This is a genomic window from Pseudomonas sp. NFACC56-3 (genome assembly GCF_900100025.1).
Classification (GTDB): Bacteria; Pseudomonadota; Gammaproteobacteria; order Pseudomonadales; family Pseudomonadaceae; genus Aquipseudomonas; species Aquipseudomonas fluorescens_AA.
Genome location: NZ_FMTK01000015.1, coordinates 78,843 through 136,513, shown reverse-complemented (window position 1 = coordinate 136,513; position 57,671 = coordinate 78,843). Strand labels below are relative to the sequence as shown.

At 61.8% G+C, this 57,671-nt stretch carries 42 protein-coding genes and 1 pseudogene (2 of these 43 cut by a window edge); 20 read left to right on the top strand and 23 right to left on the bottom strand.

Annotation, left to right across the window (positions count from 1 at the left end):
- Together BLO80_RS19860 and BLO80_RS30340 are read left to right on the top strand one after the other, a co-directional pair.
- Window positions 1–154, top strand: partial view of a putrescine utilization regulator PtrR gene (locus tag BLO80_RS19860; protein WP_092254892.1) — the 3' end only. It extends 740 nt beyond the left edge of the window; 154 of the gene's 894 nt are visible here — the last part of the coding sequence; its start codon lies beyond the left edge, outside the window; the stop codon is at window positions 152–154.
- Between the two features lie 139 nt (window positions 155–293).
- Complete coding sequence (locus BLO80_RS30340; protein WP_003198971.1) at window positions 294–422, top strand: PA1414 family protein; 129 nt, start codon at window positions 294–296, stop codon at window positions 420–422.
- Between the two features lie 208 nt (window positions 423–630).
- Here the strand turns inward: BLO80_RS30340 and BLO80_RS19850 are convergent, their stop codons facing one another.
- From BLO80_RS19850 to speB, 4 genes are all read right to left on the bottom strand, one after another.
- Window positions 631–2,019: a sodium:solute symporter family protein gene (locus BLO80_RS19850; protein ID WP_092334053.1), complete on the bottom strand. Its 1,389-nt coding sequence runs from the start codon at window positions 2,017–2,019 to the stop codon at window positions 631–633.
- Window positions 2,020–2,227: 208 nt separating this feature from the next.
- A complete protein-coding gene (locus tag BLO80_RS19845; RefSeq protein WP_175459526.1) occupies window positions 2,228–3,739 on the bottom strand; it encodes a purine-cytosine permease family protein in 1,512 nt (503 codons plus the stop codon).
- A 49-nt stretch (window positions 3,740–3,788) separates the two neighbouring features.
- Window positions 3,789–4,196, bottom strand: a complete 408-nt coding sequence (locus BLO80_RS19840; protein WP_092334049.1) for a YybH family protein — start codon at window positions 4,194–4,196, stop codon at window positions 3,789–3,791.
- Window positions 4,197–4,206: 10 nt separating this feature from the next.
- Window positions 4,207–5,157 (bottom strand): agmatinase, encoded by a 951-nt coding sequence (gene speB, locus BLO80_RS19835; protein ID WP_072412353.1) that lies wholly within the window; start codon window positions 5,155–5,157, stop codon window positions 4,207–4,209.
- Window positions 5,158–5,506: 349 nt separating this feature from the next.
- Here speB and BLO80_RS19830 point away from each other — a divergent pair, with 349 nt between their 5' ends.
- Both BLO80_RS19830 and BLO80_RS19825 read left to right on the top strand, forming a co-directional pair.
- On the top strand, window positions 5,507–6,400 hold the full coding sequence (locus BLO80_RS19830; RefSeq protein ID WP_092334047.1) for a LysR family transcriptional regulator: 894 nt from the start codon (window positions 5,507–5,509) through the stop codon (window positions 6,398–6,400).
- A 2-nt stretch (window positions 6,401–6,402) separates the two neighbouring features.
- Window positions 6,403–6,999 (top strand): tRNA-uridine aminocarboxypropyltransferase, encoded by a 597-nt coding sequence (locus tag BLO80_RS19825; RefSeq protein WP_092334045.1) that lies wholly within the window; start codon window positions 6,403–6,405, stop codon window positions 6,997–6,999.
- A 147-nt stretch (window positions 7,000–7,146) separates the two neighbouring features.
- Here the strand turns inward: BLO80_RS19825 and BLO80_RS19820 are convergent, their stop codons facing one another.
- From BLO80_RS19820 to BLO80_RS19810, 3 genes are all read right to left on the bottom strand, one after another.
- A complete protein-coding gene (locus BLO80_RS19820) occupies window positions 7,147–8,511 on the bottom strand; it encodes an HlyD family type I secretion periplasmic adaptor subunit (protein ID WP_092334043.1) in 1,365 nt (454 codons plus the stop codon).
- Between the two features lie 219 nt (window positions 8,512–8,730).
- Window positions 8,731–10,890: a type I secretion system permease/ATPase gene (locus BLO80_RS19815; protein ID WP_092334041.1), complete on the bottom strand. Its 2,160-nt coding sequence runs from the start codon at window positions 10,888–10,890 to the stop codon at window positions 8,731–8,733.
- Between the two features lie 30 nt (window positions 10,891–10,920).
- Window positions 10,921–12,279 carry a TolC family outer membrane protein gene (locus BLO80_RS19810; RefSeq protein ID WP_072412345.1) on the bottom strand — a complete coding sequence of 453 codons (1,359 nt, stop codon included), beginning with the start codon at window positions 12,277–12,279 and terminating at the stop codon, window positions 10,921–10,923.
- 454 nt (window positions 12,280–12,733) lie between these two features.
- On the opposite strand from BLO80_RS19810, the gene BLO80_RS19805 reads away from it, so the two are divergent.
- Complete coding sequence (locus BLO80_RS19805) at window positions 12,734–20,563, top strand: retention module-containing protein (RefSeq protein WP_092334039.1); 7,830 nt, start codon at window positions 12,734–12,736, stop codon at window positions 20,561–20,563.
- 169 nt (window positions 20,564–20,732) lie between these two features.
- On the opposite strand, the gene BLO80_RS19800 is transcribed toward BLO80_RS19805, so the two are convergent.
- From BLO80_RS19800 to BLO80_RS19775, 7 genes and pseudogenes are all read right to left on the bottom strand, one after another.
- On the bottom strand, window positions 20,733–22,328 hold the full coding sequence (locus BLO80_RS19800) for an Ig-like domain-containing protein (RefSeq protein ID WP_092340963.1): 1,596 nt from the start codon (window positions 22,326–22,328) through the stop codon (window positions 20,733–20,735).
- 315 nt (window positions 22,329–22,643) lie between these two features.
- Window positions 22,644–22,727, bottom strand: a pseudogene (locus BLO80_RS30715) (DUF6124 family protein); the annotation flags it as partial.
- A 64-nt stretch (window positions 22,728–22,791) separates the two neighbouring features.
- Complete coding sequence (locus BLO80_RS30335) at window positions 22,792–25,287, bottom strand: RCC1 domain-containing protein (RefSeq protein WP_256574223.1); 2,496 nt, start codon at window positions 25,285–25,287, stop codon at window positions 22,792–22,794.
- A gap of 319 nt (window positions 25,288–25,606) precedes the next feature.
- The gene (locus BLO80_RS19790) at window positions 25,607–28,171 is read right to left on the bottom strand and encodes an RCC1 domain-containing protein (RefSeq protein ID WP_092331697.1); all 2,565 of its coding nucleotides are present in this window, start codon (window positions 28,169–28,171) and stop codon (window positions 25,607–25,609) included.
- Between the two features lie 286 nt (window positions 28,172–28,457).
- Window positions 28,458–30,059 carry an Ig-like domain-containing protein gene (locus tag BLO80_RS19785; RefSeq protein WP_092340961.1) on the bottom strand — a complete coding sequence of 534 codons (1,602 nt, stop codon included), beginning with the start codon at window positions 30,057–30,059 and terminating at the stop codon, window positions 28,458–28,460.
- A 181-nt stretch (window positions 30,060–30,240) separates the two neighbouring features.
- Window positions 30,241–30,636, bottom strand: coding sequence for a YbaN family protein (locus tag BLO80_RS19780; RefSeq protein ID WP_092331702.1), 396 nt, complete (start codon window positions 30,634–30,636; stop codon window positions 30,241–30,243).
- A gap of 8 nt (window positions 30,637–30,644) precedes the next feature.
- Window positions 30,645–31,232, bottom strand: coding sequence for a UPF0149 family protein (locus BLO80_RS19775; protein WP_060738682.1), 588 nt, complete (start codon window positions 31,230–31,232; stop codon window positions 30,645–30,647).
- 427 nt (window positions 31,233–31,659) lie between these two features.
- Between BLO80_RS19775 and recQ the strand changes: the two genes are divergently transcribed.
- The 3 genes from recQ to BLO80_RS19760 all read left to right on the top strand — a co-directional run bounded on the left by recQ (window position 31,660) and on the right by BLO80_RS19760 (window position 36,425).
- A complete protein-coding gene (recQ, locus tag BLO80_RS19770) occupies window positions 31,660–33,786 on the top strand; it encodes a DNA helicase RecQ (RefSeq protein WP_092331705.1) in 2,127 nt (708 codons plus the stop codon).
- Window positions 33,787–33,903: 117 nt separating this feature from the next.
- Window positions 33,904–34,338 (top strand): MarR family transcriptional regulator, encoded by a 435-nt coding sequence (locus tag BLO80_RS19765; RefSeq protein WP_003199001.1) that lies wholly within the window; start codon window positions 33,904–33,906, stop codon window positions 34,336–34,338.
- 119 nt (window positions 34,339–34,457) lie between these two features.
- Window positions 34,458–36,425 carry a FimV/HubP family polar landmark protein gene (locus BLO80_RS19760; RefSeq protein WP_092331708.1) on the top strand — a complete coding sequence of 656 codons (1,968 nt, stop codon included), beginning with the start codon at window positions 34,458–34,460 and terminating at the stop codon, window positions 36,423–36,425.
- Window positions 36,426–36,565: 140 nt separating this feature from the next.
- Here BLO80_RS19760 and BLO80_RS19755 read toward each other — a convergent pair whose 3' ends face one another.
- Window positions 36,566–38,767, bottom strand: coding sequence for a patatin-like phospholipase family protein (locus tag BLO80_RS19755; RefSeq protein ID WP_092331710.1), 2,202 nt, complete (start codon window positions 38,765–38,767; stop codon window positions 36,566–36,568).
- 71 nt (window positions 38,768–38,838) lie between these two features.
- Between BLO80_RS19755 and BLO80_RS19750 the strand changes: the two genes are divergently transcribed.
- Window positions 38,839–39,126 (top strand): Rdx family protein, encoded by a 288-nt coding sequence (locus BLO80_RS19750; protein ID WP_060738678.1) that lies wholly within the window; start codon window positions 38,839–38,841, stop codon window positions 39,124–39,126.
- On the opposite strand, the gene BLO80_RS19745 is transcribed toward BLO80_RS19750, so the two are convergent.
- Complete coding sequence (locus BLO80_RS19745) at window positions 39,120–40,010, bottom strand: DMT family transporter (RefSeq protein ID WP_092331713.1); 891 nt, start codon at window positions 40,008–40,010, stop codon at window positions 39,120–39,122. The two genes, BLO80_RS19750 and BLO80_RS19745, sit on opposite strands and share 7 nt — an antisense overlap.
- 228 nt (window positions 40,011–40,238) lie before the next feature.
- Window positions 40,239–40,988 carry a helix-turn-helix transcriptional regulator gene (locus BLO80_RS19740; protein WP_092204516.1) on the bottom strand — a complete coding sequence of 250 codons (750 nt, stop codon included), beginning with the start codon at window positions 40,986–40,988 and terminating at the stop codon, window positions 40,239–40,241.
- 135 nt (window positions 40,989–41,123) lie between these two features.
- On the opposite strand from BLO80_RS19740, the gene BLO80_RS19735 reads away from it, so the two are divergent.
- A complete protein-coding gene (locus tag BLO80_RS19735; protein WP_092331716.1) occupies window positions 41,124–41,939 on the top strand; it encodes a UDP-2,3-diacylglucosamine diphosphatase in 816 nt (271 codons plus the stop codon).
- Between the two features lie 59 nt (window positions 41,940–41,998).
- Here BLO80_RS19735 and BLO80_RS19730 read toward each other — a convergent pair whose 3' ends face one another.
- Both BLO80_RS19730 and BLO80_RS19725 read right to left on the bottom strand, forming a co-directional pair.
- On the bottom strand, window positions 41,999–42,586 hold the full coding sequence (locus tag BLO80_RS19730; protein WP_092331718.1) for an HD domain-containing protein: 588 nt from the start codon (window positions 42,584–42,586) through the stop codon (window positions 41,999–42,001).
- Window positions 42,587–42,598: 12 nt separating this feature from the next.
- Window positions 42,599–42,910 (bottom strand): Mpo1-like protein, encoded by a 312-nt coding sequence (locus tag BLO80_RS19725; RefSeq protein ID WP_092331721.1) that lies wholly within the window; start codon window positions 42,908–42,910, stop codon window positions 42,599–42,601.
- A gap of 300 nt (window positions 42,911–43,210) precedes the next feature.
- On the opposite strand from BLO80_RS19725, the gene BLO80_RS19720 reads away from it, so the two are divergent.
- The gene (locus BLO80_RS19720; protein WP_092331724.1) at window positions 43,211–44,272 is read left to right on the top strand and encodes an AraC family transcriptional regulator; all 1,062 of its coding nucleotides are present in this window, start codon (window positions 43,211–43,213) and stop codon (window positions 44,270–44,272) included.
- On the opposite strand, the gene BLO80_RS19715 is transcribed toward BLO80_RS19720, so the two are convergent.
- Window positions 44,229–45,683 (bottom strand): TrkH family potassium uptake protein, encoded by a 1,455-nt coding sequence (locus tag BLO80_RS19715; RefSeq protein ID WP_060738671.1) that lies wholly within the window; start codon window positions 45,681–45,683, stop codon window positions 44,229–44,231. The two genes, BLO80_RS19720 and BLO80_RS19715, sit on opposite strands and share 44 nt — an antisense overlap.
- 119 nt (window positions 45,684–45,802) lie before the next feature.
- Here BLO80_RS19715 and BLO80_RS19710 point away from each other — a divergent pair, with 119 nt between their 5' ends.
- Window positions 45,803–46,366, top strand: a complete 564-nt coding sequence (locus tag BLO80_RS19710; RefSeq protein WP_092331727.1) for an NAD(P)H nitroreductase — start codon at window positions 45,803–45,805, stop codon at window positions 46,364–46,366.
- Between the two features lie 178 nt (window positions 46,367–46,544).
- Here BLO80_RS19710 and BLO80_RS19705 read toward each other — a convergent pair whose 3' ends face one another.
- From BLO80_RS19705 to phhA, 3 genes are all read right to left on the bottom strand, one after another.
- Window positions 46,545–47,738, bottom strand: a complete 1,194-nt coding sequence (locus BLO80_RS19705; RefSeq protein ID WP_092331729.1) for an amino acid aminotransferase — start codon at window positions 47,736–47,738, stop codon at window positions 46,545–46,547.
- Window positions 47,738–48,094: a 4a-hydroxytetrahydrobiopterin dehydratase gene (locus BLO80_RS19700; RefSeq protein WP_003184087.1), complete on the bottom strand. Its 357-nt coding sequence runs from the start codon at window positions 48,092–48,094 to the stop codon at window positions 47,738–47,740. Before BLO80_RS19700 ends, BLO80_RS19705 begins: the two co-directional genes overlap by 1 nt.
- Before the next feature lie 99 nt (window positions 48,095–48,193).
- Window positions 48,194–48,979 carry a phenylalanine 4-monooxygenase gene (gene phhA / locus BLO80_RS19695; RefSeq protein WP_060738668.1) on the bottom strand — a complete coding sequence of 262 codons (786 nt, stop codon included), beginning with the start codon at window positions 48,977–48,979 and terminating at the stop codon, window positions 48,194–48,196.
- A 319-nt stretch (window positions 48,980–49,298) separates the two neighbouring features.
- On the opposite strand from phhA, the gene BLO80_RS19690 reads away from it, so the two are divergent.
- From BLO80_RS19690 to BLO80_RS19655, 8 genes are all read left to right on the top strand, one after another.
- Window positions 49,299–50,858 carry a sigma-54-dependent transcriptional regulator gene (locus BLO80_RS19690; RefSeq protein ID WP_092331733.1) on the top strand — a complete coding sequence of 520 codons (1,560 nt, stop codon included), beginning with the start codon at window positions 49,299–49,301 and terminating at the stop codon, window positions 50,856–50,858.
- A 180-nt stretch (window positions 50,859–51,038) separates the two neighbouring features.
- Window positions 51,039–52,157, top strand: coding sequence for a DegT/DnrJ/EryC1/StrS family aminotransferase (locus BLO80_RS19685; RefSeq protein WP_092331736.1), 1,119 nt, complete (start codon window positions 51,039–51,041; stop codon window positions 52,155–52,157).
- Window positions 52,154–52,912: a WbqC family protein gene (locus BLO80_RS19680; RefSeq protein WP_092331738.1), complete on the top strand. Its 759-nt coding sequence runs from the start codon at window positions 52,154–52,156 to the stop codon at window positions 52,910–52,912. Before BLO80_RS19685 ends, BLO80_RS19680 begins: the two co-directional genes overlap by 4 nt.
- A complete protein-coding gene (locus tag BLO80_RS19675) occupies window positions 52,899–53,885 on the top strand; it encodes a hypothetical protein (RefSeq protein WP_175459522.1) in 987 nt (328 codons plus the stop codon). The genes BLO80_RS19680 and BLO80_RS19675 overlap by 14 nt, the downstream gene beginning before the upstream one ends.
- A complete protein-coding gene (locus BLO80_RS19670; protein ID WP_092331744.1) occupies window positions 53,882–54,439 on the top strand; it encodes a GNAT family N-acetyltransferase in 558 nt (185 codons plus the stop codon). Before BLO80_RS19675 ends, BLO80_RS19670 begins: the two co-directional genes overlap by 4 nt.
- The gene (locus tag BLO80_RS19665; RefSeq protein ID WP_092331842.1) at window positions 54,436–55,215 is read left to right on the top strand and encodes a phytanoyl-CoA dioxygenase family protein; all 780 of its coding nucleotides are present in this window, start codon (window positions 54,436–54,438) and stop codon (window positions 55,213–55,215) included. Before BLO80_RS19670 ends, BLO80_RS19665 begins: the two co-directional genes overlap by 4 nt.
- A 4-nt stretch (window positions 55,216–55,219) precedes the next feature.
- The gene (locus BLO80_RS19660) at window positions 55,220–55,972 is read left to right on the top strand and encodes a class I SAM-dependent methyltransferase (RefSeq protein ID WP_092331746.1); all 753 of its coding nucleotides are present in this window, start codon (window positions 55,220–55,222) and stop codon (window positions 55,970–55,972) included.
- Window positions 55,969–57,671, top strand: the start of a protein-coding gene (locus BLO80_RS19655) for a glycosyltransferase family 2 protein (RefSeq protein ID WP_092331749.1). Its footprint extends 1,804 nt past the window's final position; only the first 1,703 of its 3,507 coding nucleotides appear in the window; its start codon is at window positions 55,969–55,971; the stop codon falls past the right edge of the window. Before BLO80_RS19660 ends, BLO80_RS19655 begins: the two co-directional genes overlap by 4 nt.

The following is a 57,671-nucleotide window of genomic DNA, read 5'->3' as shown; positions in this document are numbered from 1 at the left end:
TGTGACGGTGCATTCGCTGGCCGAGCCGTTCGCCAGCGCCACCACCTGGCTGATGTGGCGCAAAGGCATGGTCGGAGCCAACCTGAACGCCTGGATCGAGCTGCAACAACAGGCCTGGCCGCGGGGGCCAATGCTCACGGCGCAATCGGCTTGAACTCCGGGAGGTGGATTTGGATCAATTCAGTAACAGATCATTGCAAACTGAGACGAGCATTGCGTAGAACATCGGACTATTATCAGTGCGAAGGGGCCACAGAAATCTGCCGCTCGCACCACCCTGAGGGGGCACCACGATGAAAGAGAAAATCCAGAACTGGCTTCACGACTTGGGTGTCGCGCTTGGCCTGATCGAACCGCCGATGCAACCGGTACCGATCCGCACCGATGACGAGCAACGCCGCCGCCAACCGCGCCGCCGGTAAATACATCGCCGAATTTGGAGAGATCGCAGTTCCGGACCATTTCAATGGAGATGGCCCGGAACTGCGATCTTTTTATTTCTGAAGACAGAACCTGTGGGAGCGAGCTTGCTCGCGATAGCGGTGGACCGGCCTGCATTCTTGTTGAATGTACTGCCGTCATCGCGAGCAAGCTCGCTCCCACAGGGATCTCGTTGTCAGGCGTTGGCGGTCAAACCGCCTCGGCCACCACCTTCGGCCGTGGCGACAGCACGCTCACCAGTACAAAACTCACCAGCGCCACGCTCAGGCTGTAGTAGATCGGCGTGTTGGCGTCCAGGCCGTCCTTGAGCATGAAGAACAGCGCGGTCAAGAAGCCCAGCGACATGCTGGTGATGGCGCCGGCGGTGGTGGCGCGTTTCCAGTAGATGGCGCCGATCAGCGGGATCAGCATGCCGCCCACCAGCAGGTTGTAGGCCAGGGTCAGGGCGCTGATCACATCGCTGACCACCAGGGCGATCACCAGGACCACCGCGCCCATCAGCAGGGTCGCGATGCGGTTCTCGTGGACATCGCCACTGCCGCTCTCACGGCCCTGGCGCAGACGGGGCAGCAAGTCCTGGACCACCGTGGTGGACGCGGCGAGCAGGCCCGCTGCGGCGGTGGACATCAGGGCCGCCAGGGCCGCGGCGATCACCAGGCCGCGAATGCCGTTGGGGAGGCTGGTCTGCACCACGCTGGCGAAGGCGTTGTTGACGTTCTCCAGGTCCGGCAGCAACACCTTGGCCGCCATGCCGATCAACGCCCCGGCCAGGCCATACAGCACGCAGTACAGGCCGGCGGCGGTGCCGGCCACTTTGGCCACGCCTTCGCTGCGGGCGGTGAACACGCGCTGCCAGATGTCCTGGCCGATGAAGATGCCGAAGAAGTAGATCAGGAAGTAGGTGAGGATGGTGTCCCAGCCAATCGCGGTGAAGTCGAAGTAGCTGGCCGGCAGTTTAGCCACCATGGCATCCCAGCCGCCCGCGTCACTGATGGACATCGGCATCAACAGGAACACCAGGCCGACGGTCATGATCAGGAATTGCACGATGTCGGTGAGGGTCAGCGACCACATGCCGCCGATGGTGGAATACAGCACCACCACGCCGCCACCCACCAGGATCGACACCCAGAACGGCAGGCCGAACAACACCTGCATCACGGTGCCGATGGCGATGGTCGAGGTGGCGCCGATCATCAGTGCGTAAACCAGCATGATCAACGCACTGGCCTGGCGCGCCGCGGGGTTGTAGCGGCGTTCCAGCACTTGGGTCACGGTGTAGATCTTGAGCTTGAGCAGCGGCTTGGCGAGGAACAGGCTCAGGCCGACGATGCCCAGGCCGATGGCGCCGCACAGCCAGAACCCGGAAATGCCGTAGACGTAGCCCAGGCGCACGGTGCCAATAGTGGACGCACCGCCCAGGACGGTGGCGGCCATGGTCCCCAGGTAGAAGCCCGGGCCGAGGTTGCGCCCGGCCACCAGGTAGTCGTCACGGGTTTTGGCGCGGCGCATGCCGTACCAGCCGAGGGCGATCATGCCGGCGGCGTAGATGAGAACGACGATTAAGTCCAAAGCCATGGTGGCGTGTCTCCGATTGTTTTTTTTATAAGAAGGTCGGGATGATGTCGGGTGACGCTTTTGTGGCGAGGGAGCTTGCTCCCGCTGGAGTGCGGAGCACTCCCAAAATAGCGATTGCTTCGCAACCGAGCGGGAGCAAGCTCCCTCGCCACAAAAGCTCCCAGCCTCAGGTGTTGCATTTACAGCCAGGTGAGGCATTCACCTCGGGTCAGGCGGTCTGCCCGAGCTGCGGTTTATCGATGGACGCCGAATCGTTCCTACGCGGATCATCCGGCCCATACACCGCCGCCGGCTCAGGGAACACCCCAAGCAGCACCAGGTACACCACCGAGGCCAGGCCCAGGGTCACCGGCAGGCTGATGTCGATCCCGCCGGCCAATTCCCCCAGCGGCCCGACGAACTGCCCCGGCAGGTTGACGAAGCACAACCCCACCAGCGCACTGGGGATCCACGCTCCCAGGCCACGCCAGTTCCAGCCGTGGCTGAACCAGTAGCGCCCGCCGGTTTCACCGCGGGTGAACACTTGCAGGTCATCCGGGCAGTAGAAGCCGCGGCGCACCAGCAGGCCGATGATCATGATCACCATCCACGGTGTGGTGCAGGTGATGATCAGCACGGCGAAGGTGGATACGCTCTGCACCAGGTTCGCCGCGAAGCGCCCGATGAAGATGAAGGCAATCGACAGCACGCCGATCAGCAGCGTGGCCTTGACCCGCGACAGCACCCGCGGGAACACGCTGGACATGTCCAGCCCGGTGCCATACAGCGAGGTGGTGCCGGTGGACATGCCGCCAATCACCGCGATCAGGCACACCGGCAGGAAGAACCACCCCGGCGAAACCGCCAGCAGACCGCCCACGTAGTTGTTGGCCGCGATGTAGTCCGGCGCCTTGATCGCCACGATGGTGGCGGTGGCGAGGCCGAACAGGAACGGGATCAATGTCGCCAGTTGTGCCGCGATCACGGCCAGCATGATGCGGCGCTTGGGCGTGTTGCGGGGGATGTAGCGCGACCAGTCGCCCAGGAACGCTCCGAAGGAAATCGGGTTGCTCATGGCGACCAGCGCCGCGCCGATGAAGGCCGCGTAGAAGCCCGGCTGGCCGAGGCTGACCGTGCCGGCGAACTGGCTGTCGAAGGTCGGTGCGAAGGCGAAAATGCCCAGCAGGAACAGCAGGCTGGCGGCCCACACGGCAATGCGGTTGACCCACAGCATGAAGCGGAAGCCGTAGATGCACACCGTCAACACCAACAGGGCGAACAGGCCGTAGGCCAGGCCCAGGCTCAGGTCGGTTTCCGGCATGCCGACCAGCCGCTTGGCGCCGCCGATCAACGCATCGCCCGAGCTCCACACCGACAGCGAGAAAAACGCGATGGCGGTCAGCAACGAGAGGAACGAGCCGACGATGCGCCCGTGCACGCCGAAATGCGCACCGGAAGACACCGCGTTGTTGGTGCCGTTGAGCGGGCCGAACAGGCCCATCGGCGCGAGAATGATCGAACCCACCAACACGCCCAGCACAATCGCCCAGACCCCGGCCTGGAACGACAAGCCGAACAGCACCGGGAAGCTGCCGAGCACGGCGGTGGCGAAGGTATTGGCGCCGCCGAAAATCAGGCGAAACAGGTCGCCCGGGCCGGCAGTGCGTTCGTGGTCCGGGATCTGTTCGACCCCGTTGGTTTCAATGTGCGTAAGGCTTTTATCGTTATTGTTATGCATGATCTGCTCCGATCATCGAGGCGCGTTCATCGAATGTGAATGTCGCCTGTTACTAAGGGGATGGCAGCCCTTCCGGTATTGCGGATAAATGTTCGTGACAGGCCAGCCACAGGCCTTGTTGTTCTTGGCGAAACACAATGGTTTCGCGCTCCTGGCTACGGTGAAGCTCCCCTTGCATGCGCAGCTCGGTGGCCACGTCATGGATGAAGATCGCCACGTCCCCTTGCCGGCTGACGAAGGCGTTGCTCGAGGTGCAGTTCAGCACCTCGAAGCCATCCTCGGACCGCCAGCGATCCCACAATGCCTGGTAGGCATTGCGTGACAGCAGGGGCTGTTCAAGGGTGTGGAACACGAAACTCGCATCGGCCGTGAACGCACCGAAGTAGGCGTCGCGGTCATTGCGGGCGAAGGCCGACACCAGCTCGGCGGCGGCCTTGAGGATTTGATCTCGATCGTTCATGGCCGCACCTTCAGCGGTGCACCACGCCGGGCAGTACGCAGAGCATCTCGTACAGCAGGTTGGCGCCCAGCAGCGAGGTGTTGCCGGTGGTGTCGTATGGCGGTGAGACTTCTACCAGATCGCAACCGACCAGGTCGAGGCCCTGGCAGCCCCGGACGATTTCGATCGCCTGGATGGTGGTCAGGCCGCCAATTTCCGGGGTGCCGGTGCCGGGCGCCCAGGCCGGGTCGATGCCGTCGATGTCGAAGCTCAGGTACACCGGGCCGCCGCCGACTTTCTCGCGCACTTCGGCCATCAACGGCGCCAAAGATTTGTGCCAGCACTCTTCGGCCTGGACCACGCGAAAGCCCTGGTTGCGGCTCCAGTTGAAATCATCGGCGGTGTAGCCCTGGGCCCGCAGGCCGATCTGCACCACTCGGTCGCAATCGAGCAGGCCTTCCTCCACGGCGCGGCGGAAGGTGGTGCCATGGGCGATTTTCTCGCCGAACATGTGGTCGTTCACATCGGCGTGGGCGTCGATGTGCACCAGGCCGACCTTGCCGTGTTTCTTGTGGATCGCCCGCAGGATCGGCAGGGTGATGGTGTGATCGCCCCCCAGGGTCAGGGGGATGACGTTGTGTTCGAGGATCTTGTGGTACGACTCTTCGATGATCCGCACCGCGTCCAGCAGGTTGAAGGTGTTGATCGCCACGTCGCCGATGTCCGCCACCGACAGTGAGTCGAACGGTGCGGCGCCGGTGGCCATGTTGTAGGGGCGGATCATGACGGATTCGGCACGGATCTCGCGAGGGCCGAAACGGGTGCCGGCGCGCAGGGAGGTGCCGATGTCCAACGGCACGCCGACGAAGGCCGCGTCCAGGCCGGCAGCGGTTTGCAAATGGGGGAGTCGCATCATGGTGGCAATGCCGCCGAAGCGCGGCATTTCGTTGCCGCCCAGTGGTTGGTGAAGAGTCTTGTCCACGGGTAGGGCCTCATCGCGGTTTTATTTATCAGGGGCCGATTCTGCGAAAAGCCATTGCCGTGAAGAATCGCTGGGGGCAAATACTTAGTTCAGATTTTTCTAAACTAATGGCGGGCGGGGCGATAGACTTCTAACCCGTGCAGACCCCGTGTGGTCTGGGGGACATGGTGCCCCTGTGGCGAGGGAGCTTGCTCCCGCTGGGCGGCGCAGCCGCCCCAAAACCAATCACCTCGGTGCGTCAGGCAGATTGCAGCGACAGGTTTACGACGGCTGCGCCGCCGAGCGGGAGCAAGCTCCCTCGCCGCAAAAGCTCTGCAAGTTCGATGTCCCTTGAGTTCAGGAGTATCTGATGGCCAACGCTCTACCCGACCTGAAACTGCTGCGCATTTTCGTCAGCGTGGTCCGGCACCAGGGGTTCGCCAATGCCCAGCACGAGCTCAACCTGTCCACGTCGGCCATCAGCACCTACATGAGCCAGCTGGAATCGGCCTTGGGCCTGGTGCTGTGTCATCGCGGCCGGGGCGGGTTCAGCCTGACCAGCAAGGGCGAGCTGTTCCATCAGGAAACCCTGCGCCTGTTGGGCGAGCTCGAAGGGTTCGAGCAGTACGCCGCCGCGCTCAAGGGGGAGCTGCGCGGTACGTTGAACCTGGGGGTGATCGACTCCACCGTCAGCGACAAGGCCTTGCCGTTCGCCGAAGCCATCGGTGCCTACAGCCAGGAACATCCAGCGGTGCATTTGCATCTGTCGGTCATGAGCCCTTACGAGCTGCAACTCGGCGTGCAGGACAACCGCCTGGACCTGGCCATCGGTGCGTTTTCCACGCGCATGAGCGGGCTGGTCTACATGCCGCTGTACCGTGAGCAGCACTGGTTGTATTGCAGCAACCGTCACCCGTTGTTCAACGAGCGGCGCATTCCCGAGCAGGTCATCACCCAGCAACGCATGGTCGGGCGCGGTTACTGGAGCCAGGCCGAACTGGCCCGCCACGGCTTCAAGCACAGCGCGGCGACGGTGGAGAGCATGGAGGCGCAGTTGATCCTGGTGCTGTCCGGTGCCTACGTCGGCTACCTGCCTGAGCACTACGCCCAGGCCTGGGTCGACAGGGGCGACCTGCGCGTGCTGCTGCCAGCGACCTTCGGCTATCAGGCACCGTTTTCGATGATCGTGCGCCGCGGTCGCAGCCGCGAGCCGCTGATCCAGACGTTCCGTGATTTGCTCAAAGCTCAACTGAACCAGGCCTGACCATGTCCAGAATCCAGTGCCCGCGTTGCCACAGGCCACAAAGCCATTGCCTGTGCCCGCTGATCCCCAGACTCGACAGCCGCACCCGCGTCTTGCTATTGCAGCATCCCAGCGAAGTGAACCATGCCTTGAACACCGCCCGCCTGGCGGCGTTGGGGCTCAATAATGCCGAGTTGATCGTGGGTGAGGTGTTCGAGGATCTGCCCCGGTTGCTCGATCAACCGGGTTACCAGGCGCGGTTGTTGTTTCCCGGCGACGAGGCGCAACCGTTGCAGGCCCGCGCGCCGTCCGATGAGCCGATCCTGCTGGTCGTCCCGGATGGCACCTGGCGCAAGGCGCGCAAGCTGCTGCACCTCAACCCGCTGCTGGCGGCATTGCCGAGGGTGACCCTGGCCGAAGGTGCTGTGTCCCGTTACCGCTTGCGCAAGGCGCCCGGGCCGGGGGCGTTGTCGACGGTGGAGGCGATTGTCCAGGCGTTGCAGGTCCTGGAAGCGCCGGCGAGTTTCGAGGCGTTGCTGAGGCCGTTCGAGGCCTTGATCGAGGGGCAGATTGTGGCGATGGGGGAGCAGACCTATCAGCGTAATCATGCTGGAAAATAGTGGTTGTTCTCGCAGGCCCTTTCGCGAGCAAGCCCGCTCCCACAGTTGATTTGTATGAACACTGAATTTGCGGCCACAGGTGATCAAATGTGGGAGCGGGCTTGCTCGCGAATGCGATAGAACATTCACTGAAGATTCAAACCAGAACTACCGCTCACGCATCGCCTCGGTCCGCGCCTTCAACACCGGCTTGAGCAGGTAATCCAGGACACTTTTCTCCCCGGTGATGATATCCACCGTCGCCACCATTCCCGGAATGATCAGCAACGGCTTGGCATCCCCGCCCAAGTGGTTTTTGTCAGTGCGCACCTGGATCAGGTAGAAGCTGTTGCCCTTGTCATCGGTGATGGTGTCGGCGCCAATCAGTTCGAGCCTGGCGCTCAGCCCGCCATAGATCGTGTAGTCATAGGCGCTGAACTTGACCATGGCTTTCTGGCCCGGGTGCAGGAAGGCCACGTCCTGGGGGCGGACCTTGGCTTCGATCAGCAGGTTGTCTTCCAGGGGCACGATTTCCACCATGTCGTTGCCCGGCTGCACCACGCCGCCGATGGTGTTGACCTTCAGTTGCTTGATCACCCCATGCACCGGCGAGACCACCGTCGTGCGGGTCACGCGGTCGTCGATGGCGATGCTCGAGGCGGTGATTTTCGACAGTTCGGTGCGTTTCTCGTTGAGGTCCTTGGCCGCCTCGGAGCGGAAGGTCTGTTCCGATTCGTCGATCTTGCTCTTGATCTCGTTGATCGCCGATTCGGCCCGGGGAATCGCCAGGGTGGTGGCGTTGAGCGAACCGCGGATTTCCACCGCGCTGCGCTTGAGCCGCAGGATCTCCACCGGCGACACCGCCCCGGTGCGCACCAGCGGCGCGGACATGTTCATTTCTTCCTGCAACAAGGCCAGGGCGGAGCTGAACTGGCCTTGCTTGGAGCGAAATTCCGCGAGCTCCTGGGTCTTCTGCCGCAGTTGTTCGGTCAGGGTCCGTTGTTCGCTGGCCAGGCGCCGCTGGCGTTGTTCGTACAGCGAACGCTCGTCCTCGGCCACTTGCGGGGCCTTGGCGATCACCTCCGCTGAAAGCTTGAAGGGCCGGCCCTCGGCCTCGGCCGACAAGCGTTCGACCTGGGCGGTCAAGGCATAGCGGTCGGCTTCGCTCTCGCCCTTGTTCGATTGATATCGCGTGTCGTCCAGGCGCAGCAGGGTGTCGCCCTTGTTCACCATCTGGCCTTCGCGCACGAATATTTCGGTGACGATGCCGCCCTCCAGGTTCTGGATCACCTGGACTTTGCTCGACGGAATCGCCTTGCCTTCGCCGGTGGTGACTTCCTGCAAGACCGCCAACTTCGCCCAGACCAGCCCGGTGATGATCAACCCGGCGGCCAGCCACACGGTAACCCGCGAGCGCCGGGGCGAATCCTGCAGCGTGGCGCCGGCGGTTTCCGGCATGAACTCGCTTTCGGCGCTTTTGCTGAAACTGCCGAAGTAGCTTCGGGCGGCTGAATCCGGTGTTTGAGCAGACATGGGCGGTACCCGTCAGTTGAGTGAAATGGAGCCGGTCGCTGCTTTTTAGAAAAGAGCGGGGTGCTGCTTTTGTGGCGAGGGAGCTTGCTCCCGCTCGGCGGCGAAGCCGTCGTAAAGCCTGTCGATGCGGTCCGTCTGACACAATCGAGTGAATGGCTTTGGGGCTGCTTCGCAGCCCAGCGGGAGCAAGCTCCCTCGCCACAGGTGTGGTGTCGGTTGTTAAACCGCCGCAGAGCCTACCCGTCCCTTGCGCAATGCATCGATGACGGCATCCTTCGGCCCGTCCGCCACGATCCGGCCGTTATCCAGCACCACCAACCGGTCCACCAGGCTCAGCATCGAGGTGCGGTGAGTGACCAGCAGCACGGTCTTGCCCTGTACATGGGGGTGAAGCTTCTGCCGCAGGACGTCTTCGCTGCTGTTGTCCATGGCGCTGGTGGGTTCGTCCAGCAGCAGGATCGGCGGGTCGAGCAACAAGGCCCGGGCCAGCAGCACGGCTTGGCGTTGGCCGCCGGACAGCAACTGCCCACGCTCGCCCACCGGACGGTCGAAACCTTGAGGATGTTGGCGCGCCAGTTCGGTGACACCGGTCAGTTCTGCCACTTCCAGCATGCGCGCATCGCTGATGTAGCGGGCGCCGAGGGTGAGGTTGTCCCGCAGGCTACCGGCCAGCAACGGCAGGTCATGGGCGACGTAGCCGATCTGTTGGCGCAGGTCGGCGACGTCCAGTTGCCGCAGATCCAGGCCGTCCAGCAGTAACTGGCCTTCCTCCGGTGCATAGAAACCCATCACCAGGCGTGCCAGGGTGCTCTTGCCCGAGCCGCTGCGGCCGATGATCCCGACCCGTTCGCCGGGCTTGAGGCTGAAACTGATATTGGCCAGCGCCGGGGTGCTCTGGCCGTTGTAGTGGAACGTCACGCCGCTGACGTCCAGGGCACCCTGCAATTGGGTACGGTCCAGGGGCCGCTGCTTGGCGTCGCGCTCCTGGGGCAGCGCCATCAAGGCATCGGTGCTGCGCATGGTGAGCTGGGCCTGCTGGTAGCGGGTGATCAGCCCGGCGATCTGCCCGAGCGGGGCGAGCACCCGGCTGCCGAGCATGTAGGTCGCCACCAGCGCGCCGACGCTGAGGTTGCCGGCAATGATGCTGTAGACCCCGGCGACGATGGTCGCCATGCCCGCCAGTTGTTGCAGGAATAACGTGCCATTGGTCGCCAGTGCCGAGAGGTTGCGCGCATGGCTGTCCAGGCGGGTGAGGGCGCCATGGGTGCTTTCCCATTGATGCTGGCGCTCGCTTTCGGCGCTGCAGGCCTTGAGGGTTTCCAGGCCACCGAGGGTTTCGATCAGCAATGCCTGGCGCTGGGCGCCGAGGGCCAGGCTTTTCTGCACGGTGTCGCGCAGGCGCACCTGGATGATCATGGCGAAGACGATGGTGATCGGAAACGCGATCACGGGAATCACCACCAGCCAGCCGCCCAGCAGGCCGATCACGACCAGCATCAGCAGGGCGAAGGGCAGGTCGATCAGGCTGGTGAGGGTCACCGCCGTGAGGAATTCGCGCAGGCCCTGGAAGTCGTGGATGCTCTGGGCGAAGCCGCCGATGGTCACCGGCTTGGCCTTCATCGCCATGCCAGTGATGCGTTCGAACAGGGTGGCGGACAGAATCACGTCGGTTTTCTTGCCGGCGGTGTCCAGCAGATGGGCGCGCACCACCCGCAGCACCAGTTCGAAGCCGGTGCCGATCAACAGCCCCACGGCCAGCACCCACAAGGTGGACGTGGCCTGGTTCGGCACCACGCGGTCGTAGGTCTGCATGACGAACAGCGGCACCATCAGCCCCAGCAGGTTGATCAGGAAACTCGCCAGGATCGCGTCGCTGTACAGCCAGCGCGACAATTTCAAGGTGTCGCGAAACCACGCCTCGACCCTCGGCACCAGGGGCGCGCGCAGGTCTTCGAGTTCATGGCGAGGCCGGGCGAATAGCGCCTGGCCGCTGTAATCGGTGGTCAGTTCCTCGCGGCTGACCCACTGCTCGCCGCCATCGGCTTCGCTGGGCAGGATCAGCGCTTTGCCATCCTCGCCCCAGCGCCGCAATACCGCGCAGCGCCCCCCCGCCAAGATCAGCATCACCGGCAGGTTCAGGGGGGAGATGTCCGTCAGCTCACGACGCAACAATCGCGCCTGCAAGCTCGCCCGGGCCGCTGCGCGGGGCAGCAGGTCCAGGCTCAAGCGTTGGTGCGCCATAGGGAGCCCGGCGCTGAGGCTGGCGCGACTGACCGTCGCGCCATGGAGTTTGCAGAGGATCAACAGGCCGTCCAGCAAGGGATCATCGAAGTTCAGGCGCGGATCGACGCCGAGGGTTGTGGGTTCCATGCTGGTCACAGTGTTCGCTCCCGTTTTTTTTGGAGGGGGCTACTTCAGTTCCGGCAGCCGTGCCTGATTCTTGACTTCGGTCTGCGCGACCGCATCGGCCGGCAGCACGATCCGTTGTTTGTGCAACAGCAGGCCCATGTTCGCCAGTACCCGGTACATCGAGTACTCCTCGGTGTAACGCACTTCGGTGTAGCGACGGTTGGCGTTGTACAGCTCGTTTTCGCTGTCGAGCAGGTCGAGCAGGGTGCGCTGGCCGAGACCGAACTGGTCCTGGTACGCGGCGCGCACACGGGCGGTGGTGTCGGCGTATTCGCGGGCGGTGGGGGTCTGTTTGCGGGCGTTGAGCATCGCGTTCCAGGCCAGGCGCGTGTCTTCGTTGAGCTGGCGCAGGGCGTTGTTGCGGATGTCCATGGCCTGGTTGATCTGGTGGGCGTTGGACGCCAGCCGTGCCTTGTCGCTGCCACCGCGGAACAGGTTGTAGTTCATCACCACCCCCACACGCCAGTTGTTGTCGTGGCCTTCTTCGCCGCCGAGGTTGTTGTTGGCGCCCACCGCTGCTTCGGCATCGAAGCGCGGGTAGAACGGCGATTTCGCCACTTCATATTGGCTCTCGGCCGACTGTATGTCGGCCTGGGCCGATTTCAGGTACGGGTTGTTATCCACCATGCTTTGCTGGGCTTCGCGCAGGTCGGCGGGGATTTCGCCTTTGGTCGAGGGCGGCGCCTCCAGCTCATCGGGCATGCGCCCGACCACGCTGTAGAAGTTCGCCTCGGCGTCCGCCAGGTCCACCTGGGCGGTGTCGTAGTTGTTTTCCGCCAGGGCCCGACGGGCATTGGACTGGTCGGAGTCGGCCGTACTGCCCACCCCACGCTCGGTGCGCAGGCCGATCTGGTCGTTGACCCGCAGGTGCGCCTGCAGGTTGTTCTTGGCCAGCGTCACCAACTCACGACGCTTGAGCACTTCCAGGTAGACCTCGATGGTACGCAGCGCCAGATCCTGGGCGGTGCCCTGGGCGTAATAGGCCCGGGAATTGACCACGCCCTGGGTGCGCTGCACTTCATTGGCGGTGTTGAACCCGTCGAAGATCATCTGCCGCAGGCGCAGCTCCGATTGGGTGTAGGTCAGGATATTGGTGTGGTGGTTGCCCAGGGCACGGGTGTTGGTGTTGTCGCTGTAGCCACGGCCGTAACCGGCATTCAGATCCACCGATGGGAAAAAGCCCCCTCTGGCGACCTTGACGTCTTCATTGGCCGACAGACGGCTGTCCACCCGTTGTGCCAGTTCCGGGTGAGTCGCGATGGTGCTCTGGATCGCCTCGGTCAATGACATGGCCTGCGCCTGAGAAGAGCAGGCCATGGCCAGCAAAACCGCGCTGCAGAGGGGGGTTAGAACGCGCATGGGGTGCATCTCCTGAGGTCTGTAGTGCTTCGCTTGTCGCCAAAATATTGACGTGTTTAAGATCAAAACCGTTTCAACCTTGTAACAACACAGCTAAGAACATCCTGAGCAAAACCTAAGAAGAATTTCTCATAAGGCTTATTCCGAAAAAAACTTATGAACTTGAAAAAAACCGGCACATTGTTCAAAGCGAAAGCCTTTGAATATGCGGGTTCTGACGGCTTTTAGGCGTCAATAAAAGTTTCATGCAGATTTTTAAGCGACGTGAAGAAGTGCCGAAAGGGCGATGTGAGAAGCGGTTTTTTGTGACGGTTTTTTGTCGTTTAGGCGAATTGCCAGCACCTTCTACTTCCGCGAAAGCTGGCAGATTTTCCAGCTTTTGGGTCGCCAAACCTGAGGACGAATTCTTCACCCAGACAGGTGCCGATTGCGGTCGGCAACGGAGGAAATGCACATGGCAGCGCTCATCGGTATCGTCAGCAAAGTGGTCGGGCAAGTTTTCGCAGAAGCGGCCGGTGGCCTGCGGCGGCCTTTGGTCGAAGGCGATCGGCTCTATGCCGGCGAACACCTGGTCACCGGTGCCGAAGGGGCCGTGGCTGTGCATCTGCAGAACGGCCAGTCGTTGACCCTGGGCCGCGAAAGCAACCTGACCCTGACCCCGCAGCTGCTGGCCAAGCATGCGCCTCATGTCGACACGCCCGACACGACGCCGCCGAGTGACGCGCAACTGACCGATGTGCAAAAGCTGCAGCAAGCCATCGCCGCCGGTGCCGACCCGACCCAGACCGGCGAAGCCACGGCCGCCGGACCTGAAGGTGGCAACCCGGGCGGTGTAGGCGGTGGGCACAGTTTTGTGCTGTTGGAAGAAGTGGGCGGGGAGGTCGATCCGCTGATCGGTTTCCCGACGGCCGGGTTCAACGGGATTCCCGAATTTCCCCAGCTACGCTTGGCCGGTGACCCGGATAATACCGGCGATGATGCAACCCCACCGGTAACCCCTGAGACGCCGGACAACCCCGTGACCCTCGACGGGGTCACTGTCGAGGGCGGCGAACTGACCACCAACGAGGCCAATCTGGCCGATGGTTCGGCCAGCAATCCGGGGGCGCTGGTGCAAAATGGCACGTTCACGGTATCCGCGCCTGACGGCCTGAGCAGCCTGAGCATCGGCGGCATCAACGTGATCAGTGGCGGCGTGCCCGCAGGCTTTCCTCAAACCATCACGTCGGCGCTGGGCAACACGTTGACCATCACGGGCTATGACCCGACCACGGGGGTGGTCAGTTACACCTACACCCTGACGGACAATGAAACCCATCCTGCCGGCGGCGGTGCCAATAACATTACCGAGCAGTTCCCCGTGGTGGCCGTTGACACCGACGGCGACACGGCCACCGGCACCCTGGACGTCAACATCACCGATGACGTGCCCCAGGCGATCGACGACAGCCACGCGAGCACGGCGTCGGAAACCCAGGTCACCCTCACCGGCAACGTATTGCCCAATGACCACCAGGGTGCCGACCGGATCCCCACCGGCCCCGACAGCGGGCCGATCATTGGTGGGACGTTCACCGGCACCTACGGCACCCTGGTGCTCAACCCCAACGGCACGTACACCTACACCCTGAACACCAGCGACCCGCAATTCGTCGCGTTGCATGGCGGGGGCAGCGGTACCGAGACGTTCACCTACACGCTCACCGACGCCGATGGCGACACCAGCACCGCCAACCTGGTGCTGCAAGTGCACAACAATGATGATCCGGTGGTGTTGGTGGGCCTGGATGCTGAAGGTGGCGAGCTGTCGTTGCAGGAGAAAAACCTCAGCGACGGCAGCAGCCCGGACGCATCGGCCCTGACTCAAAGCGGCACGTTCACCGTGACCGCGCTGGACGGTGTGCAGACCCTGAGCGTGGGCGGTATCAACGTCGTCACCGACGGCGTGGCAGCCGGTTTCCCGCAGTCGATTACCACCGCGCTGGGCAACACGCTGACCATCACTGGCTATAACGCCAGCACTGGGGTGGTGAGCTACAGCTACACGCTGCTGGACAATGAAACCCATCCAAACGCCAACGGCGCGAACAGCCTCAGCGAACAGTTTGCCGTTGTGGTCACCGATGACAACGGCACCACGGCCAACGGCAACCTGGACGTGAACATCGTCGACGACCTGCCTAAAGCCGTGGACGACAGCAACGCCAGTACGGCTTCGGAAACTCACCTGACCCTGACCGGCAGCGTGCTGACCAACGACACCCAAGGTGCGGATCACGTGGCGTCCGGCCCCATCACGCCCGGCACCTTCACCGGCACCTACGGCACCCTGGTGCTCAACGCCGACGGTTCCTACACCTATACCCTCAACACCGCCGATGCCGATTTCAAAGGTTTGCATGGCGGCGGCAACGGCAGTGAAACCTTCACCTACACGCTCACCGACGCCGATGGCGACACCAGCACCGCGAACCTGGTGCTGCAAGTGCACAACAACGACGACCCGGTGATCATCACCGGCCTCGACACTGAAGGTGGTGAGCTGACGGTCCAGGAAAAAAACCTCAGCGACGGCAGCAGCCCGGACGCACCGGCCCTGACTCAAAGCGGCACGTTCACCGTGACCGCGCTGGACGGTGTGCAGACCCTGAGCGTGGGCGGCATCAACGTCGTTACCGGCGGCGTGGCGGCGGGTTTCCCGCAGTCGATTACCACCGCGCTGGGCAACACCCTGACCATCACTGGCTATAACGCCAGCACTGGTGTGGTGAGCTACAGCTATACCTTGCTGGACAACGAAACCCATCCAAACGCCAACGGCGCCAATAGCGTTAGCGAGCAATTCACCGTAGTCGTCACCGATGACAACGGCACCACGGCCAATGGCAACCTGGACGTGAACATCGTCGACGACTTGCCTAAAGCCGTGGATGACAGCAACGCCAGTACGGCTTCGGAAACCCACCTGACCCTGACCGGCAGCGTGCTGACCAACGACACCCAAGGTGCGGATCATGTGGCGTCCGGCCCAATCACGCCCGGCACCTTCACCGGCACCTACGGCACCCTGGTGCTCAACGCCGACGGTTCCTACACCTACACCCTCAACAGCGCCGATGCCGATTTCAAAGGCTTGCATGGCGGCGGCAACGGCAGTGAAACCTTCACCTACACCCTCACCGACGCCGATGGCGACACCAGCACCGCGAACCTGGTGCTGCAAGTGCACAACAACGACGACCCGGTGATCATCACCGGCCTCGACACCGAAGGTGGTGAGCTGACGGTCCAGGAAAAAAACCTCAGCGACGGCAGCAGCCCGGACGCACCGGCCCTGACTCAAAACGGCACGTTCACCGTGACCGCGCTGGACGGTGTGCAGACCCTGAGCGTGGGCGGTATCAATGTCGTCACCGGCGGCGTGGCGGCCGGTTTCCCGCAATCGATTACCACCGCGCTCGGCAACACCCTGACCATCACTGGCTACAACGCCAGCACCGGTGTGGTGAGTTACAGCTACACGCTGCTGGACAATGAAGCCCATCCAAACGCCAACGGCGCCAACAGTGTTAGCGAACAGTTCGCCGTTGTGGTCACCGATGACAATGGCACCACGGCCAACGGCAACCTGGACGTGAACATCGTCGACGACTTGCCGACCGCCCATGCTGATTCCGCCTCGGTGGATGAGGGCGGGACAGTCAGTGGCAACGTCCTGAATAACGACGAAGGCGGTGCCGACGGGCCGGCCGCGAGTGGTGCCGTGATTGGCGTGCGCGCTGGCAACGACACCTCGACCCCGGCGATCGGCGGCTTGAACACCCAGATCAATGGCACCTACGGCTACTTGACCCTGGACGCCAACGGCAACGCCGTCTATCACAGCAACCCGAACACCGTCAGCGCCCCAGGCGCGACCGATGTGTTCACCTACACCGTGCGCGATGCCGACGGCGATGAAAGCACCACCACCATCACCATCGATGTCCACGATATCTGCCTCGTCGCCACACCCGACCACGAAGTCAGCGTCTACGAAAAAGCCCTCGACCTGAACCAGGACGGCCAGGACCTGGCCCCCGGTACCGTCACCGGCAGCGCCCCGAATGCCACCAGCGAAACCGCCAGCGGCAGCCTCGTCGGCTCGATCAGCGGTGCCGTGGGCGCAGTGACCTTCGCGCTGGTGGGCAACGCCACCGGTGCCTACGGTCAACTGTCGCTTCAGCCCGACGGCTCCTACACCTACACCCTGACCTCGCCGGCCACGACGACGCCCGCCGCCAACGATGGTCCGAACGTGCTGAGCGAAAGCTTCACCTACCAGGCCACGGACTCGTTGGGCAACACGGTGACCAGCACCATCGTCATCGACATTATTGACGACGTGCCCAAGGCCCATGCCGATTTGGCCTCGGTGGAGGAAGGCGGCACGGTCAACGGCAATGTGCTGGACAACGACGTGCTTGGCGCGGACGGTGGCATGGTGGTTGGCGTACGCGCCGGCAGCGATACCTCGAACCCTGCCGTCGGTGGCTTGAACACCCAGATCAATGGCACCTACGGCTACCTGACCCTGGACGCCAACGGCAACGCCGTCTACCACAGCAACCCGAACACCGTCGGCGCCCCAGGCGCGACCGATGTGTTCACCTACACCGTGCGTGATGCCGACGGCGATGAAAGTACGACGACCATCACCATCGACGTGCACAACAGCTGCCTGGTCGCCGCACCGGACCACGAAATCAGCGTCTACGAAAAAGCCCTCGACCTGAACCAGGACGGCCAGGACCTGGTCCCCGGCACCGTCACTGGTAGCGCCCCGAATGCCACCAGCGAAACCGCCAGCGGCAGCCTCGTTGGCTCGATCAGCGGTGCTGTGGGCGCAGTGACCTTCGCGCTGGTGGGCAATGCCACAGGTGCCTACGGTCAACTGTTGCTGCACTCCGACGGTACCTACACCTACACCCTGACGGCGCCAGCCACCACCACGCCCCACGCCAACGATGGCCCGAACGTGTTGAGCGAAAGCTTCACCTATCAGGCCACGGATTCGTTGGGCAACACGGTGACCAGCACCATCGTCATCGACATCGTCGACGACGTGCCCAAGGCTCACTGCGATGTCGCCTCGGTGGTGGAGGGCGGGACGGTCAATGGCAATGTGCTGGACAACGACGTACTCGGTGCCGACGGCGGTGCAGTCATCGGCGTGCGTGCCGGCAACGACACCACCAACCCAGCCATCGGTGGCTTGAATACCCAGATCAACGGCACCTACGGCTACCTGACCCTGGACGCCAACGGCAACGCCGTCTACCACAGCAACCCGAACACCGTCGGCGCGCCGGGCGCCACCGATGTGTTCACCTACACCGTGCGCGATGCCGATGGCGATGAAAGCACGACGACCATCACCATCGATGTGCACAACAGCTGCCTCGTCGCAGCAACCGACCATGACGTGACCGTCTACGAAAAAGCCCTCGACCTGAACCAGGACGGCCAGGACCTGGCCCCCGGCACCGTCACCGGCAGTGACCCGAGTGCCTCCGGTGAAACCGCCACGGGCACCTTGGTGGGGTCTGTCACCGGGGCAACGGGCGCCGTGTCTTTCGCCTTGGTGGGCAATGGCGTCGGTGCCCATGGCCAACTGTTGCTCAATCCGGATGGTTCCTACACCTACACGTTGACCTCGCCAGCCACGACGACGCCCGCCGCCAACGACGGCCCGAACGTGTTGAGTGAAAGTTTCACCTACCAGGCCAAGGACTCCCTGGGCAACACCGTCACGGGCAATCTGGTGGTGAGCATCGTCGACGACGTGCCTACCGCCATCGCGTCCGAGCGTTCGGTGACGGCGGTGGAGATCGATTCGAACCTGCTGATCGTGCTTGATGTGTCCGGCAGCATGAAAGACGATTCCGGCGTGCCGGGGCTCTCGCGTATGGATCTGGCCAAACAGGCGATCAGCGCCTTGCTCGACAAATACGACGACATGGGCGACGTCAAAGTCCAGCTGGTGACCTTCAGCGGCAGTGCCACCGACCAGAGTGCCGTGTGGGTGGACGTGGCAACCGCCAAGACGCTGATCGCCGCGCTGAACGCGCACGGTGACACCAATTACGATGCGGCCGTGGCGATGGCCAAGACGGCGTTCGCAACCCCCGGACAACTGACCGGCGCCCAGAACATTGGTTATTTTTTCTCCGATGGCAAGCCGACCTTGGGCGAAATCGGCTCGGCGGACGAGGTTGCGTGGAAAGCCTTTCTCGATGCCAACAGCATCAAGAATTACGCCGTCGGCCTGGGCAGCGGCGCCAGAAACGTCAATCTCGACCCGCTGGCCTATGACGGCAGCACGCACACCGACACCAATGCGGTGGTGGTCACCGACTTGAACCAGCTCAACTCGGTGCTTTCCGGTACCGTGCAAGGCGCGCCGGTCACCGGCAACCTGCTGGGCGAGGGGGGCTCGTTCGGCGCCGATGGCGGCTTCATCAAGAGCCTGGTGGTCGATGGCACCACGTACAGTTATGACCCGGCGGCCAACGGTGGGCAAGGTGCGCTGACCGCCAGTGGCGGGGCCAATCACGGCACGTTCAACACTGTTGGCAACACGCTGAGCATCGCCACCGCCCACGACGGTACCCTGGTGGTCAACCTCGACACGGGTGCATTCAGCTATACGTCGCAGACGGCCACCAGCACCCTGATCACCGAGCACATCGGCTACACCGTCAGCGACCATGACGGTGACCTGGCGAGCTCCAACCTGGTGATCAACGTCGTGCCCAACAGTCCACCGATCGCTGCCGACGACAACATCATCACCAACGTGCTGTCGGGCAACATCGTGATCCCGGGCGAGTTGCTGCTGGGTAACGACAGCGACGCCAACGGCGATCCGCTCACCGCCTCACCCACCAGTTTCAATACCGGCTGGGTCGCCAAAGGCGCGGACTTCACCGGCAGCACCGGCACGGCCAGCTTCACCGGCAACAACGTGCAGTCGATCAACCTCAGCCGCAGCGCTTTCGTCGCCAATACCGCGAGCATGACGGCGATGTTGGTGGTCAGCGGTGCATTGGGGATGGTGTCCAATAACAACACCAACGATGAAGACCGGCTCAACATCAGCCTCAAACAGGGCGAAACCCTCACCCTGGACCACAACCTGTCGGCCGGTCACATTGCGCTGGAGTATTCACTCAACGGCGGGCCATTCATTGCGATCAACGACGGGGCTTCTTTCACTGCGGCAGCGGATGGCAATTACCAGATCCACGTCACCAACATCGCCAATCCCGGCGGCGGTAATTCCAACGCGGCGGAGAACTATCAACTGACCCTCACCGTCGACTATGCCGGGGCGCAAGACAAAACACCGGATTACCACGGCAGCTACACCGCCAGCGACAACCACGGCGGCAGCGACAGCGCAGCGGTAGGCATCAGCTATCAGGCGGGCCATACCCTGACGGGCACCAGTGGCGACGATGTGCTGTTGGCTGGCAACGGCGACAACATCCTCAACGCCGGCGACGGCAACGATGTACTCAGTGCCGGTTCGGGCAACAACACCCTGAACGGTGGGGCAGGCAATGATCTGCTCTACAGCGGCACGGGCAACGACCTGCTCGATGGCGGTACGGGCAACGACACCGTCAGCTACGCCCACGCCACGTCGGCAGTCACGGTGAACCTGGGCCTGTTGGCGGCGCAGAACACCCTGGGCGCGGGCACCGATACATTGAGCCACATCGAAAACCTCGTGGGCTCGAACTTCAACGACACCCTCACCGGCGACGGGGCCAGCAACCGCCTCGACGGTGGTCTGGGCCATGACGTGCTCAATGGCGGTGGCGGCGACGACCTGCTGATCGGTGGCCTGGGCAACAACACCCTCACTGGCGGCAGCGGCGCCGACACCTTCCAATGGCTGGCGGGCAACAATGGCCACGACGTGATCACCGACTTCACGCCCGGCATCGACAAGCTCGACCTGTCCCAGCTGTTGCAAGGGGAGAATGGCAGCGCGGCGTCACTGGATGATTACCTGCATTTCAGCGTGAGCGGCAGCGGGGCGTCGGTCATCACCAGCATCGACGTCAGCGCCATTGCCGGCGCCACGCCGAACCAGACCATCGACCTGGCCGGCGTCAACCTCGCCAGTCATTACGGCGTCGCGCCTGGCGCGGGGGGAATCATCGGCGGAGCGGACACGGCGACCATCATCAATGGGATGTTGAATGATCACTCGCTGAAGGTGGATACGGTGTGAGCTGAGGCTGAAACGACAAAACCCGCCTTTCCTGAGTGGAAAGGGCGGGTTTTCTATATTTCAAATTGGGGCTGCTCGGTCTCGCGATAAATCTTGATCGCCATGTCCACAAATTCGGCGCCTACACAGATCCCATGTGGGAGCGAGCTGTTCACCCATCCGGCTAGTACTATCCATTGACCCGCATACAAATCAGGGCCCTTCCCGCGAACTGCGTGGCGTTGTCGGTAAAGTTCACGATGTCGGAGGGGAATGAGGTATACCCCCATTGGCTATTCGGGGAAAGGGGAGGTGGCGCCCAAATCCAGGCCGTTGGATATAGCCACTCGCTCCCTATTTCAAAGCGCGTTTTCAGCGAAGTGCCCCAAAGAGGCCCAGGTCTGGCACCGCCGTTCTGGATGTATGGCGCAGCCCAGGTATTGGCTTCCCGTGCATCCATGTAGGCGCTCCCGTTATTGAAAATAACGTCCTGGACCGAGAAGACCTGGACATCGTAGCTTGAAGTCTTCCCTGCGCTATCGCGAACGGTGATGGTGGTGCTACCGGACCCTTTGACCAGGACGCCGCCCTCATCGACATCGACTGTAGCAACACTGGGCTTGCTGGACCTGTAGGTGTACGGGGGCGTTCCACCGGTAGGCTTTCGCTCCAGGTCGTAGTAGCGATTTTTCGGCGCGAAGTTGCTGGTGGTGTAGATGGCTTGCTTAAACACATGGGGAGATGTGTCTATGATATCGGAGGTCCCGACGGTAAACGTCCAGGGTTGCGACACCGGCTCGGTTCCGTAAATCCCCTTGGCGGTAAAGCTGTGGTGGCCTATGTCTAAGCCGATGACGGCATGGGTCCAAGTGCCTCCGATGGCAAAGGTGCTACCTTTGAAATCCAAGACGTCAAAAATGTCCACTCGCTGACCGCTAGCGCCGGTGCCACTGAGCGTGACAGCGGTCTCCTCGGTGCTTGAGCCATCTGGAACATCGTCGCCCTTGGCATCTTTCACTGAGGTGATGACGGGTGGGGCCAGTTGGTTCAGGTGGATATTCAGGCGTTTGGCCGGTGACCGGTTGAAGTTGCCCAACTGGTCGAAAACCACAAACTCGGCCACCGTATTGGGGTCGTCTCCCGCTTGTTGGAACGCATCGGTAAAGAGGGTTTTCACCGCCGGTAGCGAGCTGTCGGTTATTTCCCAATCAATGGTCGCATTGCCCAACAAAAAGCGAATGCGGTCATAGTCGCGCCGGTTGCTGTAGTTGAAACCGAACTCCACCCCTTGCGCCGCCCGCTCGGCGCTGACCCCATCGCGGACGACATCGGGCGGGATCACCAGATCAAGGCCGTCTGGCGCTGGGTCACCCGGTGCCCGCAGGTGATACAGGACGAATAGGTCCCTGGAGGGCACGGCATTTTCACTGGGGCGGGTCACTTTGTAATGCAGCCTGTTGACCCCGTGAATTAGATGCCCATTAGGGATGTGCAAGGTGATGCGATCTTGTTCCTGTCCCGATTCTACGGTTTTGCCAGCGACAGGAGTGGGATCGTCATTGACGTATAAGTCAGCGCGATCATCCGCCGCCATTGTCCAGGAATGACGCTTGAGCTCCGTCCAAGGGTCAATCAGGCACCTCAGGCCCTGAGGCTGGTCGTCGTAAAGGCTCTTGGGAATCCCACCATCGGCGAGGCCGGCAGGCTTCACCGGAGTGACCCAACCCGGAATAATCACAGGGTACAGGACGAATAATTCGTCCAAGGTGGAGGATTGGATATCCATTGGCTTCTCCTGGCAGGTGACGGGACGTGAGCCGCTTTGGCTCGGTTATCACACGCCAGGGCGGGGAAACTGGCTACTGTCAGAGCTAACAGGTGAGGGCGGGTTTAAGACGAGTGGTCGGTGTGAAACTGGCTGATGGACACCCTGATGGGCTCGGAGCAGCTCGCTGTGGCGAGGGCGCTTGCTCCCGCTCGGCGGCGCAGCCGTCGTAAAACCAGCCGGCGCGGTCTGCCTGCAAGACCGCGCCAGGCCATTTGGGGCAGCTTCGCCGCCCAGCGGGAGCAAGCTCCCTCGTCACGGGGCGTGGTGAATCGGTTAGCGTGGGTCGACGTTCTCCAGTGCCCGGTCTGCGAGCAATTCGCCCAGTTCGATCAACTGCTGGATGCCCAGGGCCACGTGACAAGGTGATGCTCTATGCCTCGCGCCGGCTGGCGCAGTTCCGTCGTTAGCCCGCTCCAGTCGCCTATGGGCCCTCGCTGCGTGCTTGGCGCTTGAGCGCGGCGCCGCGCGACGCGGGGGTTGCGTAATAGGAGATCTGACCGCGTAGTTGTCCCTGGACCGAGTCGCTGTTACCCCCAGCGTCGGCAAGGCCCCAGGTGACTACTCGCCCATCGCTCGTGAGCGCGACAAAGGCCTGACTGTTGGCGTAAAGAGCCCGTACATTCGTCAGGTCATTCACGTTCACCGCGCCTCCCCACATTTCATTACCCCATGCCACTACAGTGCCGTTGCGGCGCAATGCGGCAAATGCTGCGGCAGTGGCTGCAATCTGAACGATGTCGTCGAAAACTCCGATGGTGGCAGGCACCGGCGCTCCATAGTCCGAACTCCCCCAGGTCACCACATGGCCGCTGGCCCTGAGAGCGGCAAAGGATTCAGATGTAGAGACTACCTGGATGATGTCGTTGAGCGTCGCAATGGGTGCCGGAATGGCTCCGCCGCTGTTCGCATTTCCCCACGCCACCACCGATCCATTGGATCGTCGGGCGGCAAGTGCCGTACTCGCGCCAACCACTTCGACAATGTCAGTGAGTGTCGCAATAGCCGCTGGCACCGTGCCGCCGGCGTTCGGTTCAGTTCCCCAAGCCACTACGGATCCATTGGCTCGCCGTGCTGCAAAGACATAGTAGGCGTTGCTCAGTTCCACAATATCGTTGAGCGAGGCGATATCGCCCGGCACCGCTCCCCCCAGGTCCGGCCTTCCCCATGCCACCACGGTGCCATTGGCTCGCCGCGCGGCAAAAGCGTGTGCTGAAGCGGCCACTTCTTCAAAGTCATCCAGCAGGGCAATCTCCGCTGGAATTACGCCCCCCGCGATCACGTCTCCCCACGCCACTAGGTGGCCCGTCGCCCGCCGCGCAGCAAAGGCATGTCCGGTCCCAACCACTTCGACGATATCGGTAAGATTGCTGATCGCCGCCGGTACGACACCGCCTCGCTCCTCCCAGCCCCAAGCCACCACACGACCGTTAGCTCGCCATGCGGCGAAGGCATAGGCCGCGTGAGCAACGCCGACGATGTCGGTGAGTGTCGCAATGGTCGACGGAACGGCGCCGCCGTGCCCTGGCACCCCCCACCCAATCAGGTTGCCTTGGTTCCGGCGAGCGATGAAAGCGCCCCATGCTTGCGAGGGGTCGTGGATTTTAAAGTTGCCGCATCCAAACAGATTGGCGGGATTGACACGGACCTCATCCTCGCTGGTGCGCACATGCAGTAACCGCCAGGGCTGCTTGTCATGGAATACGGCACTTCGGATCGGGTCGCCGCTGTCGCCTTCGTACTGCCATAGCGCTTCAAGCGGCTGCTGTGTAACGGCGTTCAACGCGGTAAGCAAGCGGCTGCTTGCCACCGTCGTCCAGTGCAGGGCGTTCGAAGTGCCGCGCGCGCCCATGACCAGCAACCGTCCGGAGCCTACTTGCCGCCGTATGTCATAGGCCGCCGGTTCCGAGGGTAGAGGCAACCCGCCCTGACGGCGCAACGTGTAGTCCAGTGTGATGGTCTGATCGACATTCGCCTCTACCACGGACTTTGGCACGGGAACGGTCTTGGACTGACCCTCCTCGCTGGCCGAAATGGTAAACGGCACGTTGATGCTGCCGGCCCCTGGGAGCCCTACCCAGCGTACTTCGCCGGAATCGCCCTCCAGCAGATTAACCTCCGCCGGTATCCGCACCGTGGCGCCGTTGGGCGTGTCAGCAGGGTCGAGTTGGTTGCCCAGGGCTTGGTCAATGGTCGGGGGAAGCAGCTCCAACGGCCGGCCAAGATGAATATCCAAACGCTTGATGGGGGACTGATTGGCGTTGCCCAATTGGTCGGTCACCCGGTATTCGATCAATGTATTGGCGTTATCACCCACCTGTTGGAAGGTGTCGGTAAACAAGGTCTTCACTACGGGTGTCGAAGCGTCGGCTACCTCGAACGGGACGGTCACATCCCCCAGCAGAAAGTTGATGCGGTCGTAGTTTCGCGGGTAGGTATAGGCAAAACCAAACTCCACACCCTGCGCCGCCCGCTCGGCGCTGACCCCATCGCGGACGACATCGAGCGGGATCACCAGATCCAGGCCGTCTGGCGCTGGGTCACCCGGTGCCCGCAGGTGATACAGGACGAATAGGTCCCTGGAGGGCACGGCATTTTCACTGGGGCGGGTCACTTTGTAATGCAGCCTGTTGACCCCGTGAATCAAATGCCCATTAGGAATGTGCAAGGTGATGCGATCTTGTTCCTGCCCCGATTCTACGGTTTTGCCAGCGACAGGAGTGGGATCGTCATTGACATATAAGTCAGCGCGATCATCCGCCGCCATTGTCCAGGAATGACGCTTAAGCTCCGTCCAAGGGTCAATCAGGCACCTCAGGCCCTGAGGCTGGTCGTCGTAAAGGCTCTTGGGAATCCAACGCGGAATGATCACAGGGTACAGGACGAATAATTCGTCCAAGGTGGAGGATTGGATATCCATTGGCTTCTCCTGGCAGGTGACGGGACGTGAGCCGCTTTGGCTCGGTTATCACACGCCAGGGCGGGGAAACTGGCTACTGTCAGAGCTAACAGGTGAGGACGGGTTTAAGACGAGTGGTCGGTGTGAAACTGGCTGATGGACACCCTGATGGGCTCGGAGCAGCTCGCTGTGGCGAGGGCGCTTGCTCCCGCTCGACAGCGCAGCTGTCGCCTACGGCTGGCAAAGCGTGCGAGGGCGACCCTCATCAAGGTTTGTATGTCTGAGGGCATCCACGCGATAGGCGCACAGGGCGCCTCACCGGCTCAGTCGCTGATTTTTTTCAACTGCTTCCACTTTCCAGGCTGCGGGCCTGAAGCGTGAGCGCGGCACCGCGCGATGCTGGGGTGGCGTAGTAGGAAACTTGACCGCGCAATTGGTTCTGGACGGCGTCGCTGTTGCCGCCAGCATCGGCCAAGCCCCAGGTGACGACTCGCCCGTCGTTTGTCAGCGCCGTAAATGCCTGATTGTTGGAGTAGACAGCCCTGACGTCGAATAGCTGATCAGCCACCGCCCGAGTGTCGCCGCCCCAAGCCGCAAGCCCCCATGCCACGACTGTGCCGTCGGCCAGCAGTGCGGCAAAAGCGCCTTGCGTGGAGGTCACTTGCACGATGTTATCAAGTGTGAGGATTGGCCCGGGCACCGCCGCGCCATATTCCGGATGGCCCCAGGCGACGACATGTCCGTCGGTCAGTAACGCAGCAAAGGCCCCCGAGCTGGATGTCAGTTGCAAGATGTTGTTCAGCTCGGCGATATCCCGGGGTACTGATCCACCCAGGGATGGATGGCCCCACGCGACCACGTGCCCGTTGGCCCGGCGTGCGGCAAAGGCGCCTTGGTCACGATCGGCATTAGCGTCCACATGGGTGGCGGATACGTCGATGATGTCGTCGAGCGTGGCGATGTCGCGCGGCACTTCGCCGCCCCCGCTGGCATGACCCCACGCGACCACACTGCCGTCGGTTCGCAGTGCTGCGAAAGCTGCGGCAGAGCCTATGATCCTCTCAACGTTGTTGTATTGGGGGGCGTTCGGCACCGTGCCGCCTGTTTCAGGATGGCCCCAGGCGACCACTTGACCATGGGTACGGCGTGCAGCAAAAGCCCAATGGCCGCCTGTGACTTCATCAATGTCAGCCAGCGCCTCGATAGGCCCTGGCAGCACGCCACCAAATCTTTCATCACCCCAGGCAACCAACCTGCCATTGGTGCGACGCGCCGCAAATCCGTAAGAGTTAGCGTATACCGCATCGAAATCTTTGAGCCTGGCGATTGCCTCCGGTACCTCTCCACCGTGCCCCAGGCTGCCCCAGGCGACCACATGGCCATTGGCGCGCAATGCTGCAAAGGAAAAGGCTGAGCCAGCAACCTCGACAATGTCGGTGAAGGTCCTGATGGTCGACGGGATGTCACCGCCATACACGGCCATGCCCCATCCAACCAAATGACCACTGTCACGGCGAGCCACAAAAGCGGCATAGGGCGCCGTGTGGTCGGTGTACACATTGTTACCATTGCTGAAGACATTAACGGGGTTGATACGGACCCAATCATTACCGCTGCGTACGTGCAGTAGTTTCGAGGGGTGGGTGTCCGGGAAGTGGCTTGCGCTCACACTCTCACTGTCCCCTTCGTACTGCCACAATGCCTCACGCGGCTTGCGTGTCGTTTTGTCCAATGCTGTCAGCTGGCGTATCTCGCTGGTGACCCAATGTTTGAAAAACACGCTACGCGCGCCCATGACCAACAACTGTCCAGAACCCACCTGCCGCCGTATGTCATAGACAGCCGGATCGGAAGGGAGAGGCGACCCGCCCTGGCGCCGCAACGTGTAGTCCAGCGTGATGGTCTGATCAATATTCGCCTCTACTACCGACTTCGGCACGGGTACGGTCTTGGACTGCCCCGCCTCGCTGGCCGAAATGGTAAACGGCACGTTGATGCTGCCGGCTCCTGGTAGCCCTACCCAGCGCACTTCGCCGGAGTCGCCCTCCAGCAGGTTAACCTCCGCCGGTATCCGCACCGTGGCGCCGTTGGGTGTATTGGCAGGGTCGAGTTGGTCGCCCAAGGCTTCATCAATGGTCGGTGGAAGCAGCTCTGCCGGCTGGCCAAGATGAATATCCAAACGTTTGGTGGGCGACCGGTTGAAGTTGCCCAACTGATCGAAAACCACGAACTCCGCCAGCGTGTTGGGGTTGTCGCCCGCTTGTTGGAAGGTGTCGGTGAACAGGGTTTTCACCACCGGTATCGAACTGTCGGTGATTTCCCATTCAACCGTCGCATTGCCCAGCAGAAAGCGAATCTGGTCGTAGTCCCGTTGGTGGGTGTAGTCGAAGCCGAACTCCACGCCTTGCGCCGCCCGCTCGGCGCTGACCCCGTCGCGGACAACATCGAGTGGGATCAACAGGTCCAGGCCTTCTGGTGCAGGGTCACCTGGCGCCCGCAGGTGATACAGCACGAACAGGTCCCTGGAGGGCCGTGATGAGTTATCGCTGGGGCGGGTCACGATGTAGTGCAGCCTGTTGACCCCATTGATCAAGCGTCCATGGGGGATATGCAGGCGCATGCGGTTTTGTTCTTCCCCCGGCTGGACGGTATCGCCTGCGACGGGCGTGGTGTCGTCATTGACATACAGGTCGACTCGATCCCAAGCCTCCAGCGCCCAGGCGTGACGCTGCATCTCCACCAACGGGTCAATCAAGCATTCGAGCCCCCGAGGCTGGTCGTCGTAAAGGCTTTTGGGGATACCCCCATCAGCGATGCCAGCCGGTTTCACTGGTGTGATCCAACCTGGAATGATCACAGGAAACAGCTCGAATAAATCGTCCAGGGTGGAAGATTGGATATCCATCGGGTTCTCCTGGCAGGTGATGGGGCGTTAGCCGCTTGGGTAGGGTTATCACACGCCAGACCGAAGCAACTGCCTACTGTCAGAACTTACAGGTGGATCAGGTTTAGGATGAGCGGTTAGCGACGGGCTGATGTTGAGTGATCACTCGGTGAAGTGGGTCCCCACGCAAGGTGAGCTGGAACGACAAAACCCACCGTGTTCATTCAGGAATGGGTAGGTAGGGGCACGCCAGGGCCTGACGCCCTGGGGACTCAGGTCGGCGACCTTCTTCCAATTCCGATAATTCTCATGATCGAAAACCCAATGCTTGAGTAACGTCGGAACGATAGGGATCAATGACGGCGTTGGTCCGCTTTAGCTGGATTTCAAGGTACCGGTAGTAGGTGGCTCGACCTATTGCTGACGAACCCAGCCATAAGTTCGTCCAGTTTGCCGGGACCTGAAAGACGTCAGCTATGTTGTGGTAAGCGAATTCATAATCGGCGTCGTATATGAAGTTGATACTCAATAGCCAGTCGTAAGCCTGGATGGCGTTGAGAGGCCCCCCATTGACGACGATTTCGTATTTACGCGAGACCCTGACATCGTACGAGGCCGTCTGCCCATCGCTGTCTGTTACTGTAATGGTCGAGGTCCCGTTGCGCAGTCCTTGAACTATCCCCGTTCCTATGTTGACAGTTGCAACGTCGGGATTGCTGGAGGTGTAGGTGTATGGAGGTATTCCATCGCTGGCCAAGCGCTGCTCGTTATCGATGACTTCGGGCTGCCTCCGTGGCCACGGAGCGTTGTAATAGTTGAGACGATTGAGCTTCATTTCGGATTGATCAATGGACAATGGACGTACCGTAGTAAGGGTGCGCACGTTCGAATACACGTTTGTGCTGTGGTAAAGCGATTTTGCGTACAGGCGGTGTGGACCCACCTGGACGATTATTTCTTTCGTCCATTCACCCGTTGTCGTATCGGCTGTCGCCCTGCCCATGGGAACCGCACTGGCTCCGCTTCCATCGTAGACCTCGATTTCTTTTCCCTTGTGTGCATGACCTGATAATTTCAGCGTGGTGCTAGTTGTCCGTCCTCCATCGGAGATTTCTTCATCGTCGGCGTCTTTTACGCTGTCGAGGGCTGGGGGCGTTAGCACACTGTTCAGATGAATATCCAAACGTTTGGTAGGCGACCGATTGAAGTTGCCCAACTGATCGAAAACCACGAACTCCGCCAGCGTGTTGGGGTTGTCGCCCGCTTGTTGGAAGGTGTCGGTGAACAGGGTTTTCACCACCGGTATCGAACTGTCGGTGATTTCCCATTCAACCGTCGCATTGCCCAGCAGAAAGCGAATCTGGTCGTAGTCCCGTCGGTGGGTGTAGTCGAAGCCGAACTCCACGCCCTGCGCCGCCCGCTCGGCGCTGACCCCGTCGCGGACAACATCGGATGGGATCAACAGATCCAGGCCTTCTGGCGCAGGGTCACCTGGTGCCCGCAGGTGATACAGCACGAACAGGTCCCTGGAGGGCCGTGATGAGTTATCACTGGGGCGGGTCACGATGTAGTGCAGCCTGTTGACCCCATCGATCAAGCGTCCATGGGGGATATGCAGGCGCATGCGGTTTTGTTCTTCCCCCGGCTGGACGGTATCGCCTGCGACGGGCGTGGTGTCGTCATTGACATACAGGTCGACTCGATCCCAAGCCTCCAGCGCCCAGGCGTGACGCTGCATCTCCACCAACGGGTCAATCAAGCATTCGAGCCCCCGAGGCTGGTCGTCGTAAAGGCTTTTGGGGATACCTCCATCGGCGAGCTCCGTCGGTTTCACTGGCGTGACCCAACCCGGAATGATCACAGGGTACAGGACGAATAATTCGTCCAAGGTGGAGGATTGGATATCCATCGGATTCTCCTGGCAGGTGACGGGGCGTGAGCCGCTTTGGCACGGTTATCACACGCCAGGGCGGGGAGACTGGCTACTGTCAGAACTTACAGGTGAGGTCGATTCAGGACGAACGGGAGGCCAAGGATTGAGTGCGAAACATGCCTGAAACAGTGATTCGCCGGGATGCGAAGGCCACTTTTCAAGGTTTGCGCAGCGTTTTCTGTCTGAGGATGTACACCGTCACGAGCACCGCACTGGTGAGCATGAATCCTCGCGCCCACGGCAGGGGCACCAAGTAGCAGGAAAAGAGAATGCTCGCCCACATCAATCCGATGGCATAGACCTTGCCCTTGAGGGGGATGCCGTTGCCGCTAAGGTAATCGCTGATCCACGGGCCGAGGCGGGGATGTTCGACCAGCCATCGGTAGAAGCGCGGCGAACTGCGGGCGAAGCAGGCCGCGGCCAGCAGCAGGAAGGGGGTGGTGGGCAATACGGGAACGAAAATGCCGATGACTCCCAGCACCACGCTCAGCCAGCCGATGGCCAGTAGAGCGTAACGCAGGATCAGCGGGCGATTGCCAACTGGCGAGGGCACCCGGTCACTCAGTGGTGGCGAGGCTTGAGGATCGCCGGTTTCTCGTCCGGGGCGTTGCACAGCAGGTACAGGGCGGTGAGGGCTTCGGGGATCTGGACGATCATGTCGTCCATCAGGTTCGCGTCGGCGGCGATGTCGGAAAATTCCGGTTGTTCGTCGAACAGGCCGGAACCCACCATGATCGGCAGCAGCATTTCGCTGACTTCCTCTTCGGCGGTTTCGAACCAGGCGGCTTCGCGCAGGAACACGCCTTCCATGAAACCGATGCACCAGCCACGCAGCTCCGAATCGTCCGGGTCATCGCCCAGGTCCAGTTCGCATGGCAATTCGAATTCTTCGTCGGAAGCCAGCTGACGGGCGATATGGGCCTTGAGGCCGACCAGGGTGGCTTCGATTTCGGCGCGCTGGGCTTCGTCGCTGTAATGCGGCTCCTCGGCGAACAGGGCGTCGATCCACTCACGATCCGGCACCGTTTCGGCGCAGATCGACAGGGCGGTCAGGTAGCCGTGAGCGGCCACGTAGTCCAGCGCTTCCTCGTGCAGCTCATCGGCGTCGAGGAAGACTTGCAGGCGGGTCAGTTGCTCAGCGAAGGACATTACGGGCTACCTTGGGGAATAAACAATGCGGGAATTCTAGGCCTTCTTGAGCGTACAGGCCAGCCGCGTGGCGTATTTGCCTCTTGGAGGCCCGGGGGTGGACACAAGTGCAAAGCAAATGTGGGAGCGAGCTTGCTCGCGATGAGGGCGTTACATTCCACATCTTCTCAAAATGACCCACCGCTATCGCGAGCAAGCTCGCTCCCACAGGGGCTTGTGACAACACAAGCCATGTGTTGGCCATCCCAGCCGCACGCACCTCTTGTCAGCAGCGCCCTTCGCAGCGAAGGCCTCGGGTATACTGCCGCGTTTTGTGATGCCCTGCGGCGTCCCGCCGGTTCGAAACGCGCACTTACGATTTGCCGGTGCGGCGTTTGCGATTCTGAACCAGCCTTGCAGGGATGTTTCGGTGATTTTTGGAGTTTCTATGCTCGAACAGGCTCAACGCGTCCTCAAGGACATCTTCGGCTACGACAGTTTCCGTGGCCGCCAGGGTGCCATTATTGAGCGCGTGGCCAACGGTGGCGATGCCTTGGTGCTCATGCCCACCGGCGGCGGCAAATCCTTGTGCTTCCAGGTGCCGGCGCTGCTGCGCAACGGCCTGGCGGTGGTGGTTTCGCCGCTGATCGCGCTGATGGACGACCAGGTCGCGACCCTCGAGGAACTGGGGGTTGCCGCCGCTTCGCTGAACTCCACCCTCAGTGCCGAGCAGCAGCGGGACCTGGCGACGCGGATCAAGCGCGGCGAAGTGAAAATGTTGTACCTGGCCCCGGAACGCCTGGTGCAGCCGCGCATGCTGGCGTTCCTGCAGAGCCTGGAAATCGCCCTGTTCGCCATCGACGAAGCCCACTGCGTATCTCAATGGGGCCACGATTTCCGCCGTGAATACCTGCAGCTGGGGCAATTGGCGGAACTGTTTCCCGACGTGCCGCGCATCGCCCTGACCGCCACCGCCGACAAACGCACCCGCGAGGAAATCGTCGAGCGCCTGCACTTGCAGAATGCCGAGCGGTTCCTGTCCAGCTTCGACCGTCCCAACATTTTCTACCGCATCGTGCCCAAGGAGCAGCCACGCAAGCAACTGCTGGCGTTCCTCGCCGAGCGCCGCAGCGATGCCGGCATCGTCTATTGCCTGTCGCGCAAAAAGGTCGATGAAGTGGCGGCGTTCCTGTGTGAACAGGGGTTCCCGGCGTTGCCGTATCACGCCGGCCTGCCCAACGACCTGCGGGCCTACCACCAGAAGCGCTTCCTCAACGAGGAAGGCCTGATCATGGTGGCCACCGTGGCGTTCGGCATGGGCATCGACAAGCCCAACGTGCGGTTTGTCGCACACCTGGACTTGCCCAAGTCCCTCGAGGCGTACTACCAGGAAACCGGGCGTGCCGGCCGTGATGGCTTGCCGGCCGACGCCTGGATGGCCTACGGCCTGCAAGACGTGGTGATGCTCAAGCAGATGCTGCAGAACTCCGAAGGCGATGAGCGCCACAAGCGCCTGGAGCAGCACAAGCTCGACGCCATGCTCTCGTTGTGCGAAGAAACCCGCTGCCGTCGCCAGACCCTGCTGGCCTATTTCGACGAAGACATGCCCCAGCCTTGCGGGCACTGCGACAACTGTGTCGATGGCGTGGAAACCTGGGACGCCACCGAACCGGCCCGCCAGGCCTTGTCGGCGATTTTTCGCACCGGCCAGCGCTATGGCGTCGGGCACCTGGTGGACGTGTTGCTGGGCAAGGACAACGAGAAGGTCCGCAACTTCGGCCACCAGCACCTCTCGGTGTTCGGCGTGGGCAAGGCGCGCTCCGAGAGTGAATGGCGCTCATTGTTCCGACAACTGGTGGCCCGCGGCCTGGCAGACATTGACCTGGAAGGCTACGGCGGCCTGCGCTTGTCCGAAACCTGCCGGCCCTTGCTCAAGGGCGAGGTGACCCTCGAACTGCGCCGCGACCTCAAGCCGGCCACGGCGATCAAGAGCAGCAAGAGCCAGGCCAGCCAATTGGTCCGTGGCGAAGAGCGCGATCAATGGGAAGCCTTGCGCGCCTTGCGTCGCAAGCTGGCCGAGGAACACGGCGTGCCACCGTACGTCATCTTCCCCGATTCGACGCTGCTGGAAATGCTCCGCAGCCAGCCCACCTCCCTGGCGGAAATGGCCCGGGTCAGCGGCGTGGGGGCACGCAAGCTGGAGCGTTATGGCGAAGCCTTCCTCCAAGTCCTGGGGGGCGAGGGCGAAGCGCCGAAAGCGGTGGCCGATGTGCGCCACGAGCTCATCACGCTGGCCCGGGCCGGCATGACCCCGTTGCAGATCGCCGGGCAATTGCAGTGCTCGGAGAAAAACGTCTACACGATGCTGGCCGAGGCCATCGGCAAACAGCAGTTGTCCCTGGAACAGGCACTGGATTTGCCCGAGGAACTGATGGGCGAGGTACAGGACGCATTCCTGGACGGCGAAGGCGAGTTACCGCCGGTGTCCGAAGTTGCCGCGCTGTTTGTCGGACGGGTGCCCGAAGGTGTGCTGTATTGCGTCAGGGCTGCGTTGCAGTCGGAATTTGAAGTCTGATCAGTGAGTTGCGCTCCTTTAACGATTCAGTACAAGGCGAACCTTGCTTGAATCCAAAGCTCATGCTTAGCTGACTAATAATTAGTTTTTCTCTATTTCAGATCTGATGAGTTTTTTATGCCGTTAACCGATCAACACCGTTTTGGCATGCAGTTGGCGCAAATGTCTCGAGGCTGGCGCGCCGAACTGGACCGCCGCCTGGCGGGGCTGGGCCTGTCCCAGGCGCGCTGGCTGGTGCTGCTGCACCTGGCCCGTTTCGAACAGGCGCCGACCCAGCGCGAACTGGCCCAGAGTGTCGCCGTCGAAGGCCCGACCCTGGCCCGGTTGCTCGACAGCCTGGAGACCCAGGGGCTGGTGCAGCGCCAGGCGGTGGCCGAAGACCGTCGGGCCAAGAAAATCGTGCTCTGTGCACCGGCCCTACCGTTGATCGAACAGATCGAAACCATTGCCACCCAATTGCGGCGGGAGCTGTTCGAAGGTGTCGACGAGGCGGACATGCGTGTGTGCATGCGGGTTCACGGCACGATCCTGGCTAACCTGGAAAAATCCTGAGGCAGATCCCTGGCGTCGGACTTTTGAGATTCGCCGGTTAGCGAACTATAACCAGTAGTAAGCGTTCCTAATGGAAGCGTTTACGCTGCGGTTGGTTCTGGTAATCGAAAGGGATGCCCATGCTTGTAAGTTTGCAGTCCACGTTGCGCAGTTGGGTCAACGTGTCGATCGTCGTGGGTGCCCTGGGGTTTCCGGCCTTGGCGTCAGCGCTGGGCCTTGGCGAGATCACGCTCCATTCCGCCCTGAACCAGCCGTTGCGCGCCGATATCGCCCTGGTCGATGTGGCCGGGATCGGTGAAGGGGATCTGTCGGCCAGCCTGGCGAGCCCGGACGACTTCAGTCGTGCGGGTGTGGAGCGGGTGTTCTTTCTCAGCAACCTGCGCTTTACGCCAGTATTGCGTGGTGAACGCAGCTTCATTCGGGTGACGTCCAGCAAACCGGTGGAAGAACCCTTTCTCAATTTCCTGGTGCAGCTCAATCAGCCCAATGGGCGCCTGCTGCGCGAATACACCGTGCTGATCGACCCACCGGGCTCACCGGGTATCGTGCCGGCCCGCGACGAACCGTCGACGGTCTCGCAGCCTGCGACGCCGAGCCAGGCCACCCCGGCCATCAAGCCGCCTCCGGCGGTACAGGGCAAGCGTTACACGGTCGTGCAGGGAGACAACCCCTGGGTGATTGCCCAGCGCCTGCATGATGCCGGCAGCAACGCGTCGGTCAACGAGTTGATGCAAGGGATCCAGGCCCTGAATCCCGGCAGTGACCGGCTCTCCATCGGCCAGCGCCTGTTATTGCCCGACTCGGCCGTGCTGCCGACAGCGGCTGCATCCACCCCTGGCCAGGCCTCCGCCGCGTCCGATGAGCAGTTGGCCGCCAGCGTGCTGCAGAACCAGGAGCAACAGAAGACCATCGAGGCTCTGCAGGCGCGGCTCCAGGCCCAGGACGAGGAAATCGCCGGCCAGCGCAAGCAGATCAGCGAATTGCAGACCCGGCTGGCCGAGACTCCAGCCCCCGTTGCGTCGGCGCAACCGCAACCGGCGCAGCCTGCGTCGGAGCCGGCTCCGGACGCCTCCCCCGTGACCGAACCGGTTGCAGAGCCAGAGGGCATCGATTGGACATGGGTGGCGGGGCTGGTGGCCTTGTTGGCATTGCTCGCATTGTTACTGTTCATTCGGCGTCGCCAGCAGCGGGACGAGTTGGAGCCGATAACCGAGCGCCCCGAGCCGATGCTGGAGAAGGGTGACGAAACCTTTGCGTCCATCCCCGACACGGAGCCATCCGAGGCTGCGAACTCGTTCAATAACGGTGATGCGCCCCAGGGGGATGTGCTGGAGGGCGTCGGGATCTACCTGACCTACGGCCGTTTCACCGAGGCCGCCGGGCTGTTGCGCGCGGCCTTGCTGGCCGAACCGGAACGCACCGACCTGGGCCTCAAGTTGTTGGAGGTATTGGGCAAGCAGGGCGATGTCATCGGTTTCCAGGCCCAGGAACATCATCTGCTGGCACAAGGCGTCGATGCCGGGACGCTGGAGGATATCCGCGGGCGCTATCCCAAGGTTGCCTTGATCACCGCGCCGATAGTGGAACAGGCGCAACCCCAGGTCCCGGTTCTTGCGCCTGAACGTGAACAGGCACCCAGTGATGAGTTCGAGCTGGATCTGGATGCACTGTCCATGGACACCAGTTGGGACCTGGCGGATGGCCAGGACACCCTCGCCGAAGAAAAACGTGCAACGCCCCTGGCCGACAACAGTGTCGAGGGCTTGTCGCTTTCAGGTTTCGACGAATCGGAGTTGCAATGGGAAGCGCCCCTGGAAACCGAGTCGCTGGACGATGATTTCCTCGATGGCTTTGCCGATGAAAAACAGGCACTGGAATTTGAGCCGCTGGCCCTTGAACCTGTTTCCCTGGACACCCTGTCCCTTGAACCCCAGGCCCCGGAACATTCGGTCAAGCTGGAACAGGCACAGAACTGCATCGACGATGGCGACCTGAAGACCGCCGTCACCCTGCTTGAAGAATTGCTCGAAGAAGGTGACGAACCCCTCAAGCAGACCGCCCGGGTACTGCTGGCGGGAATTCGCTAAGCGCCATCGAGGTTTGTAGCGGCTGGCCTCATCGCGAGCAAGCTCGCTCCCACAGGAGTCTGCGCCCCCATGTGGGAGCGAGCTTGCTCGCGATAAGGCCTTTCAGATGATCAATCCAGCCCAGGCAAACACCCAGCCCCTCAAAACGTCTGCCCCAGGTTCAGGTACACCGCCTGTTCATCGTCGTCGTTGAAGCCATAGCTGAAGTTCAATGGCCCCAGCGGTGTATCGAAACCGAGGAAAATGCTGGCGGCGTTGATGTAGCCACTGTCGAATTCGTTATCGTTGTTCCAGGCCCGGCCGCGTTCCAACGAGCCGCCGATGTACAACGGGAAATCCAATGGCAGGTAGGCCCGCGGTGTGAGGCGGCGGTAATACACGGCACGCATCAGGCTCATGTTCTGTCCGGACACCCCATCTTCGCGAAAGCCCGACAATTGCCGCGCGCCACCGAGCACATAGCTGGAGGTCACGATCTGCGCGGTGTCCAGGGTGCGACCGTAGCGTCCGCCCAGGATGAAAGTGTCCGGGCCGCTGCTAAGCGCCTTGTCCAGTTTGAATTCCCACTGGCGGTAGCGCTGGTCGGAGCCCAGCCCCGGTTCGTATTGGCGCCAGCTCAGGCCGATGTCTTCCCCTTCATGGGGGAAGTACACGCTGTCGAGGGAGTCGAACGAATACTTGAGCTCGTAGAAACCTTCGTTGAAATTCTCGCTGGGCTGGTCGTGGTCGCCGATGCGCACATCGGCCTTGCCCCAGGCCTGGCCGACACCGAAGCGGATTTCGCCGCTGTTGCCGATCTGGCGGCCCACGTTGAGCCCGAAGCCATAACGTTCGACGCGATACTGGGCCACCGGATCGTTGTCCAGGATGGATTCCACATTGCGCGATTCGAATTGCCCATAGGGGGCAATGAAGTAGCGCGAACCGACGTCCAATGGCTGGTAGAACTCGCTGTACAGCTCCTGCCTGTCGCCGATCTGCGCCCGGGTCAGCCACTCGGCGCCCAGGCGATTGATGCCGTTGACCCGATAGCTGGCCCCCAGGTTGAAAGCGCTGTCGCCGCGCATATCGTCCGACAGGCTCAGCCCCAGCCGCAGGTAGTCGGTGCCGGTGCGTCGGCCCCGGGCGCTGATCACCAAGGTGTGGTCCGGGCCCTTGTGGACCACGCGGTATTGCACCTGTTCGAAGTAGTCCAGGCCGTACAGCGTGCCCATGTCGGTCTGCAGGCGGCCCAGGTCCAGCGGCTCGCCGATCTGCTGGCGAATGTAGTAGCGAATCACATCATCGCCGACTTTCGAGTCGTTCTCTACGCGAATGGCGGTGATAACCGGCGTGCGTTCGCTGGGCGCGCGGGCGGCCATGAGTTCGGCGTCGGGCGCCTCGGGTGGGCGTAGCGGGGCCAGGCGTGCCTCGAGTATCCGGGTGGCGCGATAGCCGGCGTCGATCATGTCCCGGGCCCGGCCGAAGTCGGTGGAGCCGAAGCTCGCCAGGGCCGGCTGGATCAATACGTCGCTTTTTTTCAGGGTGGCCAGTTGTTCTTCAGAGTTGCGCCGGGTCATCAGGGTGGTCGACTGGTTCAGCACGTCGACCACCGTGACCAGTTGCTTGCGGGTGCGCAGCGGCGTGCCGATGTCGACCACGATGGCTACGTCCACGCCCATGTCCCGGGCCACATCCAGCGGGATATTGTCGGCCATGCCGCCGTCCACCAGCAGCCGGCCGTCCAGCTCCACCGGGGCGAACACCGCTGGGATCGACATGCTGGCGCGAATGACCTTGGGCAGGTGGCCTTTGCGGAAGACGACTTTTTCGCCTGTGGCGATGTCGGTGGCGACGGCGCGAAACGGGATCGGCAGTTTGTCGAAGTCCCGCGTGTCGCTGGCGTGGGCCAGCAGGCTTTCGAGCAGCAGGGCCAGGTTCTGGCCCTGGATGACCCCCAAGGGCAGGCCGAGGCTGCCGTCGTCACGAAAGCTCAGTTTCTGTTTCACCAGGAAGTCGCGGTCATCCTGCTTGCGCCGGAACGGCACGTCCTTGCGTGGCGGCGCATCGGACAAGGCCTGTTGCCAGTCGATGCCCAGGGCGAGCTTTTCCAGTTCGTCGATCTTGTAGCCCGAGGCATACAGCCCGCCGATCACCGCGCCCATGCTGGTGCCGGCGATGGCATCGATCTTGATGCCTTGCTCCTCCAGGGCCTTGAGCACGCCGATGTGGGCCAGGCCCCGCGCCGCGCCGCCGGACAGCACCAGGCCGATTTTCGGGCGTGGCGCTTCGACGGCGGGCTCGTTGGCATGGCCGGGCAGGGGCAACAGCAGCAGAAGCAGGAGGGGGAGCAGGCGGCGCATCGTCTATCTCGGGGCGGGCGATCAAAGGCAGGTATTATAACGACGTCTTCGAACCCAGGAGTTCACCCGCAATGACCGAGCACAAGCCCGAAGTTGTCATCACCTATTGCACCCAGTGCCAATGGCTGCTGCGCGCCGCCTGGCTGGCCCAGGAACTGCTCAGCACCTTCGGCGACGACCTGGGCAAAGTGTCCCTGGTGCCGGGCACCGGCGGTGTGTTCCACATCAGTTGCGACGGTGCGCAAATCTGGGAGCGCAAGGCCGATGGCGGTTTTCCCGAGGCCAAGGTCCTCAAGCAGCGGGTTCGCGACCGGATCGACCCGGAGCGGGACCTGGGCCACAACGACCGGGTTCAGTGAGACGCGGCTTGGGCACCGACACCCGGTTTCTTCGAGCCGCCCAACTGGCTCGAGATCACGATGGCCGCGATGATCACCACGCCGCCCAGCAGCATGCGCAGCGTCGGGCGTTCGTCGAACAGCCACCAGGCCATGGCGATGCCGTAGACCGGTTCCATGGCGAAGACCACCGCCGCCGTGCGGGCCTTGATCACCGCCAGGCTGGCGACGAACAGGCTGTGGGCCAGGCCGGTGCAGAACACGCCGAGCAAGCCGATCCACAACCAGTCGAGGGGGCGAACGTCACTCAGTTGTGGCGTGGCCATCGGCAACAGGCACAACCCGACCACTACGTTCTGGCACAGCGCGGCCTGCACGGGCGGTACATGCGCGGAGCCGGCACGGTTGGTCAATGACAACAGGGCAAACAACAGCCCCGAAGACACGGCCCACAGCAGGCCGGTGGTGGCACCGCTGGCCAGGTCGAAGTTCGGCGTGACCAACACCAGGCCGACGCTCACCAGCACCACCAGCCAGATTTCATTGGCGCGAATCCGCTCGCGGAAGATCAGCCCCTCGAGCAATACCGTGAAGGCCGGGAAACTGGCGAACCCCAACGTGGCGATCGCCACGCCGGCCACCTTCACGGCGATGAAAAAACTTACCCAATGCCCGGCCAGCAACAGGCCGCCCAGCAGCAATCGCCGGCCATCCTGTGCCCGCAGTTTCCGCCAGCGACTGCTGCTGGCGAACCGGGCGAACGCCGCCAGGGCCAGCACGGCGAAGACAGCGCGCCCGAACACGATGACCGCAGGCGAAGCCGCGGCGAGTTTGCCAAAGACACCGGTCAGGCCAAACATGAGTGCACCAATGTGCAGGGCGCCGAGGGCGGTACGGGGTGTCATTTCAATCCTTTCAACAGACAGTGGGGCAACTGGCGAGTGTCTTCTGTGGGAGCGAGCTTGCTCGCGAAAGCGGTGGTTCAGGCAATGCAGATATTGACTGACAGATAGCAATCGTCGGATTGCCGTCCGGAGCAAGCTCCCACAGGACCGCCGCGTCACGGATGTCAGTATTTAAGCGTGGGTGAGGCGGCTGTGTCTGTCGCGATCCTAGCGATTTTTAGCGCGCATCTAGCGCTGACGCCGCAGCTTGCCCGGCGAGGCGCCGAACTCCCGCAGCACCGCCGCGGCGAAAGCACTCTGGGAGTTGTAGCCGACCCGGTGGGCGATCTCGCCGATGGGCAGGTCCGACTCGCGCAACAACGCCACGGCCTGGTGCAAGCGGCGGCTGCGGATGTACTCCATCGGGGTTTGTCCGCACTCGGCGATGAAGCGCGCATGCAGGCGGGCGCTGGAAAGGCCGGCGACCCGTGCCAGGTCCGCCACTTGCAGCGGGTAGGCGGCGTTCTGGTCGATGTGGGCGTTGAGCGCGGCGTAGGGCAGGCGCCGGCCACCGAGGGGGCGCTGGCGAACGCCATTGAGACTTGCCAGTAGCAGCACCGCGCCTTGCTGGGCGATCACCGGGTCGTCCACCGGGCTGCCCGCCAGCCAACTGACCAACTGGCTTTGTCCCGCGTCCAGGGGCAGGCGAGCGGTGTCGTCGAGCAAGCGTCGGCTGGCGTCGGCGTGATCCCCCAGGCATTGCCCGACCCAATCGTCACTGGGCACATCCAGCACCAGGCAGCGACTGCCCTGGGGACTGCCGCAGGCATGATGGGCGCCGGCGGGTACTACCACGAAACTCTGTTGCACCACCTGGCTGCCACGCCCTTCGACTTCGAAATCCAGCGCGCCGGACAAGCCGAACACCAGTTGCGCGTGGTCGTGGCTGTGGACAATCAAGTCGTGGCTGTAGTGGCGTAGCGTGAGGATCGGTCTCATCGCGGTCTCCCGTGTCAGGCCGCCAGCATACACCGAGGGCACACCGCCCCGCGCTGTCATGTAATGGACTTGTGTTTGTCATGGGTCATTAACCGCCGGCGTGCACAGTGGCGAAAACGATCAGAGGGTTGCCCAATGACCAGCGCCGAGCTCGCCAAACCCAGCCGCAAGCAGCGTGTTCGCACCCTGTGGATTTCCGATGTGCACTTGGGCACCCGGGATTGCCAGGCCGAGCACTTGTCGCAGTTTCTCAAGGGCTACCACGCCGACAAGATCTACCTGGTGGGTGACATCATCGATGGTTGGAAACTGCGCGGTGGCATGTATTGGCCCCAGGCCCACACCAACGTCATTCGTCGCTTGCTGACCATGAGCAAGCGCGGCACCGAAGTGATCTACGTTACCGGCAACCATGACGAATTCCTGCGGCGCTATTCGAAGCTGATCCTGGGCAATATCCAGTTGGTGGACGAAGCGGTGCACGTCACCGCCGATGGTCGACACTTGTTGGTGATCCATGGCGACCAGTTCGATGTCATCACCCGTTACCACCGCTGGCTGGCGTTCCTCGGGGATTCGGCCTACGAGTTCACCCTCACGCTGAACCGCTGGCTCAACCATTGGCGGGCCCGTTATGGCTACGGCTACTGGTCGTTGTCGGCGTACCTCAAGCACAAGGTCAAGACTGCCGTCAGCTTCATCAGCGATTTCGAAGAAGCCATCGCCCACGAGTGTGTGAAGCGCGAACTGCATGGCGTGGTCTGTGGGCATATCCACCACGCCGAGATGCGCAGGGTGGGTGAGGTGGAATACCTCAATTGTGGTGATTGGGTCGAATCCTGCACGGCGCTGATCGAGCATTGGGATGGGTCGATCGAGTTGTATCGGTTGGCGGAAGCCCAGGCGCGCGAAGCGTTGCTCAAGGCCGAAAAGGTCGCCGAACCTGCGTGAGTCTTACACCCTTTGTGGCGAGGGGATAAATCCCCTCGCCACAGGGGGCACTGTGTCTGTCAGGCCGGTATGTCAGCCATCGCCGCCTTGTAGATCGATTGCTTCGGCGTGGCAAAGACCCTTTCCAGCATCGGCTCGAAGAAACTCAACGGCAGGGTGTCGTATTCGGCATCGAATGCCGCCGCGTCGTACTTCGCACAGAACTCAATGGTCGCCTGGTATTGCGGATGGCCACTGAATTGCTCGCGCAGGTGCCGGTCCATGCCCAGGTGATGGAAGAAGTAATAGCCCTGGAAAATCCCGTGCTTTTCCACCATCCACAGGTTTTCTGCGCTGATGAAGGGCTTGAGGATCGCCGCAGCGATGTCCGGGTGGTTATACGAACCCAAGGTGTCGCCGATGTCGTGGAGCAGGGCACAGACCACGTATTCCTCGTCCCGCCCGTCACGGTAGGCGCGGGTGGCGGTTTGCAGGGAATGAGTCAGGCGATCCACCGGGAACCCGCCAAAATCGCCGTCCAGCAGTTTCAAGTGGGCCAGGATCCGGGCCGGCAATTGTCGCGCGTAGGCGCTGAAGTCGGCCGCGATGATCGCCCAGTCTTGTTGGGTGCCTTCTTTCATGTGGGTAAAGCGCGCGTGGTTGCTCATCGGCAATCCTTATTAGAACGCGACCTTGCCCAGCAGCATGTCACGGTACATGACGAAATCGCCGAGCAGGCTGTAGAGCGGATGCTGGAAGGTGGCGGGACGGTTCTTTTCGAAGAAGAAGTGCCCGACCCAGGCGAAGCCGTAGCCGGCCACGGGCAGGGCGAGCCACAGCCACCCGTTACCCACGACCAGAGCGAGGGCGAGCACCAGGATGACCAGGGAGGTGCCGATGAAATGCAGTCGCCGGCAGGTGCTGTTGCTGTGTTCGCTGAGGTAATGCGGGTAGAACTCGGCGAAGCTATTGAATCGTTTAGCGTTTTCCACGACGGCTGGCTCTGTGGTTATTGTTCTGATACTTGAAGTCTAGAACCATCAATCGCTACGGCCAGTGACAATCAGCGCCACTCTAGTGTCCGGTCTTACCAATAACGCCCCTTTTGGACGGCTTCTGTTGCCGTCATGCTGTGTTGCCACTCCTCGCCATAGCGGGCTATGACTCGTCGTGGCGCCTTGCCTGACAACAACAGCCGCTCGTACAAAAAGGGGCGTTATTGATAAGACCGGACACTGCTATCCTTCGCAAATCCAGCCGTACCCCGCGGCTCGTCATGCAAGTAAAACGTCATGAGCGAACGAACCACTTCTTCAAGCTGGGCGATGGGGATTGTCAAGGCGTTGGAAATGGACGGCCTCAATTGTCGGGTGCTGTTCAAGCAACTGGGGCTGGACTTCGATGCGCTGGAAGATCCAGACGCGCGTTTCCCCCAGGACTCGATGACCCGGCTCTGGCAACGGGCCGTGGAGTTGTCGGGTAACCCGGCCATCGGCTTGAACATGGGCAAGCTGGTACGCCCGGCCTCGTTCCATGTGGTTGGCTACGCCTTGATGTCCAGTCGCACCCTGGTGGAGGGTTTCCAACGGCTGGTGCGTTACCAGCGGATCATTGCCGAAAGCGCCGATTTGAGTTTTCGCCAGCTGGAAGATGGCTACGGGCTGATCCTGACGGTGCATGGCGACCATCTGCCCCCGACCCGTCAAAGTGCCGAAGCGTCCCTGGCATGTGCGCTGGCCCTGTGCAGTTGGTTGACCGGGCGCACTCTGCACCCGGTGAAGGTGTTGCTCCAGGGCGCGGAACCGTTGGACCTGGCGCCTTATCACCGAGCCTTCCGCGCGCCGTTGGTGTTTGGCGCGTCTTATGACGCGCTGATCTTTGAGCGGGCCGACATGGAGGCGCCGCTGCCGACGGCCAACGAAGCGATGGCACAGCTTCACGACCGGTTTGCCGGGGAGTACCTCGCGCGTTTTTCGGAAAGCCGCGTGACCCACAAGGCGCGACAAGTATTGTGTCGGCTGTTGCCCCAGGGAGAACCCAAGCGAGACGTGGTGGCGCAGACCTTGCACCTGTCGCAGCGCACCTTGCAGCGGCGCTTGCAGGAAGAGGGCACCAGTTTCCAGAGCCTGCTTGAAGACACCCGTCGTGAACTGGCCGAGCAGTACCTGGCGCAGCCAGGCATGACGCTGCTGGAAATCGCCTATCTGCTGGGGTTCGCCGACCCGAGCAATTTTTTCCGGGCCTTTCGCCGCTGGTTCGACACCACGCCCGGCGAATACCGGGCGCGATTGACGAGTGAGCCTGAACCGGTCAGTGGCGCCAGAACGCCGGGATACACAGCACGAACACCGTGATGATCTCCAGCCGGCCCAGCAGCATGCCCCCGGACAGAATCCACTTGGCCGCGTCCGGCAGCGGTGCGAAGTTGCCGGCTGGCCCGATGGTTTCCCCCAGCCCCGGGCCGACGCCAGACACGGTACTGGCTGCGCCGGTCAGGGCCGTCATCCACTCCACGCCCAGCAGCGACAGCAGCAGGGCGATCACGCAGATGGTGATGGCGAAGAAGAACGAGAACGTGAGGATCGAGCGGACGATTTCTTCGTCGAGGCGATGACCGTTGTACTTCTGCTTGATCACCGCACGGGGGTGGATCAGTTGGTTGAGGTTGGCCCGAAGCAGGATGTAGGCGACCTGAAAGCGGAAAATCTTGATCCCGCCAGCCGTCGAGCCCGAACAGCCGCCGACGAACCCCAGGTAGAAGAACAGCATCAATGAGAAATTGCCCCACAGGCTGTAGTCGCCCAGGGCGAAGCCGGTGGTAGTGACGATGGACGTCACGTTCAGCGCCACGTGCCGCAGCGCGTCCAGCCAATGCAGGTCGGTGGTCGCCCAATACCAGGTGCCGAGCACCAGCCAAGTCACCAGTAGCACACCGATGAGCCCCTGGACCTGCTGGTCCTTGATCAGCGCCCGGCGATTACCGCGCAGTGTCGAGACATACAGGGCAAACGGCAGGCTGCCGAGGATCATGATGACGATGGCGACCCAGTGCACCGCCGGCTGGGTCCATTTGGCCAGGGACAGGTCCGAGGTGGAGAAACCGCCGGTGGAGATCGCCGACATCGAATGGTTGATGGCATCGAACAGGCTCATCCCAGCCCACCAGAGCGCCAGGGTGCCGAGGATGGTGATGCCCACGTAGGACGCCACGATCAGCCGCGCCACCATGTGGGACCGGGGCATGACTTTTTCCGAGCGGTCCGACGACTCGGTCTGGAACAGCCGCATGCCACCGATGCGCAGCAGCGGCAGGATCGCCACCGCCATGCCGATGAAGCCGATACCGCCGAGCCAGTGCAGCAGCGAGCGCCACATCAGGATGCCCGGGGACATGGTGTCCAGGCCGCTCAGGACGGTGGCGCCGGTGGCGGTGATGCCCGACATGCTCTCGAAGAACGAATCCGTATAGCTGATGTGCTGGGTCAGCAGGAAGGGCAGGGCGGCGAAGATACACACCACCAGCCAGCTGCTGACGGTCAGCAGGTACATGTCCCGCGGACGCAGGTGGATGTGTTCCGGGCGCCCGGGAAGCACCAGCGCCAGGCCGGCGACGAAGGTAATCATGCTCGACCAGAGGAACGACGGCAGGTCGCGGGTGCGCTCGAAGACCAACAGGGTGGCCATGGGCACGACCATGAAGATCGCCAGGGTGATCAGGAAGATGCCGATGATGAAACCAATGATCCGCAGGGTCGGCAACGCCATGAAGTCCGCTCAGGCTGTAAAGGGAAGGGCGCCATTCTACCCGCGACAAGCGGCATGTAAACCGGCAGCCGGCCGCGCTTCCCGCTAGAATAGCCAAACATTTTTTCAGGAGGTGGCCGATGCAGGCTCTCGACGCTTTGCTCAATCGTGTTTCTGTCCCGCGCCTGGTGGAACCGGCACCCACGCTGGAACAGCGCGAGGTCATGTTCGCCGCGGCCATGCGGGCGCCGGATCATGGCCAGTTGCGGCCTTGGCGCTTTCTGACGGTCGAGGGGCAGGCGCGGTATCGCATGGGCGAACTGCTGGCCGAAGCGGCGAAGTTCAATGACCCGCTCGTCCCCGAAGCCGTCGTGGAAAAAGCCCTCAACGGCCCATTGCGCGCGCCGCTGGTCGTGGTGGTGATTGCCCGTCTGCAGGACCATTTCAAAATCCCGAAATCCGAGCAACTGCTGGCGGCCGGCTGCGCGGCCCATGGCATCTTGCTGGCTGCGTATGCCCAAGGGGTGGGTGGGGTGTGGCGTACTGGTGAGCTGGCGTATTCGCCGCATGTGGCCAGGGGGCTTGGCCTTGAAGAGGGGGAAGAGGTGATCGGTTTCCTCTACCTGGGCACACCGCAGAAAGAAGCGCGCACCGCGCCGCAGGAGGATATCGGGCAGTTTGTCCGGGAGTGGACGGGCCAGTAACGTCTCAAGGGCGGCGGATGACGTTGGATGTGGTTGATCCACTGTGGCGAGGGAGCTTGCTCCCGCTGGGCGGCGAAGCCGCCCCAAATGCCTGGTTAGAGGCCGCCTGACACTCCGAGGTGTCAGGTTTCAGGGCTGCTGCGCAGCCCAGCGGGAGCAAGCTCCCTCGCCACAGGTGTTATCTGCACGCATCCGCAATCGCCTCGGCCAGCAGGTCCAGGCGCGTGGCGTCGATGCCGGCCACGTTGGCCCGGCCGGTGCCGACCATGTAGACACTGTGGCGCTCGCGCAGGTGCTTGACCTGTTCCGGCGTCAGGCCAGTGTAGGAAAACATCCCGCGTTGCACGCCGATATGGGCGAAGCGCTCGCGCAAGCCATGGGATTCGAGGGCTTCCAGCAAACCGCTGCGCAATTGCGCGATGCGCAGGCGCATGGCCTGGACTTCATCGGCCCACAGGCTTTTGAGTTCCGGGTCGCCGAGGATGGTCGCCACGACGGCCGCGCCATGGTCCGGCGGTGTCGACCAGAGGTTGCGGGCGATGTTTGCCAGTTGGCTGCGGATGTCCACCAGCGTCTCGCCATCCCGGGCGCAGACGATCAACGCACCGGTACGGTCGCGGTACAGGCCGAAGTTCTTCGAACAGGAGCTGGTGACCAGCACTTCCGGCAGGGCCTGGGCAAACAGCCGGACCGCCCAGGCGTCCTGCTCCAAGCCATCGCCGAAGCCCTGGTAGGCGAAGTCGATCAGCGGTAGCAGGTCGCGGCCGCGCACCACCTCCAGCACCTGACGCCATTGATCATGGGACAGGTCGAACCCGGTGGGGTTGTGGCAGCAGGCGTGCAGTAGCACCACATCGCCCTTGGGCGCCTGGTTCAAGGTCGCCAGCATCGCCTCGAAATCCAGGCGATTATCGGCGCCCACGTACGGGTAATGGCTGGCCTTGACCCCGGCCGCGGCGAAAATGGTTTCGTGGATCGGCCAGGTCGGGTTGCTCAGCCATACGCCACGGCCGGGCAGGCACTGGGCGATGAAGTCGGCGCTCAGGCGCAGGGCACCGGTGCCGCCCGGTGTCTGGGTGGCGCCAGCGCGTTTTTCGCTGATCAACGGCGAGTCGGCGCCCAGCACCAGCTCATTGATCAGTTGACCGAACGCGGCATCGCCATGACCGCCGATGTAGGTCTTGGTGGTCTGGCGTTCCACCAGTCGCTGCTCGGCCCGCTTCACCGACTCAAGAATCGGTGTCAGGCCCTGGGCGTCCTTGTAGACACCCACGCCCAAGTCGAACTTGCTCGGGTTGCTGTCCGCCCCGTAGGCCTCCATCAGGCCGAGGATCGGGTCGCCGGGGACCCGGCCGATGGCATCGAAATGCATTACTTGCGGCCCTCGGCGGTCTTGGCCACGTCATCGGTGCGGGCCGCCATGATGAAGTCGTTGCGGTGCAGGCCCTTGATGGAGTGGCTCCACCAGGTCACGGTGACTTTGCCCCATTCGGTGAGCAAACCTGGGTGGTGGCCTTCGGCCTCGGAGATCTCGCCGACGGCGTTGGTGAACGCCAGGGCGTGCTTGAAGTTCTTGAACAGGAAAACCTTTTCCAGCTGCATGACGCCGTCGCGCACTTCGATGTTCCAGTCGGGGATCTGCTTGATCAGCACTGGCAGTTCTTCGTCGCTCACTTGCGGGGCATCGGCGCGGCAGGCTTCGCAATGGGCTTGGTTCAGAGTGTTCATGGTGTGTTCCTGGATCGAATATTTGGAAAATGTCGATGCACCCACGCTAAAGCAAAGCGGCGTCGTGCAACAGACTCAATTGGGATTAAAAGAGGCGGTTCACGCCGCTTTTGGTGGGAATTTCGGGGCATGCAAGCCCAGTTCCCGGCCGCGCTTGACCATGCCCATGATGTCTTCGTGGGCCAGGTCGAACAGACGCTTGAGTTCGGGCAGCACGAAATACACCGGTTGCAGGATGTCGATGCGATACGGCGTGCGCATGGCTTCCAGCGGATCGAAGGCCTGGTGCTCCGGCTCGTCCGACAGGCAGTACACGGTTTCCTTGGGCGAAGACAGAATGCCGCCGCCGTAGATGCGCCGGCCTTGCGGGGTCTGCACCAGGCCGAACTCGATGGTCATCCAATACAGGCGCGCCAGGTAAACCCGTTCTTCCTTGGACGCCTGTAGGCCGAGTTTGCCGTAGGTGTGGGTAAATTCCGCAAACCAAGGGTTGGTCAGCAGCGGGCAATGGCCGAAGATCTCGTGGAAAATGTCCGGCTCCTGCAGGTAATCCAACTCTTCCCGGGTGCGAATAAAGGTCGCCACAGGAAACTGTTTGCTGGCAAGCAATTCGAAGAAGGTCTGGAAGGGAATCAGTGCCGGCACCCGGGCGACTTGCCAGCCCGTGGTCTGGCCCAGCACCTTGTTGATTTCGTCCAGTTGCGGGATACGGTCGTGGGGCAGGCCCAGCTTGTCGATGCCATCCAGGTATTCCTGGCACGCACGGCCCTCGATGACTTTCAGCTGGCGGGTGATCAGCGTGTTCCACACCGCGTGTTCTTCAGCGGTGTAGTGGATAAAACCTTGCGCATCGGGCTCGCGGGCCACGTACTGCGTCTGCTTCATGCTGCTCTCCTGCTGATTTCCCTCAGGGGGATGATGTGTTTGTTGTTATGTCCAGCGATGCAATAGAGATAACGCGAAGCGGCGGCCTGTGCAGCACGCTGAAAAGGGTGGGGTGGGGCAAAAAAAAGCAAATACGTAAAGTTTTCGTTACGAATTGGCTTGAACTACGATGTTCTAGGGATTTCCCGGTGGGAATCGGCCTACAACTGTCACATAATCTTGACGACTATTTGCGCTGCCATGCAGAAACCTTTGTGGCCCTCGCCACAGGGGACTTGAACGGCGCACCTTTCCATCTCATACGCACCCGGGCCTTTCCATGCGCATCAAAGTCCATTGCCAGAACCGCATCGGCATCCTGCGGGACATCCTCAACTTGTTGGTGGAATACGGCATCAACGTCGCCCGAGGGGAGGTCGGTGGCGAGCATGGCAACGCGATCTACCTGCACTGCCCCAACCTGATCAACATCCAGTTCCAGGCGCTGCGTCCGAAATTCGAGGGCATCGCCGGGGTGTTTGGCGTCAAGCGCGTAGGACTGATGCCCAGCGAGCGTCGGCACATGGAACTCAACGCCTTGCTCGGCGCCTTGGAGTTTCCGGTGCTGTCCATCGATATGGGGGGCTCCATCGTCGCGGCCAACCGGGCGGCGGCGCAGTTGCTCGGGGTGCGTGTCGACGAGGTGCCGGGCATCCCGCTGTCCCGCTACGCCGAGGATTTCGACTTGCCGGAACTGGTACGCGCCAACCAGTCGCGTATCAATGGCCTGCGGGTCAAGGTCAAGGGCGATGTGTTCCTGGCGGACATCGCGCCACTGCAATCGGAACACGACGACAGCGAAGCCATGGCCGGTGCGGTGCTGACGCTGCACCGGGCCGACCGGGTGGGCGAGCGGATCTATAACGTGCGCAAGCAGGAGTTGCGCGGCTTCGACAGTATTTTCCAGAGTTCGAAAGTGATGGCGGCGGTGGTCCGCGAGGCCCGGCGCATGGCCCCGCTGGACGCGCCGCTATTGATAGAAGGCGAAACCGGCACTGGCAAGGAACTGCTGGCGCGCGCTTGTCACCTGGCGAGCCCGCGCGGGCAATCGCCATTGATGGCACTCAATTGCGCCGGGCTGCCCGAGTCCATGGCCGAGACCGAACTGTTCGGCTACGGGCCGGGAGCCTTCGAAGGCGCCCGGGCCGAAGGCAAGCTCGGTCTGCTGGAACTGACTGCGGGGGGAACGCTATTCCTCGACGGGGTCGGGGAGATGAGCCCGCGCCTGCAAGTGAAATTGCTGCGCTTCCTGCAGGACGGTTGCTTCCGCCGTGTCGGCAGCGATGAAGAGGTGTACCTGGACGTCAGGGTGATCTGCGCGACACAGGTGGACTTGTCCGAACTTTGTTCCCGGGGCGAATTCCGTCAGGATTTGTACCACCGCTTGAACGTGCTTTCCTTGCACATCCCACCCCTGCGCGAATGCCTCGATGGCCTGGCGCCGTTGGTGGAACATTTCCTCGACCAGGCCAGCCGCCAGATCGGTTGTGCACTGCCCAAACTGGCCCCGGCGGCGATGGACCGCCTCAGTCACTATCATTGGCCGGGCAACGTCCGACAGCTGGAAAACGTGCTGTTCCAGGCCGTTTCCCTGTGCGACGGCGGGAAGGTTAAGGCTGAGCACATCCGCCTGCCGGACTACGGCGTGCGTCAGCCCCTTGGCGATTTTTCCCTTGAGGGAGGGCTGGACGAGATCGTCGGACGCTTCGAGAAAGCCGTGCTGGAGCGCCTGTACGCCGATCATCCCAGCAGCCGGCAATTGGGCAAGCGGCTGGGGGTTTCCCATACGACCATCGCCAACAAGTTGCGTGAATATGAGGTTGGTAAAGGCGCACCTTAAGGACAACCGATTATCTGGGGTGCCAGGAGTTGGCCGATTTTTTGCTGGGGTACCTCCACATCAAGAGTCAGCTGTCGGTTTCATGGCGTTGCAGCCCGCCGATATAGACCGCGATGCAACGCCGCGTCAGAGGAGCTCCCGAGCCGTGTGCCATTTTTCAGTCACCCGAGTAGTGTACCCATGGCCGATTCCATTACCGTTACCAGCCCGCTGCTACCTCCTCTGGAAGAGTTCACGCCTTACCTGCAGCGAATCTGGGACAGTAAGCGCCTGACCAATGGCGGCCCCTTCCACGAACAACTGGAACAGGAGTTGGCCGAATACCTCGGCGTCCAGCATCTGTCGCTGCTTTCCAACGGTACCCTGGCTTTGGTGACCGCGCTCCAGGCCTTGCGCATTACGGGTGAAGTCATCACGACGCCTTATTCGTTCGTGGCCACCTCTCACTCGCTGCTGTGGAACAACCTCAAGCCAGTGTTCGTGGACATCGACCCAGTGACCAAGAACCTCGACCCACGGCGTATCGCCGAGGCCATTACTCCGGCGACATCGGCGATTCTTCCGGTCCATTGCTATGGCATTCCCTGTGATGTCGAGGGCATCCAGGCCGTCGCCGATACCTACGGACTCAAGGTTATCTATGACGCCGCACATGCCTTCGGGGTCCGGCATAACGGCGCAAGCGTCCTCAACAACGGGGACCTGTCGATCCTCAGCTTCCACGCCACTAAGGTCTTCAATACATTCGAAGGCGGCGCCATCATCTGTCGCGACGAAAAAATCAAGCAGCGTATCGATTACCTGAAGAATTTCGGTTTCGCCGATGAAGTCACGGTCATGGCTCCCGGCATCAACGGGAAGATGAACGAACTGCAGGCGGCGTTCGGCGTGCTGCAGTTACGCTACATCGATGAGGCCCTCAGCCGTCGGCAAAAGGTGTTTGAGTATTATCGGAGCGCCCTGGAGGGCATTCCCGGTATCAGCCTGCTGGAGCAACCGCAGGGGCTGGACTGGAATTTCGCTTATTGTCCGATCCTGGTCGATGGCGAGCGGTTCGGGGTGAGTCGGGATGAGCTGTACGACCGCTATCGCGCAGAAAACATTCTCGTGCGCCGGTATTTCTACCCGCTGATATGCGAGTTTCCAATGTATCGCGGTCTCCCCAGTTCGGACCTCTCTCAATTGAGCAATGCCTACAAGGTGTCCCGCCAGGTACTTTGCCTGCCGATCTATCCGGATCTCGATCCGCAGACCCAGGCGCGAATCATCGAGGTACTGCTCAGGGCCCGGGTGGCATGAGCCAGGCCAATACCTTGAAGAAGTGCGTCCCTGCAGCTGACGAGCAGTACCGGGTTGCGCTCATGCAACCTTATTTCCTGCCATACCTGGGTTATTTCCAGCTGATCGCCGCTGTCGATTGTTTTGTCATCTACGACAATGTGCAGTTCATCAAGAACGGCTGGATCGAACGCAACCGTTATCTGCTGGAGCAGGAACCGAAGTGGTTCCGTGTACCACTGAGCAAGGGCAGTCACACTCAGCAGATCATGGAAAAACGTATTGCCGAGACGTTCGACCCTGGCGATATCCTCAACAAGCTGAGTTTCGCTTATCGCCACGCGCCCCACGCTCCGCACATGCTGGCGTGGCTGGAAGCGCTGCTGGTCGAGCCGGCTTCGAGCATTGCCGAGCTCAACGAACGAATCCTGCGAGCCTGCTGCGCACTGATAGGGTTGCAAACGCCGATCATGCGCTCCAGCGATCTGTCGATTTGCGCGGACAGCAAAGCCCAGGATCGGGTGCTCGAAGTGGTCCAGGCCTGCGCCGGCACTCACTACCTCAATCCCGTCAATGGCGGTCACCTCTACCAGGCCGAGGTATTCCAACAGGTTGGTATTACCCTTGAGTTGCTCAAGGCGACCTTGCCCGACTACCGGCAGGGAGGGCGTGAACAACCCTTCGTGCCCGGCCTGTCGATTCTCGACGTCTTGATGTACAACGACGTGCAGACCGTGGGGGCCTGGGCAAAAGGTGGAGAAATTGTCCGTGCCTGAAGCCATCGGCGGTTATTTCGAACTGGAGCTGCGCAAAGGGCATAATCCTTACCCGCAGGCCGTTGCCTTCAACTCGGCCCGCTCGGCCTTCAAGGCACTGGTAATGGCGCGCAGCCTGCGCCGGGTTCATTTGCCTTTCTACATCTGCGATGTCATGCAGGATGTGCTGCGCGGATCCGGCATCGAGGTGTTGCGCTATGCATTGACCGAACGGCTTGAGCTGCCGGACTTCCCAGCCCTGCAAGCCGATGAGGCACTGCTGTTCGTCGATTACTTTGGACTCAAGGCCGACTACATCGGCCAAGTGCTCGCTGTTCGCTACGGCGAGCAATTGATCGTGGATAATTCCCAGGCGCTGTTTTCCCGGCCGCAGCCTGGGATTGCAACCCTGTATTCACCCCGTAAGTTCGTCGGCGTTGCCGATGGTGGCTGGCTGGTCAATGCGCCCGCTGATCTGCCGCAAGCGCCGACCAGTCGCTCACAGGGGCGTTTTGCCGCGCTGCTGGGGCGTCTTGAAGACCCTTCGCAACATCACTATGCAAGCTTCCAGGCATTGGAACAGGCATTGGAGAGCGATGGCATCAAGGCCATGGCCGCCAGTACCGCGCGCCTGCTCGACAGTATCGATTACCACGAAGTTGCCAGGCGCAGGATAGACAACCTGGCGCATTTGCGCGGGCGCCTGGACCCCCTCAACCGCTTTGCCATCTGGCCCGCGCAGCCCGTTGCCGCATTGTGTTACCCGCTGCTGGTCAAGTCCGCCGAGACGGCGCTCCGGCTACACGCTCAACTGCTGGACCAACACATCTATGTACCCAGCTATTGGCGTGAAGTGCTGAGCAGCCCAACGGCGCCGCCCATGGAAAAGGATTGGGCACAGTGCTTGCTGCCGCTGCCGATCGACCAGCGATACAACGTCGATGACATGAATCGTCTCGCCGACGCCATCCTTCAGAACACGGGGAAATCATGAGCATTCTAGGTCAACGCATCCTGCTCAGGGCGCTGGAGCTCGAGGACTTGCCGCTGCTGCATCAGTGGTCCAACGACGAAACCCTCTGGAGTCTGTTGGGTGGCTGGCATTTCCCCACATCGCGGGAAGCGCAACGGGATTGGCTGCTGGGTCTCAAGAACGACTCGCTCAACCAGCGCTTCGGTATCGAGGTCCCGGGCCATGGCCTGATCGGTACGGCGAACCTGGTCAGTATCGACTGGAAGAACCGCACAGCCGAACACGGCATGATGATCGGTGATCCCTCCCTGCGTGGCCAAGGCCACGGCACCGACGTGATCGCCACGGTGATGCGCTATGCCTTCGACGAACTGGGCCTGAGTCGTCTCTCGACCACCATCATCGAGTACAACGCAGCGTCGTTGGCGACCTATACGCGCAAGACCCCTTGGGTCATTGAGGGCGTGCAGCGCCAGTGGTACTACCGCAAGGGGCAGCGTTGGGATCGCATCATGCTTGGCGTGAGCGCCGAGGAGTATCGCGCATGGCAAGCCGCGCGGGGGGACAGCCTGTGAATCCGATCTTGCAGGAGCTGCAAGCGAACGGCTACGTCTGCCTGCCCTCGCTGATTACCGATCCGTTGCTCGACCAACTGCGTGAAGACCTGGCGTGTGCCATAGACCGTTGCCGTCGGGTACAACTGGAGAACGGCATCACTCAGCGAACCGAGCAGACCGCGCACCATATACTTGCGCCAGATACCCGTTTCGTCGAATTGCTCGATCGATTCGCCGAATGGGGGATTGTCGATGTCCTGCGGCATATGCTGGGCGGTGCTGCGATTCTCAATTCGTTCGGCGGCCTGAACAACCTGAACAGCACTGATGCCTACGTGCGTAACGTGCACCGGGACGTGCGTTCCTGGTCAGCCGAGTCCATGCAGATGGCCCAGGCGCTGGTATTGCTCGACGACTTCACCGTCGACAACGGCGCTACCCTGTTTCTGCCAGGCTCGCACACCGCTCCTGAAAAACCCGACCCTCAGGTATTCGAGGCACAGGCCCGCAAGGCTTTGGGCAGCGCCGGTTCGATCTATTTGTTCGACTCACGTATCTGGCATGCCGCCGGCGTCAATCGTACCGACCAGCCACGACGCTGCCTGACACTGACCTTCACGCGAAGCTATTTCAAACCGCAGTTCGATTATTGCCGAGCTTTGGGCGAAGACTTCTGCCGCTCGCAAACACCGAGCATGCAACAACTGCTGGGGTGGTATGCCCGTACTCCCTCGACCCTCCATGAGTGGTACCAACCTGAAGAGCATCGTTTCTACAGGAAAAGCCAGGAATAACGCCATGTCCGTACGTGATTACAACAAAGAGTTCCAGGATAACGCTCATCGCAGCTACTTCTACGACTTCGATGCGCGCCTGCGACGCTACATGCTGGACAGCTTCGGTCCCTGGCTGGCGGAGGGGCCGACCCTGGAAATGGGCTGCTTCGAGGGGGCTTTTACGACGCTGTTCGCCGAGCGCTTTGCCGACCTGACGGTCATCGAGGCGGCCAGCGACCTGATTGACGTCACCCGGAAAAAGGTTGGCTCAGGCGTCAAGTTCGTCTGCAGTACCTTTGAAGAGGCCGAGCTGGAGCCGCGCTTCGATAACATTTTCCTGATCCACACCCTGGAGCATCTCGACGACCGCCAGGCGGTGCTCAAGCGCGTGCGGAACTGGCTTGCTCCCGGCGGTCGCCTGTTCATCGCCGTACCGAACGCCAATGCCCCTTCGCGGCAGATCGCCGTCAAGATGGGCTTGATCGAACACAACAGTGCCGTGACCGAAGGCGAGCGGCTGCATGGCCACCGGATCACCTACACCCTCGACACCCTCGATCACGAAGTACGCAGCGCCGGTTGGCAAGTGAGTCACCGTGGTGGGGTGTTCTTCAAGCCATTGGCCAACTTCCAGCTGGACAAGGCCCTGGAGACCCAACTGATCGATGACCGCTTCATGGATGCCTGCCATGCGCTGGGGATGGTCTATCCAGACCTGTGCGCCAGTGTCTTCGTCATTTGTGAGCAGCCCTCCAGCCTCAAGGCAACCGTATGATCACCCCATCCGTGCATGGCAAGCCGCGTCACCCCTACTACATTGTTGCCCCTAACTATCGGGAGACCTCTTCGGGGGTATGCGTGCTGCACTACCTGTGCCACGTCCTGAACCTGTCCGGCTACGAGGCCTATCTCACCCCATGCCAGGTCAACCCGAAACTGCGCACGCCGATCCTGACCGATGAACTGCGGCGGCACCATCGGTCGATCGGCTTGGCGCCGATTGCGGTCTATCCCGAAGTGATGGACGGCAACCCGGTTGGCGCTCCAATCGTGGCGCGTTATCTCCTCAATCGCGAAGGCTTTCTCACCGGCCGTGCGATCAGCGTGCAGAAGTCAGACCTGTTCTTTTATTACACCCAGGATTTTGGCGGCGATAGCCAGAGCAACAACTTGCTCCTGTTGCCCGTCATCGACTCGGAGTTGTTTTCGCCGCCAACCGAGCCGGTGCAGCGCAGTGGCAACTACCTGTATCTGCACCGCTTCGACAAGACCAAGGTGGACTATTCGCTGCTGCCGGACGATATCGAAGTCCTGAGCATGGCCAACCCCAAGACCCTGGCCGAGCTGGCGCAGATTTTCCGAACCGCTTCAACGCTTTACAGTTACGAGATCTCAGCGACGTGCACCGAAGCCATGCTCTGTGGCTGCCCGGTGATCTACATGCCCGGCGGTCACGTCAAGACCCAGCCTTTCGTCGAGCAGTTTGGTGATGCGGGCTCGGCGCTCTATGACGAGTTGGGTGGACTGGAGCGCGCCCGCGCAACGGTGATGCAGGCGCGCAGGCGCTGGCTGGACCTTGAAAAGGCCTTTTGGCCTCAGCTGGAGCGTTTCATCGATATCACTCAGCAAGCTGCCATCCAGCATGCCATTGATGTTCGCGTACCTTCCGTCAAGGACTGGCTGCGTAACCGCGTACTGACGCCGATCCAGCAGCAACTTGTCGACAAGCGTCGTCAACAACTCAGCGGACAAACCAGCCTGATGCTGTTGGTGCGCGATCCCCTGGGCGATTTCAATGCCTTGAGCGATACCCTGGAAAGTCTTGCGTTGTGGCGATCACGCTCATCGATCAGCTTGCGCATGGTGGTCCTGAGCACCTCGCCATCGCCTGCCAATCTGCCCGATAGTCTGCACTGGCTGACATGCGTCAACCCGGGGGGCTTCGAACTGAACGAGATTCTGCAGGCGGACGACAGCGACTGGATCATGCTGCTGACGGCTGGCGACGAGGTCCTGCCCGCTGGCACGTTGATGCTCGATCTGGAGCTGCCGGGTGCCGATGGCTGCCGAATGATTTATTGCGATGGCATGTATCGCTCGGAGAATGGTCCTCAAGCGGTTTTCCGACTTGATATCAACCTCGACTACCTCTTGAGCCTGCCATTGGCCATGGCCAGCCATTGGCTGATCCGTCGCGGGCTCGCGCTGGAGGTTGGCGGTTACGACCCGCAAGTGCCCGCAGCGCTTGAATTGGATTTGATCCTGCGACTGATCGAAAGCGGTAGCATGAACGGCATTGCCCACCTGAGCGAACCGCTGGTGGCAAGCAACGCACCCCACCTTGTCGATAGCCCGGACGAGCGCCTTGCCCTGCAACGGCACCTGGATAATCGCGGCTACGCGAACGCCAGGGTCCTGCAGGAACCGGCCCGGCATTACCACATCAAGTACGGTCATGATCAGCAGCCCTTGGT

Coding starts and splice junctions, on each gene's coding strand:
- BLO80_RS30340 (WP_003198971.1), top strand. CDS start 294: ATGAAAGAGAAAATCCAGAACTGGCTTCACGACTTGGGTGTCGCGCTT.
- BLO80_RS19850 (WP_092334053.1), bottom strand. CDS start 2,019: ATGGCTTTGGACTTAATCGTCGTTCTCATCTACGCCGCCGGCATGATC.
- BLO80_RS19840 (WP_092334049.1), bottom strand. CDS start 4,196: ATGAACGATCGAGATCAAATCCTCAAGGCCGCCGCCGAGCTGGTGTCG.
- BLO80_RS19830 (WP_092334047.1), top strand. CDS start 5,507: ATGGCCAACGCTCTACCCGACCTGAAACTGCTGCGCATTTTCGTCAGC.
- BLO80_RS19825 (WP_092334045.1), top strand. CDS start 6,403: ATGTCCAGAATCCAGTGCCCGCGTTGCCACAGGCCACAAAGCCATTGC.
- BLO80_RS19820 (WP_092334043.1), bottom strand. CDS start 8,511: ATGTCTGCTCAAACACCGGATTCAGCCGCCCGAAGCTACTTCGGCAGT.
- BLO80_RS19810 (WP_072412345.1), bottom strand. CDS start 12,279: ATGCGCGTTCTAACCCCCCTCTGCAGCGCGGTTTTGCTGGCCATGGCC.
- BLO80_RS19805 (WP_092334039.1), top strand. CDS start 12,734: ATGGCAGCGCTCATCGGTATCGTCAGCAAAGTGGTCGGGCAAGTTTTC.
- BLO80_RS19800 (WP_092340963.1), bottom strand. CDS start 22,328: ATGGATATCCAATCCTCCACCTTGGACGAATTATTCGTCCTGTACCCT.
- BLO80_RS30335 (WP_256574223.1), bottom strand. CDS start 25,287: ATGGATATCCAATCCTCCACCTTGGACGAATTATTCGTCCTGTACCCT.
- BLO80_RS19790 (WP_092331697.1), bottom strand. CDS start 28,171: ATGGATATCCAATCTTCCACCCTGGACGATTTATTCGAGCTGTTTCCT.
- BLO80_RS19785 (WP_092340961.1), bottom strand. CDS start 30,059: ATGGATATCCAATCCTCCACCTTGGACGAATTATTCGTCCTGTACCCT.
- BLO80_RS19775 (WP_060738682.1), bottom strand. CDS start 31,232: ATGTCCTTCGCTGAGCAACTGACCCGCCTGCAAGTCTTCCTCGACGCC.
- recQ (WP_092331705.1), top strand. CDS start 31,660: ATGCTCGAACAGGCTCAACGCGTCCTCAAGGACATCTTCGGCTACGAC.
- BLO80_RS19765 (WP_003199001.1), top strand. CDS start 33,904: ATGCCGTTAACCGATCAACACCGTTTTGGCATGCAGTTGGCGCAAATG.
- BLO80_RS19760 (WP_092331708.1), top strand. CDS start 34,458: ATGCTTGTAAGTTTGCAGTCCACGTTGCGCAGTTGGGTCAACGTGTCG.
- BLO80_RS19755 (WP_092331710.1), bottom strand. CDS start 38,767: ATGCGCCGCCTGCTCCCCCTCCTGCTTCTGCTGCTGTTGCCCCTGCCC.
- BLO80_RS19750 (WP_060738678.1), top strand. CDS start 38,839: ATGACCGAGCACAAGCCCGAAGTTGTCATCACCTATTGCACCCAGTGC.
- BLO80_RS19745 (WP_092331713.1), bottom strand. CDS start 40,010: ATGACACCCCGTACCGCCCTCGGCGCCCTGCACATTGGTGCACTCATG.
- BLO80_RS19740 (WP_092204516.1), bottom strand. CDS start 40,988: ATGAGACCGATCCTCACGCTACGCCACTACAGCCACGACTTGATTGTC.
- BLO80_RS19735 (WP_092331716.1), top strand. CDS start 41,124: ATGACCAGCGCCGAGCTCGCCAAACCCAGCCGCAAGCAGCGTGTTCGC.
- BLO80_RS19730 (WP_092331718.1), bottom strand. CDS start 42,586: ATGAGCAACCACGCGCGCTTTACCCACATGAAAGAAGGCACCCAACAA.
- BLO80_RS19720 (WP_092331724.1), top strand. CDS start 43,211: ATGAGCGAACGAACCACTTCTTCAAGCTGGGCGATGGGGATTGTCAAG.
- BLO80_RS19715 (WP_060738671.1), bottom strand. CDS start 45,683: ATGGCGTTGCCGACCCTGCGGATCATTGGTTTCATCATCGGCATCTTC.
- BLO80_RS19710 (WP_092331727.1), top strand. CDS start 45,803: ATGCAGGCTCTCGACGCTTTGCTCAATCGTGTTTCTGTCCCGCGCCTG.
- BLO80_RS19705 (WP_092331729.1), bottom strand. CDS start 47,738: ATGCATTTCGATGCCATCGGCCGGGTCCCCGGCGACCCGATCCTCGGC.
- BLO80_RS19700 (WP_003184087.1), bottom strand. CDS start 48,094: ATGAACACTCTGAACCAAGCCCATTGCGAAGCCTGCCGCGCCGATGCC.
- phhA (WP_060738668.1), bottom strand. CDS start 48,979: ATGAAGCAGACGCAGTACGTGGCCCGCGAGCCCGATGCGCAAGGTTTT.
- BLO80_RS19690 (WP_092331733.1), top strand. CDS start 49,299: ATGCGCATCAAAGTCCATTGCCAGAACCGCATCGGCATCCTGCGGGAC.
- BLO80_RS19685 (WP_092331736.1), top strand. CDS start 51,039: ATGGCCGATTCCATTACCGTTACCAGCCCGCTGCTACCTCCTCTGGAA.
- BLO80_RS19680 (WP_092331738.1), top strand. CDS start 52,154: ATGAGCCAGGCCAATACCTTGAAGAAGTGCGTCCCTGCAGCTGACGAG.
- BLO80_RS19670 (WP_092331744.1), top strand. CDS start 53,882: ATGAGCATTCTAGGTCAACGCATCCTGCTCAGGGCGCTGGAGCTCGAG.
- BLO80_RS19660 (WP_092331746.1), top strand. CDS start 55,220: ATGTCCGTACGTGATTACAACAAAGAGTTCCAGGATAACGCTCATCGC.